We start from the raw sequence: 57,074 nt of genomic DNA, 5'->3' as shown, positions 1-57,074 counted from the left end.
CCGCTCTGTCCGGAGCTCGTCGTCGAGGACCTGAGCCGCTCGGCTCCCCTGATGTCCCTGGGGCAGGCCACGGTTTCCTCCGCGTTGAGCAGTTCCTCCACGTCCGACAACGGCCCCCAGCCGATGCTGGTGCGCTTTCGCAAGCGGACCGGTGTGCAGGCCGCCGCCGTGTCCCTCCTTCGTGAGGACAGGGTGCGCAAGCTGGGCGCCCGCGTGAAGTACCACTGGCCCAGCCTCGACACCCTGGCCCTCTCCCTCACCCCCGAGGCCCGGGCCCGGCTCGCCCAGGATCCCGACGTGCTCTCCATCACCCCGGACCGGCCGGTGCACGCGCTCGGCATGTCGCCGTGGGTGCCCGTGTCCGCCCTGCTCGGCGCGCCTGGCGCCACCGGCAGCACCGCCGAGTACACCTGGGCCGTTCAGATGACGCAGGCCAACCAGGTGTGGGACACCGACAACAATGGCGTGCTCGACACCGGTGCCCCCACCGGCGAGGGCATCACCGTGTGCGTCATCGATAGCGGCATCGACCCGAACCACCCCGAGCTCAAGGCCGCGTACATCGGTGGCAAGGACTTCGTCGACAACGACGACGTGCCCGAGGACAAGGACACGTCGGGCGTCTGGGGCGGCGGCCACGGCACCCACGTGGCGGGCACCATCGTCGCCCAGCTCGGCTCCGGCGGCCAGGTGAACCCCAATGACACCTCGCTGAGCCCCAACGGCATGGTGGGCCTGGCCCCCGGCGCCAAGCTGCTCGTCGCCCGCGTGCTCGACGAGAACGGGGATGGGCGTACCTCGGACGTCATCGCGGCGCTCCGCTGGTGCAAGGCGGAGGGGGCGCACATCGCCTCGCTCTCGCTCGGCTCGTCCACCCCGGACGAGGCCGAGAAGACGGCCTTCGACGAGGTCTACGCGGCGGGCATGCTCTCCATCGCGGCCAGCGGCAACGGCGGTGAGCTCGCCACCCCGGAGTCCAAGGTCTACCCGGCCGCCTATGAGTCCGTGATCGCCGTGGGCGCGGTGGACGCCGAAAGCAAGCACCCCAAGTTCTCGCAGGGCGGAGAGCACCTGAGCCTGGTGGCCCCCGGCGTGAACATCTACTCCACCTACCCGCAGGGCCAGTCGCCCTTCGCGAACCTGGTGGCCGGCGGCAACTTCTACGCCTCGTCCGCCTTCGACTACGTCCCCTACGAGGAGTACTCGGGCAAGCTCATCGACTGCGGCCTGGGGGAGAACAATCGCTCGTGCCCCCAGGAGGAGGCCACCTGCGAGGGCTTCGTGGCCTACGTGACTCGCGGTGGGGAGATCAAGTTCAGCGACAAGGTGAAGAACGTGCGCTCCCAGGGCGCGCGCGCCGTCATCATCGCCAACAACGACCCCGAGGATGACGAGGCCCTGGGCTTCACGCTGGGCTCCCCGGCCACCTGGCCGCCGGTGACGGCCATCCCCACCACCCTCGTCAACGACATCCGCGCCCAGCTTGGCAACACCGTGACCGTGGGCATCCGCGGCGGCGACTACGCCTTCAGCACCGGTACCTCCATGGCCACGCCCCACGTCTCCGCCGTGGCCGCGCTGGTGTGGAGCGCCCGTCCCTCGCTCACCAACAAGGAAGTGCGCGCCATCCTCGAGAGCACCGCGAATAACCTCGTGGATCCCGAGGTGCCGGAGGAGCCGTCCACGGGCAAGGACATCGTCTTCGGCTACGGGCTGGTGCAGGCCAAGGCGGCGGTGGACAAGGCCAAGGCCCAGCCGTAGTCCCGGGCGGGGCTGCTCCCCGGCGCTCCCGGAACCTCGGGAGCGCACCCTCCGCCCGTCTCAGCGCAGTGGCCGCGCGGGCGAGGCCAGCAGGCAGGCGCCGAATCTCGCCTCGACCCGGGCCACGGCCTCGACGCTCGGGTCCATGCACGCGGGCACCGTCGCCACGGAGACGAGCCCGTCCCCCCATGGCTCCTCGGAGTCGAAGGACGTGGGACGCGCCTGTGGCACCAGGCTCAGCGCCATGAAGGCCACCGCCGCCACGGCGCCCAGCGCCATCCTTCCTCCGTGCTCCCAGCGGCCCTGGTGCGGCGCCTGCGACGGACGCAGCCGGGCCTCCAGCGCACCGAAGCTCAGCGCCGGTCTCGACGGCATGCGCCTCGCCCGCTGAGCCATCCACCCCCGCTCCAGGCGCAGCCACGCCAGTGTCCGCGCGCACGTGACACACGTGGTGGCATGCGCGCTCACGCGCTCCGCTTCCTCCTCGGAGAGCTCTCCGGCGAGGAGCGCGTCCAGGTCCGACTCGCGGCAGGGGGGGCTCATGGACGACCTCCGTTTCCGACGTGCCCGGCGAGCCGCTCCCGCAGCTGCAGCCGCGCCCGGTGGATTTCATTCTTCACCTTGGGCAGGGACCAGCCCATCACCTGGGCGATGTCCTCGTACGCCAGCCCATGGTCGATGCGCAGCAGCAACGCCGAGCGCCGCTCCTCGCGCAGCTCCCCGAGCGCCTCCGCCAACAGTCCCTCCAACTCCCGGTCCAACAGCAGATCCTCCGGCGTCGGCGAGGGCAGCGCCGATTCCAGCAGCGGCTCGCTCTCCTCGGAGGCGATGTCCAGGTGCGTGCCCCGCGTCCGGCGCGACTCGAGGTAGATGTGGCGCGCAATCCCCAACAGCCACGAGGCCAGCCGCGCGTCGTCGCGCAGCGCTCCGAGCCGCCCGTGCGCCCGGACGAAGGTCTCCTGGGTGGCCTCATCCGCGGCGGCGTCGTCCCGGAAGAGATCGCGCAGGAAGCGCCAGACGGCGGGGGCGTGCTGCTCGAAGAGGGTGCGGAACGCGACCGGATCGCCCTTCCGCGCGCGCGCCAGCAGCCGGCGCTCGGCGTCCTGTTCCGAGGACGCGCCGCCAACGAGGGTCATTCGGACCGCGAAAAGGTGGGCCACGCGCCGTGGTGACATGAAGCCGCCGGAAGTTTCACCGCTCGTTCTCTTTCATGCCCGCCGGGCCCGTCAACCCGAGGCCCCCCGGCCCGAGGGCCGCCAGGGAGGCATGGGCCGTCCCCGGCCGGGTGTGTCCCTTCACGAACAATTCCCACCTTTGCGCCACGGGGAGGGGTCGACGAGGAGGATTGCATGCGGAGAGCCATCTGGATGGCGCTGGCCTTCATGGGGACCGCCCCTCTGGTGGCCCTGGCGCAGCAGGGGGCGGGAGCCCCCACCACCCAACCCCCCGCGGCGAGCCCATCGGGCACGGCCAGCATCGAGCGGGGACAGGACACGACGGGGACCGGGACCGCAGGGGCTCCGGGACAGCAATCGGCCGGGAGTGTGGGAACGGCCACGGGCGAGCCCGCCGCCGGGACCGGGGGCGCGGGCACGGGAGGCGCCGGCACTGGGGGGATGGGGACGGGAGGCGCGGGGACCCAGGGCTCGGGGACCGCGACGGGCCTGGACAGCGTCCCCCTGCAGCGGACTGGCCCCCAGGGGCAGCAGGGACTGACGGGGACGGGGACTGGCGGGGCGGGCGCGACCGGCGGTGGTGGGGGCGGAGGTCAGGCGGCGGTGCAGCAGGCTCCCGTGTCCAGCGGCCCCGAGGCGATGCAGCGCGAGCTGACCCTCCTGCGTCAGCGCGTGGCCCGTCTGGAGAGCGAGGTGGATGCGCTGCGCGGAACGGGTGGCGGGGGAACGGGTGGCGCGGGTGATACGGGCACCACGGACACGGCGAACATCGAGGTGCGGGGGCCCGTCGCCGTGGCCACCGCGGTGTTCGACGGCAGGGTGCTCAACGTCACGCCCGAGCACATCGACATCGTCGATACCTCGGATGGTGCGTTCTACCGCCTCGCCATCAATGACGAGACCCGGGCATTCGTGGGGCCCGGTCTGGAGCGCATCCCCGTGCAGAAAATCTCCGAGGGGACGCCGGTGCGGACCTCGTTCGCGCTCGTCTCCGGTGAGGAGCAGGCGCTCAACATCGTCACGCAGCCCCAGCAACGGCAGCCCCGCCAGCAGCAGGGCGCGCCTCAGGGCCAGCCGCAGCGGCAGGCGCCGGGAACACAGGGCCAGCAGCAGCGCGCCCCGGGCCAGTGAGCCTCAGTCGACCTCGATGAGGTCCAGCGAATCGATGAGGGGCTGAGGCATCGCCCACAGTCCCTCGCGGTGGCGGTAGCCGAGCTCGAAGGCGTTGAGGATGGCGGGCCAGCGATCCTCGAAGACGGCCCAGTTGTACTCGGTCGGCTTCGAGGTGAGGAAGTTGTGGTCCCGATCCCTCTGCGTGGCGGTGTAGTCGCTGAGCTCCCAGGCGACGGGGCCCAGCTGCAGCCGCAGTGTCGGCGTCATCGCCAGCATGAGGGCGGAGCGGGGCACCTCGCCCGCGGGCTGCGTGGCCGGAGTGAAGGCGGGCTGCACGGCATCGTGCTGCTCGCGCCAGGCCAGATAGTTGTTGGCGCAGGCGATGAGCGCGTCCCGGTCCGAGCCGTTGGCCGCCAGGCGCGCGTCCTCGAAGAGGGCGAACGCGGCCACCAGCAGGCTCTGCCCTCCCACTCCGGGCAGCGCGCTCGCGAAGTCCGTGGGCCGCGGTGAGTCCTTCACGTGCTCGAGCGCGTACATCCAGGCCCGGCGGGCCTCGTCGGAGCGGGCGCCCCGCAGCGCGAAGCCCTCCACCACCTGGGCCGGCTTCACCGCGTTGGCTCCCGAGCGCTTGCGCCACTCGAGGTACTCGCGCGCCGCTCCCGCGATGTCCGAGTAGATGGCCACGTTCCCATCGAGCAGCATCTGCTCCATCGTGCGCGCCACCGCCTCGGCCGCCTCGAGCGCCGTGGCACCCGGGGCCTCGTAGAGGACACGCGCGAAGCGCCAGGTGGAGATCCACAAGGTGCGCGGATCCGCGAGCACGTCGAGGTTGGCCGCGCTCAGCAGCGTGCCCAGGGAAGCGGCCACGTCGTGAGACAGACCGAACCAGCGCAGGGTGTCCCCCACCTTCTCCGCGACGAGCCGCTCCGGGCCGGAGACACCGCAGCGCTGGAGCGCCTGCTGCACCGATTCGGAGGGCTCGCCCTGGGCCGCGTCGATGATGGCGCGGGCCAGATGCGCGCCGAGCATGCCCTTGCCCGCCTCCTGGGAGGCATGGGGGGCGAAGGCGAACCAGTTGTTGAGGACTCGGCTGGCCCCGCCGGGGCGGAAGTCCGGATCGAGCAACACCTGCACGTCCTGGGCGAGCTGGATGTAGCCCTGGGTGATGCGGCGGTTGGTGTCGAGCGCGTGGCTCGTATCGGCCACCAGCCAGTTGGAGGGGGCACGGACGAGGGTGTTGCGGGGCCGCCGCGTACCGGACTTCGAGGGACTGACCCGAGGGGTGACGTCTGGTGCGTTGGAAGGCAGGTCCTGTTCCGACATGTGCTGTTCTCCCGTGGCAGCGCGTGCCTGGAGCCCCCTCGGAGGCTCGGAGAGGCGCCCGTGAGCCGCTCCGTGAGTCCCATGCTCCTGGCCCCTGTACCGGTTGCCCGGGGGCGTTCGCCGCCCAACGTTCTACCGGAAGAAGGGAGCGCGGCGTAGATGCGGAAGCCGACCTGGTTGGACCTGGGAATCGCGGTGCTTGGCCTGTTCCTCGTGTGCAGCGCCGCGCAAGGGGTAGCGCAGACGCAGTCGACGGGGACGGGGACAGCCGGGACGGGCACGGGGCAGACGGCGGCCACGGAGCAGGGGACTGGCACGCAGGGGGCGGCGGTGGATGCCGCCCAGCAGCGGCTGGAGGTCGCCCGGTTGCGTACGGAGGTGGCCCGGTTGGAGCAGCAGCTCGCGCAGATGCGGGCGCGGCTCTCACAGGCGGAGTCCGCCTCTCAGGGCACGGGAGGCAGCGGGGCGGGCACGGGAGGCAGCGGGCCAGGTATCGGGGACCCCAACGCCGAGGCTCCCGAGCTCAACACGGGAGTGGGAGACCCCGCGGCCGAGGCTCCCGAGCTCAACACGGGGGTGGGAGACCCGGCGGCCGAGGGCGTGGGAGGTGGAGGCAACACGGGGCGTGCACCAGACACCCGGCCGGACACCAGCAACCAGGGCTACGCCGTGGCCCACGTCATCCACACGGGCCGCGTCCGCTCGGTGTCCCAGCAGCGGCTGGTCCTCGTCGACGAGGGGGGACGCGTCAAGACGCTGCCGCTCGCTGCCAACGTGCGGGTCGTGAGCGGCGGGCGGCAGGTCTCGCTCCAGAGTCTCCGCGAGGGAGCCACCGTCCGGGCCTCGGGGGACATGTACGCTCGTGACAATCCGGTGTTCGAGATCCAGGTGGTTCCCACTCCGGCAGCCGAGCGCTGAGGCTCACTCCGGCAGCTTGATGCCGGAGAGCCGCTGGTACAGCTCCACCGCGAAGCCGTCCGTCATCCCCGATACGTAGTCCGTCACGCACAGCAGCCGCTGGTACGGCGTCAGCCGGAGGATGGCCTCGTCGCGGTCCTCCTGGTACGGCCCCGGCCTCTGGAAGAACTCCAACGGCAGGAGCTGCCGCAGCTTCTTCTCCTCGCGATTGGGCCTGTCCGCGAGCACCGCCGGCACGAACATGTCCAGCAGTCCTCCCAGCGTCCGGAAGCCCGCGGCTTCGATCTGCAGCACCCGCTCGCTCCAGTACCCCTTCTCGCGAGTGATGTGGGTGATCGTCTTCAGCCGCTCGCCCGCCTCCGATCGCGCCGATACCAGGGATTGCTCGAAGCTCCCCGTCTCCATCGCCGCCACGTGCTCGGCGAACGCCGTCACGCACTCCTGGATGAGCGCGAAGATGGCCCCGGCCCGGGCCCGTCCCAGCCGTGACTCCCAGTCCACCTTGTCCTTCAGGGGCTTGAACTTCGGCTGCATCGCCGCCACGTCCTCCATCAGCGAGCAGACGGTCTCCATCGGGATGAGACCCAGCTTCCCCGAGTCCTCCAGATCGATGATGGCGTAGCAGATGTCATCCGCGGCCTCGACGAGGAAAGCCATGGGGTGCCGGCTGAAGACGTACGGCTCGCGCTCCACCAGCCCCAGCTTGCGGTACACCTCGCCGGCCAGTTGCGTGTCGTCCTGGAAGAATCCGAACTTCTTCTCCGAGACGCGTGCCTTCTCCCTGTCCCGCCCCCTCGGTAGCACCGAGGGCCGTGGGTACTTGCTCATCGCCCCCACCGTCGCGACGGTGTAGCGCAGCCCTCCATCCCGGTTGCGCGACTGCAGGCGGTTGAGGATGCGGAAGCCCTGCGCGTTGCCCTCGAAGCTCGCCAGGTCCTTCCACTCGCCCTCGGTGGCGAACGGGTGCTTCGCGTCCTTGTTCTCCACGAATTCGAAGCGCGGGAAGTTCCGCTCCACCCAGTGCTGGATGGCCGCCTCCCCCGAGTGCCCGAAGGGCGGATTGCCGATGTCATGCGCCAGGCACGCGGCCGCCACGATGGTCCCCATGCGCGAGGGGTCCACCTCCACGTCCTGGGCCAGCAGGCTCCGTCCCGCCAACTGCCCCAGCGAGCGCCCCACGCACGAGGCCTCGATGCTGTGCGTGAGCCGCGTGCGCGTGTAGTCGCTCGTCGACAGCGGGAACACCTGCGTCTTGTCGTGCAGGCTCCGGAAGGCGCTCGAGAAGACGATGCGATCGTAGTCCTTGTCGAACTCGGTCCGCTCGTCCGGGGTGTCCAGGGGCGTGCGGTGGGGCGGGTCCCCCACCCGGTGGTGGGAGAGAAGCTGGCGCCACCGTTCGGTGCGTGGGTCGTTCATGGATGCCTCGTGCGAGTGCGGTGGGGGACCGCCATCGTGCGGCCGGAGCACACCGGGGCAAGTTTCCCGGCGGTCTCTCTCGGCGGCCCATCGTGGGGACATCATGCCTCGGGGCTCCCACATGTGTGCCCGGGCTGTCTCCTACTGGAGCTTCTCCCTGGCCCGGAGGCGCGGGCAGGTCAGCGCGAGCGCGATAATGCGTCCCTGACCCCGTGTTCCTCCAACCCGGGAGGGGACCATGTCCTCCAGCGCCACCGCCCGTCTTGTCTTCGTTACCCCTTTCACTGTCTCGGGAAGCCCGGACCTGCCCGACGTCCCGCTGTCCGAGGGCGACAAGGGCTCCGAGGTGCAGCGGCTCCAGTCCGTGCTCATCCGGCTCAAATACCTGGGCGGCCGAGTGGATGGCGACTTCGGGCCGAAGACGAAGGCGGCCCTCGCGCGCTTCCAACGTGACTGGCGGCTGACACCCGACGGCACGTATGGGCCCGAGACGTGCATCGCGCTCCAGAAGGCCCTGACGCCGGTGCACAAGCCGGCCGTGGTCTCCAGGCCCTCGCCCAACTTCGAGTCGCGCAACGGCGTGGACATCGACGCCATCGTCCTGCACCACACGGGCACCAACCGCGTGTCGGTGGACCTGGCCACGCTGCGCTCCCGGGGCTCTAGGCGCGTGAGCTCGCACTACCTCATCGCGCCCACGGGCACCGTCTACCAGCTCGTGCCGGACTACCGGGCGGCCTGGCATGCCGGCGTGTCCTCGCTGCACGGCGTGACGCAGCCGAGCGTCAACTCGCGCTCCATCGGTATCGAGATAACGAACGACGGCACCGGCCTGACGCCCTTCACCGAGGCGCAGTACCACGCGCTGGAGCGGCTCGTGCCGTACCTGGCCCGGACGTACAAGGTGCCCAAGGAGAACATCGTCGGCCACCGCGACGTGGCCCCGGGCCGCAAGACGGACCCGGCCGACAACTTCGAGTGGGTGCGCGTGCGCCGCGCCGTCGACGCCGTCCTCTGAAAGCTCGCGTCCCCCGGACCCCGTTCCTACTTTTGTCGTTGGAGGAGGAATGCCATGTCCAACCTCAAGCAAGCGGCCCGGCGGCTCATCGAGGAGGTCTACGGCCAGGGCAGGGTGGAGGTGCTCGATGAGCTGTGCCACCCCGACTACGTGGGCCATGATCCGCTGGTGGGCGACGCGGACCTCCAGGGCGTGAAGGCGTACGTGCGGCTGCTGCGCGCCTGCTTCCCGAACCTGGAAGCACGCATCCTCGGGCTCTATGTGGAGGGGAACACGGCCATCATCTGGTGGTGGATGGAGGGCAACCTCGCGCGGCGGTTGCTGGATGTGGAGCCGCGGGGCCAGCGCATCCAGCTGCAGGGCATCACCATCGCCGAATTCGAGGACGGGAAGATCATCGAGGACACGAGCGAGTGGGACACGTTCGGCTACCTGCTGCAGCTCGGGCTGGTGAAGCCACTGGGACCTCTGGCCAGGGCCTCCGACGAGCGCGATGGGTCCGGGCTCTCCCGGGAGTGAGGCGCCAGGCTCGCTCCGTCGCAGGGCAATCGAGACAGCCCCCCTCGTGAAGCGGGGGCGACGGAGCGGGCCTACCCATGAAGCTGTGCTGCTCGGCTGTGATGCTGCTTCTCCTCGTCGGGTGTGGCACGGCCTCCCGGGTCATGCGCCTGGATACGGGACGGGCCGAGCCCATCGTCTTCACCCCTCGTTCCGGCGCCGAGCCCGTGGCACTGGGCAACGGCGAGTTCGAGGAGGCTGTATCGGAGCTGGCTCGGAAGGTGCGGCCCCCCACCCGGCCCCAGGAAGCAGCCCGACGGCTGTTCGAAGTGGCGGTGCGGAGCGGCTCGTACACGTACGAGATACGCGGCCATCGCATTTCCTCGCGGGAGCCGGACGCGCATCTGGAGGGGGACTCGACGGCGGAGGAGGTGGAATTGACGCGCGCCTACCTGCGCTGGTGCGAGCGCACGGGCAGGCCCGGGGACTGTCTCCGTCTGCTGACGGAAAGCCCCATCGTCTCCGGGGACGGCCGATTCGCGCTGGCCATGGCCCTCGCCAGGGGGGCCGTGCTGGATGAGATGCTGGAGGCGTTCAGGGACATGTCCGACCCACACGCCATGGTGGCGGCGGTTCTCTGGACCTGGACCACGTACATGGTCCTCCTCGCCATTCCCGACGTGACGGTCTCCAAGGGCCTCGCCGCCGTGATGACCGCCACCCTCATCTCCTACGTGGGCGTCGATACCTTCTGGGGCCTCGTCGTCGGCTTCAAGCGGCACGAGCGGTGGCGGCACTCCGAAGGGAGACGACCTTGAGCAGGTCAATACGCGATGGCATGAAGGGAGTTACGACTCTCCATCGAAGTCACTCCAGGCCCACTTCAACAAACATGGTGCAGAGGTTGATGCCAAGGACGTCGCACAGTATCTACGGAAGGCCCTTGAATTCGCACAGAGACTCAAGGGCGCACAAAAACTCCCAGTTGAAGGCGCCACCGAGGGTGTGATTCGCTATATCAAGAACGGCCGGTACATTGATCTCGCGTCAGATGGGTGAATCTTGTCTTTCGGGGCTCGGTAAGACAAATAAGAAGGGAGAAATCAGATGGATTGGAGGGCAATCGACCTGCATGGTGCCGCGAGCATTTCGCGGGTGGTCAACGTCTTCGAGATTCGAGATATGCGCGGTATTCCATGGACCAAATACAAGATCAAGGTTCTCGAAGAAGGCTCCGGGGGCTTCCTCGCGATTGCCAATGTGTGTGTAAAAAATGCCAATGGCACCCCCGATGGGGAGGCAGGGCTCGGACGGACAGAAGTAGAGGCCCTCCAGGATCTCATCACGAGACTGGGTGAAAGATTGAGCTCTCGCGAGAACTGGCGAGATGAAGACTTTGAGTGGACCGACCCACAGGATTTCTGAGGGGCGGAGCAACAGCGAACCCCGTGCCTGAACATGGACACTCACTCGGCTCCGGGTTCACCACGCCGAGGAGAACGGCTTGGCGCCTCGGACGCTATGCTCCACTTCTGCCCCTCTCAGCCAGCTACCAGCGGCCAGCCCCGGGCCCTCCTCTGGAGCCCGACCTGGACGTGCGAACGTTCACCGATTCTGAAATGGGAAACACCGTGCACGTATCTGGCGACAGGGTCGTGATCACGAGCAAGGATGGCCAGATCGTCACGCAGTTCAGGAGTCCATGAGCAAATACGCAGTCGCGAATCTAGAGGGCTGATCAATGTGTGCCGGCGGATCAGTGACAAAGAGGCCGTGGTCTATCGATGCTTCGAACTGATTCCTGAGCAAGGTCTTGTCGTCCAAAGCGCCGACAGGCTCATGTTGCCGGCAGTCCCGGAACACATGCGGCATCATGAGCGACAGCTTTGGGAGCTGTTCTGTGAGGTGGCTCCTGAAGAACGCTCGAGACCGTTTGCTTCCATTGAGGACGCAATAGCCGCGTTCGACGCCGAATTCGGAAACTGACGTTGAGGCGCCGCATGGAAGACAAAATCACGATCAAGGAGGCATACGTGGCGATGTACGCCTACCTTGAAAGGCTCTACGACATGACAGGCTCGAATGATCTGGGCGGCTTTTTGGGCAGCATGTCGTTGCTCGAAGACGGTACGCCTGCGGAGCCCGGTGTCTGGAACGAGTGGATGCGTGCCGTACAACAGGCAAGGAACGGTCAAATTGATCTGACTCTGGAACTCCCTGATGAGTGAGTACCTGTCTGAGCGTCCTGGGGAGGGAGGGGGGCACTCCAGGTCCGGCCAGACCCGAGCGAGCCGTGCGCGTGACATCACCCCCTGCACCTGATGGACTCCCCCCGTCGTGACTGCGCCCGATCGAGGGGGAGACATGCGGAACATCGGAATCATCGGCTCGGGGATCATCGGACTTCTGGCCGCGCACGGCCTGCGCAAGGCGGGCCACCAGGTAACGCTCTATTCGGACAAGACGCCCGAGCAGTGGCTCCAGGTCCGGCCCACGGGGACGGCGGCGCGCTTCGACCTGTCCCTGCAATTGGAGCGCGAGCTCGGCCTCAATCACTGGGATGACCAGGTGCCCTGGGCCCAGGGGGCACACCTCCTCGTCTGTCCCGAGCCGCGCAACCGCCTGCTCACGCTGACGGGCCGCATGCGCCGCCCCTTCCAGGCCGTCGACGTGCGGCTGCAGAGCCACCGGTGGATGAGGGACCTGGTGGAGCGCGGCGGGCGCATCGAGCTCGAGTCCGTGACGGTGGCGCGCCTGGAGGAGATCTCCGCCGCGCACGAGCTCACCCTGGTGGCGGCGGGCCGCGCGGAGCTGTGCCGGCTGTTCGAGCGTGACGCGGCTCGCAGCGTCTACGACGCGCCCCAGCGCCAGCTCACGTTGCTGTGCATCAAGGGCCCGAGGATGCGCTTCGACGACCTGCCCATCGTCCCGGTGAAGTTCAACGTCTTCCCCGGGGCGGGCGAGGTCTTCTACATGCCCTACTTCCACAAGGACGTGGGCCCGAGCTGGAACGTGCTCGTGGAGGCGAAGCCGGGTGGGCCGCTGGACCGCTTCCGCGAGGTCCGGAGCGGTGAGCAGGCGGTGGAGCTCGCGAAGGGGCTGTTCCGCGAGCTCATCCCCTGGGACGCGGACTGGTTCCGGGACGCCGAGCTGTCGGATCCTCACGGGTGGCTGATGGGCACGGTGACGCCCACGGTGCGCCGGCCCGTGGGGCGGCTGCCCTCGGGGCGCGAGGTGATGGGGCTGGGCGACACGGTGACGTCGTTGGACCCCATCGGCGGACAGGGGGCCAACAGCGGGAGCAAGCAGGTGCGCACGCTGCTCGAGTGCGTGGCCGAGCACGGGGACCGGCCCTTCGACGCGGCGTGGATGAGCGCCACCTTCGAGCGCTTCTACGCGCGGCACGGGCACCCGACGTACACCTTCAACAACATCCTCCTGGAGCCCCTCACCCCCTCCGCGCGCGAGCTGTTCATGGCGCAGTACGGCAGTGATGGCCGCGAGGGCAACCGGAGCGCGGTGCAGCAACTGGCCGACGCCTTCGCCGAGAACTTCAACGACCCCGCCACGCTGACGCCCGTGTTCCAGGACTCGCGCCGCATGCGCAACTTCATCACGGAGACCACCGGCGGTGCGTGGCTCTCCGCGCTGGCCCGGGGCGGGCTGGGCGTGGCCCGGGGGCAACTGCGCCAGAAGCTCGGCCTGGATCCGAGGCACCCGCCTCGCGTCTCCGCCGTTCATGACTTCCCGCGTTAAGCGAAGGTGCGAGGGGGGACGCAACTCGCGCTCCCCATTTCGCGAGAATTCCTCAACGGATTTCCCGAGCCTTTCGCCGGAGCCCCCCCCCATGAATCCCATCGAGCGCGGCCGTAACCTGTTCAACACCGTGCGCACCGGCACGCAGCAGGCCGTGGAGAAGGCGCAGCGGACCGCGGACCAGGTGGCCAACACCGTGGCCGATGGTGGCCGCAGGGTGGGCCAGTTCGTCGACGGCTTCGAGGACAAGGCCACGAGCAGGCTCAGCGCGCTGGGGGGCATCTTCGGGGGCTCGAAGCCAGACCGCGTGTACGACGGGCACCTGGTGGGCGCCGGAGGGCGGACGTTCCCGCCCGGCACGCCGCTGAGCCAGGTCCCGGGCGTCACCCCGCGCAACAACCCCAACCCCACCGAGACGTTCGTCTACGTCAACGGCATCTCCAATACGAAGGACCAGCAGCTGGGCAGCATGCAGCAGATCGCCGACCGCACCGGGGCCAAGGTGATCGGCGTGCACAACGCCACCGAGGGCATGGTCGCCGACCTCGCCCAGTGCGTGAAGGACAAGCTCGACAAGGGCCACAACCCGGCGGTGGACTCGCTGGCGGACACCGTCTACGCGGAGCTGAAGGCGGGGCGCTCGGTGCACCTGATGGCGCACAGCCAGGGCGGCCTCGTCACCAGCCGCGCCCTCAACGACGTGGCCAACCGGCTGCGCATCGAGGATGGCATGTCCAGGGGCGATGTCGAGAAGCTGCTGGGCCGGGTGAACGTGGAGACCTTCGGCGGCGCCGCCGGCCGCTACCCGGATGGCCCCAACTACGTGCACTACGTCAACACGAAGGACATCGTGCCCACGTGGTTCGGCCAGGGCAACGGCGAGGGCCTGGACGAGTGGATGCGTGACGCGGGCAAGGGCGCGGTGGTGCGCCGCTTCGAGCACGGCTCGGGCCTCCAGGGCACCCACGGTCTGGGGGATGCCTACCTTCCGCAGCGCGTGCCCTTCGACCAGGCTCGCGCCGGCAAGTGACGGAGAACCGCACCATGCTCCAGTGGCTGATGTCCGCGGTGGGCCTCGCGCTGTCCACACCTCCGCCCGCGAGCGGGGGCCCCATGACGCGCGAGGCGGCGCGGGAGCTCGTGCGCTGGTACTCGCGCGCCCAGGGGGCGGTGTTGAGCCCGGGCCTCAACCCCCAGGGCTTCGGTGGCATCGCCGTGGGCGGGGCCCAGCTGTATTTCGAGTACCACGAGGACACGAAGTCGCTCGAGTGCAGCGCGCTCGTCTACCGCTTCCGCGAGCCGCCCAAGCCGGGGGTGCTGGAGGGCTTCGAGGCCGAGGCGCGCGAGGGCACGGACACGGGCGGTGGCACCGTGGACTACGAGCGGGAGAACCGGGGCCTCTTCCTGAGCCGCGTCTACACCCAGATGCCCGAGGGCAGGGCCTTCGCCCAGGACATGAAGCGCCTGGGGAAGGCGAGCGTCGTGTGGGGTGACGAGGTGCTGGACCGCGTGGCCTCGCGTGTCTTCCACCCCGAGGAGCTCGAGAAGCACTGAGCCGGCTTCACGCGGCGGTGAGCCGGTCTCTCCCCGCGGGGGCGGGCGCGGGTTCCGGCGCGCGTGCGAGCGCCTCCACCCAGCGCTCCAACGAGTCGAGCAGCTCGCTGCGGTGCTCGCCCTCCAGGGGGAGCAGCAGGCCGGCCAGGCGCTCCTGCACCACGGCGTCGGCCTCGTCCCCCGCCACGCGGCCCTTCTCGGTGAGGCGCACCATGACGTGCCGCTTGTCCGCGCGCGTGCCGCGGTGCCTCGCGACGAGCCCCAGCTCCTCCAACCTGTCCAACAGTCGCGTCATGGGCGGCATGGCCAGGCCCATCCGCTCGGCCAGGGCGTTGACGGTGAGGAACCCCTCGGCGTGGAGCCACCAGAGCGCCTGGAGCTGCCGGGGCTCGAGCTCCGCGTGGGGAATCTCGTCCAGGGGATTGCTGAAGGCCCCCTGCCGCGCCATGTCAACGAAGAGATTCCTCAACCGCGCGACCACCACACGCACCTCTGACGCCAGTTCCGCCATGGGGATGCCTCCGTTGACCCCCCAAACGCGCGGGTCGCGCGGACATATCGCGGTAGGCTTCCAGGTCCCATGCGCTCCTCCTTCTCCGTGTCCCTGGTTCTCCTGTTGGGCGTGCTCACGAGTGGTGGCCTGGCCCGGGCCGAGACGCAAGACACTCCACCAGCGCGAGCCGACAAGGCTCCCGCTCCGTTGCCGGAGCCTCGCTGGAAGGGTCTGCCCGGGTGGCTGGGTTTCGCGACGGTGAAGCCCGGTGAAAAGCACCAGCAGTACTGGACTCCCGAGCACCCGGACGCGAGGGCCGTGCTTTTCTCGGACCTTTGGAACTCCGTTCCCAAGGGGACGAAGGTGACGCTCCTGTCCACCGCGGGCGTACGGGAGGGCACGTACCTGGGCACCTCGGACGTGCACTATGGCTGCGAGGAGAACACGGCCACGCTCGCGGGCTTCGGCGCCACCGAGCCGTTGCCCGAGGGCCCCGTCTGGGTGTTGCCCGGGAGCGCCGAGGGGGCCACCTCGCTGCCGGTGAAGGAGGTGCCGGCGAGCGCGCTGGGCGTCTCGCTCCCCAAGGGCAAGACGGCGGCGAGCAAGGAGGTGCGGGCCTTCGAGGCCGGGGGACTCGGCTTCCTGCTCACGAAGACGGGCAAGCTGCGTGGGCAGCTCACCGTGTACCTCAAGGGCAAGCGTGTCGCGGCCAAGGCGCTCGCCAAGGGAGACATGGCGGGCAGTGAGAAGGCGCCGCTGAACCTCTACGACGAGAAGGAGGTGGACGTGCCGCGCCCGCTGGCCGCGTACCGGCTCGGCCAGACGGGGCCGGTGGTGGTGGTGCTCGGCTTCCGCAGCTACGAGGGGCACCACTTCATGCTGGCCGTGCGGCGCGGCGACAAGGCCGAGCTGATCCAGGACGACAACGAGTCCCTCTACTTCTGCGCCTTCTGAGCCCCGGGCGCCGCGCGCTGGAGCGCCTCCTGGAAGGGCTCCGGATCCAGGTAGACGCGGATGAGCTCGCCGGTGCGCGAGAAGAGCTTCACCACCTCGGCGGTGAAGTGCATGTACTTGCTGTGCGTGAGGATGCTCACGCTCTTGAGGGCCGAGCGGTTGGTGCTGAACCACTCGGTCCAGGCCTCCTGCACGGGCAGGTTGGCCCCGGTGTCCTCATCCATCTCGAAGAACAGCTCCACGGGGGCATAGCGGCGGATGTCCTCGCGCAGCTCATCCATGGGCGAGGTGCCGAACTCGCCCTTGTCATTGCCCACGATGAGGATGAACACCACCCCCGGGCGTGGCCGCTGGTAGGTGAAGCTGCACCGCTCGCTCGACAACCGCACCGCGCCGTCTTCCAGCGTCTCTCGTTTGAACGACACCCCGTCCTCCTGGCCGCTCCACGGGGGCTCGCGCTGCTCACGTGGCCTCCCCGGGTCGCTCCGGAACAGAGCAATCCTCGGGCCAGTTCCGCCACCCCTGTGCGTCCGAGGAGGGGCGGGCCGCGTGCATGGGCGCACCGGTCGAAACGAACTACCGTTCGTTCAAAATGAAAGGGTCATCCATGCGAGCCGAGGACCTGCGCATCGACATGCTGCTGGAGGTGGACGCGCGGGAGGGGGTCCGCTTCGCGGGTGAGCGGGCGCTCATCCTGGACGCGGTGGCGATGGGGATGCTGCGCAAGCAACTGGTGGAGATGCTGGGCCTCACGGGGGCGCGGGCGGTGCTGACGCGCTTCGGCTACGCCCACGGTTGGCGCATGGCGGAGGCGATGCGCACCGGCTTCCAGTGGAGCAGCGACGCCGAGTGGCGGGCGGCCGGGGGACTCATCCACACCCTGCAGGGGCTCATCCGCATCCGGCTGGAGGACAGCGATCCCCTGGCAGCCCGGGGCGTCACCGTCGAGGACTCGTACGAGGCGGAGCAGCACCTGCTGCACCTGGGCCGGGCGGAGGCGCCCTCATGCTGGACGCAGTGCGGCTTCGCCAGTGGCTACATGAGCCGCGCGGCGGGCCGGCCCCTCTACGTCCTGGAGGACCGGTGCGTGGCGAGGGGAGACGCCGCGTGCCACTTCGCGGGCCGGACGCTGGAGGAGTGGGGGAGCCAGCTCGAGGAGCACCTGCCGTACTTCCAGGGCGAGGTGCTCGACGCCTCACTGCACCAGGTGGCGAGCGCGCTCAAACGCACGGAGCGCAAGCTGCGCGAGCGGGCGAGGGTGTTGGAGCAGGTGGTGGGCGAGCAGGAGGGGCCGGGAGGGCTGGTGGCGCGCAGCCCGGGGATGCGGCGGGTGGTGGACCTGGCGAGGCGGGCGGCGAGGAGCGAGGCCACGGTGCTCGTCATTGGAGAGAGCGGCACGGGGAAGGAGCGCGTGGCGAAGCTGGTGCACGAGGAGTCGGCGCGTGCGGCGGGGCCGCTGGTGGCCATCAGCTGCGCGGCGCTCACGGAGTCGCTGCTGGAGGCGGAGCTGTTCGGCCATGCGCGAGGGGCCTTCACGGGGGCGACGCACGAGCGCGTGGGGCTGTTGGAGGCGGCGGCGGGCGGGACGCTCTTCCTGGATGAGATTGGCGAGATGCCACTCGGCATGCAGGCGAAGCTGCTGCGCGCGTTGCAGGAGCGCGAGGTGCGGCGGGTGGGGGAGAACCACTCGCGGCCCATCGACGTGCGCGTGGTGGCGGCGACGAACCGGCCTCTGGCCGAGGAGGTGGCGGCGGGGCGCTTCCGCAAGGACCTGTACTACCGGCTGCGGGTGGTGGAGCTGACGGTGCCGCCGTTGCGCGAGCGGCGCGAGGACATCCTCCCGCTGGCCCAGGTGTTCCTGGTGGACGCGGCCCGGAGGATGGGGCGAGCGGCGCCGGGCCTGGGGACGGACGTAGCGGATCAGCTCCAGCGCCACGACTGGCCGGGCAACGTACGCGAATTGCGCAACGCGATGGAGCGGGTGGTGGCGCTCTCGCGGGGGGCTCGCGTGGAACTGGAGGATCTGCCCGAGGACGTCCGGGTCGCGCTGCCCGCGCCCTCGCTGACGGGAGCGGTGCGCACGCTGGAGGAACTGGAGCGCGAGTACATCCTCGCGGTGCTGGCGAGGAACGGGGGCAACCGGACGCGCACGGCGCAGGAGTTGGACATCGGCGCGACCACGCTCTACCGCAAGCTCAAGAGCTACGAGCGCGAGACACGCCGCCGGAAGCGGTGAGCCACGCGGCCCGGCTCAGGGACAGAAGCGGCGGATCCAGCGGCGCATGTCCTCCATGCCCTCCCTGTGGTCGTGAAGGAACCAGCCCGTGACCTCTTCGTCGTAGATGAAAGGCTCGAGCAGTCGAGCGAGGGCGGGGAGCAGGGGCGGCGGGCGTTCCTTTGTGGTGTCGATGGCTTCTGGCCACTCTCCGAGAGTGAGCAGTACGCGTTCGTCATCAAGCGGGTGGAATGAAATGTCTGGGAAGGGGAGCCGCTGCCGCAAACTCTCGAGACCTCCGAGCTGGCCCAGCAGGGGCTGACCGAGGAAGGTGAGCCAGTAGACGCCGCGCGCGCGGGTTCCGAGGACCCGGCTGGTCTGCTCGAGGTTATAGATATCCAGGCCTGGATAGCGGTCGCGCAGTTCACGAACCGTACGGCGAGCTGCGTACCACCCCGTGTTGGGAGCGATGAGGGCGAGGCTGGCGTAGCCGAAGCTGAAGGGCAGCTCGCGAGCGAGCTCGAGGGCGAGGGCACGAACTCGTGCGGGGCCGTGCTCCGTCAGGTACTCGGTGGGTAGAGTAAAACTCACGGCACAGGTGGAGTCCTCATCGCGGGCGAACAGCGGGGCGTCGAGCCGACGGCCGTAGTATTCGAAGTTGTAGCCGCCCGACTCATCGCGGTGCTCCTGCAGATAGACGCTGCGGGAGACCGGGCAGGGACGTTCGAGCATGTCCTCACGGATGTGTTCCCACTCCTCGTCGAGAGGCAGGGTGCCCCCTTCGGCTGCGACGTACCAGTTCAAGGTCTGGGGAGGAATGGCATGAAGATAGGTGTGCAGAGCCCTCCACACGGCTGGAGCCACTTCTGCGTGCGAGCGGCGCATGAAAAAACAAAGAATGATGCCGTCACGGGCCACCAGGAAACCATTGTCCGTCCGTACCCGGATGACGGGGATGCGTTCCTTCATCGGAATCGTCCTCATGGCGTGAGGAGGAAGACCTCTCCACCCAGCGCTTCCTTGTAGACTTCACCTTGATTCAAGCCGGAATAGGCGCTCGTTCTTCCGTACTGCTTCCACTGCGCGGGGTTGGTGGGAGGACAAGGAAACTTGAAGTCGAGGATGAGCACGGCCCGGAGGAGATTGTAGTCCTTGTGGAGCACGATATCGGGCTTGATGGTGCGCCACAGCTCGCGGGTACAGCCCTGGTCGATGAGGCGCTGCTCCTCCTCGCGGCTGATGGTCTCGATGAACCGGCTGGCCCGATAGTAGCGGTAGCGCTGTTCGATGCTGAAGGGGGCGGGCCAGAGCTGCGAGAGAACCTCGCGAGCGCATGCCAGGGCGATGACGTGCTTCTGTCGACCCAGGAGCATGGCTCGGGTGATGGGCTCACCGCAGCCGTCCACTTCCAGTTCCTCGCCGCATTCCTCTCGCGTGGGTGCACGGTTTCCGAAGAGTGAGGAGTTGACCTGATACTCGGCCTGCCTGGCGCACTCCTCGAGACGCTCCTCCAATTCATCCACCCTCCCATGATTCCCGAGCACGGCGAGGAGCACGGGAGCGACCCGGGCGAGCGTGGAAGCCACGGTCAGAGGGGCAGCGGAGGTCGTCGTCGTGCCCAACACGCTGGCGTGGCGCACGCGGGCGACGGACTCCGTGTCGAGGCGCAGGTCGCCGCGAGGATGAGCGCCGGAGCGAGCGGGATGGGTGGCGCAGGCTCCGAGGAGCATGCTGGCCAGGAGCATGCTCGTGAACCGCCAGGACGCGCTTCGGTGGGAGCGGAGCCTGTCCGCATTCAGGGGCATGGGACGGGCACTCTCGTGGAGTGCCCGACAAGTTTTTCAACATGGGTAAGTTGGGTGGATGAGACGACCGCCGCACCACCTCCTCCTCTCGCCTGGAGAAGTGGCCTACCTCAAGACGCTGGTGGAGGACGGACGTACCTGCCCGCAGAGCGCGCGTGCTGCTGACCATGACTGATGTTGTCCACAGGTGTGGATCCCTCGCCCCGTGGATGACACAGTCCCCGGCCGCAGTCCCCGCGGCCCCGAGGGACGGGGGCGGCGTCGCGGCGCCAGGCCGGCAATCCATGGCGTAGGAGGCGGTCTATGGGCGACGCGCTCAGAGGCCACGAGGATCAGCGGTTTACGGCCGAGGCGCACGGAGGTGGACGCCTACCAGGAGGCCTTGGACCTGTGTGCCTACACCCGGCAGAAGTACGAGCAGACGAGCTGGGTCGTGTGGCGCTCCTTCCACTCCAAGGCGGTGGAGCTGGCCGCAGGCACCCTCTACCAACTGGCGCTCAAGGAGCAGGGCGATGGCTGAGCGTGAGTCGAAGTCGATGAAGCTGGTGAGTCGATGAAGCTGGTGCAGCGCGCACACAGCCTACGCGCAGCGCGCAGGGGCGTGTGGTGCGGTTGAGTGGCTCAGCTCCTTACGGCGCTGGGGTCGAGTGCCCAGCGTGATCGGGAGTGTCTTACAAGTAGTTCGGCATAGTCGCGGGGGATGAATAGCTCTGGTGGATGAGGAGACGACCCCCGTGATTCATCCACCTCTCATCAGTGGGAGACGGACGTACCGAGCAGCGCTCGCTCGTCGGGCGTGCATCCTTCTGGCGGTAGCGGACTCGGCCACCATGGAGGAGATTGGCGCGCGAGTACATCCTCGCGGTGAAGCGGTGATCCACGCGGTCCGGCTCAGGGACAGAATCGGCGGATCCAGCGGCGCATGTCTTCTGGGTCTTGCTCGAGGAAGAGGAACCAGTTCGAACGCTCCTGGTGGAGGGATCGCTTGAGCAGGTGGCCGAGCGCGAGGAGTTGGGGAGACGGGCGCTCCTGCTGCGCGGTGTCGATGGCATCGGGCCACTCGCCGAGGGTGATCAACACGCGCTCTCCCTCGAGTGGTGGCAAGGTCTGCAAGGACACATCCGGAAAGGACAGATGCCGCCGCAGGTTCTCGAGTCCTCCGAGTCGGCCCAGCAGCGGCAAGCCGAGGAAGGTGAGCCAGTAGGCGCCTCGGGCTTGGGTACCGATGTGCCTGCTGGTCTCCGCGAGCTTGTAGATATCCAGACCTGGATAGCGGTCTCGCAGTTCGCGCACCGTGTGGCGAGCCGCGTACCACTGCCCGTCGGGAGAGACGAGCGCGAAGCTGGCGTAGCCGAAGCTGAAGGGCAGCTCGCGAGCGAGCTCGATCGCGAGGGCGCGCACGTGGGCGGGGCCGTGCTCCACGAGGTACTCGGTGGGCAGGGTGAAGCTCACCGCACAGGTCGCGTTCTGATTGTAGAAAGGCGCTGCGTCGAGCCAGCGCCCTTCGTATTCGAAGTTGTAGCCGCCAGTCGTGTCGCAGTGTTCTGCCAGCTCGATTCCACAGCGGACTGGCCAGAGGCAGTCGAGCATCTTCTCGCGGATATGCTCCCAGCCCTTGTCATCGAGAGGTTTCCAGTCCCCGTTATGAGCGGGGTACCAGCCCAGTGCCTGGGACGGAATGGCGCGGCGATATGTCCTCAGGGCTCGCCAGACGGCGTGAGCCACCTCCCCGTGGGAGCGGCGCATGAAGAAGCAGATGACAATGCCGTCGCGCGCCACCAGATCGCCGTACTTCGTCTGCACTCGGAGGATGGGAAGGCGCTCGCTCATCTGATTCCTCGTGGCGTGAGGAGCAGAACCTCGCCACCCAGTGCATCCTTGTAGAGTTGACCTTGGTTCATGCCGGGAAAGGCGCTCGTCGCGCCATACTCCGTCCACCTTGGGCGGTTGGATGGGGGGCAGGGGAACTTGAAGTCGAGGACGAGCACGGCCTGGAGGAGATTGTAGTCGGCGTGGAGGACGATATCGGGCTTGATGGTGCCCTTCAGTTCGTCGGTACAACCGCGTTTGATGATCTGTAGCTCCTTCTCCGGGCTGATGGCCTCGAGGAGCCGGCTGGCCCGATAGTAGCGGTAGCGCTGTTCGATGCTGAAGGGGGCGGGCCAGAGCTGCGAGAGAACCTCGCGAGCGCATGCCAGGGCGATGACGTGCTTCTGTCGACCCAGGAGCATGGCTCGGGTGATGGGCTCACCGCAGCCGTCCACTTCCAGTTCCTCGCCGCATTCCTCTCGCGTGGGTGCACGGTTTCCGAAGAGTGAGGAGTTGACCTGATACTCGGCCTGCCTGGCGCACTCCTCGAGACGCTCCTCCAATTCATCCACCCTCCCATGATTCCCGAGCACGGCGAGGAGCACGGGAGCGACCCGGGCGAGCGTGGAAGCCACGGTCAGAGGGGCAGCGGAGGTCGTCGTCGTGCCCAGCAGGCCCGCGTGGCGCACGCGAGCGACGGACTCCGTGTCGAGGCGCAGGTCGCCGCGAGGAAGAGCGCCAGTGCGAGCGGGATGGGTGGCGCATGCTCCGAGGAGCATGCTGGCCAGGAGCATGCTCGTGAACCGCCGATATGCGCTTCGGTGGGGGTGATGCCTGTCCGCATTCAGGGGCATGGGACGGGCACTCTAGCCACAATCCCGGCTACATCCCGTCCAGCAGGCCCATCCGGTCCTTGATGCGCAGCACCCGTCGGACCGCCGCGTCCAGTTGCTCCGCCATCTTCGGCTCCGACCCGGCCAGCTTCGTCAGGATGCCGAAGTAGTCCAGGCCTCCCGACCAGTCGGGGGGCTCGGTGGTGAGGATGAGATCATTGCCCGCGAGGAAGGCCCGCCGTACCACCTCCTCGCGCTCGGTGCCGAGGTGCTCGGCCAGCGCGCGGATGGCCACATCATCCGTTACGGAAATCCATCCACCCTCGTGGGCCATGGCGACGAGCGAGGGCTCGAGGATGGCGGGCGCCGGACCGAACTTCTCGTAGACGATGTTCGACATCATCACGCCTCCGAGGAACCGCTCCGCGGCGCGGAACACCGCTGCTTCCCGCCGCACGCGCTCCACCTCCCAGTCCGCGATGGCACGCACGTGGTCGGAGTCCGCGTCGAGATCTCCATAGCCCGGGAAGTGTTTGCCAATGGAGACCACTCCCGCCTTCGCCAGACCTCGAGCGAACGCGGTGGCTTTCTGCTTCACCACCTCGGGGTCTCCGGAGAACGCGCGCCCGTTGCGGAACATGTGGCCCCTGGGTGACACGTCGAACACGGGCGCGAGGTTCATGTTGAGCCCCACCTCGCGCATCGCCTTGCCGACGCGCACGCCCCACGCCTCGACCTCGGCGTCCTCCAGGGAGGCCATCTCCCGCGCGGACGGGAGCGCTCCGAGCGAGGGGTGCCGGCTGAGGCGGTTGAAGCCGCCTCCCTCGATGTCCACCGCGAAGAAGGGAGGCACCCGGGCACGCTCACGGGACGAGCGGATGCGCTCCTTCGCCGCGTCGAGCTTGCGCAGCGTCCCACCCACGAACAGCACTCCGCCCACCTCCACCGGGTTCTGCTTGCCGACCTGCGGGTAGGCGAGCAGCAACTGCCCCACCTTCTCGCGCGGGGACAAGGACTGGAGGACCCGCTCCACACGGGCCTCATCGGGCACTCGGTCGTGGAAGCCCGGGTGCTCCTCCGCGGCGGAAACCTCCCCGGCCACGGCGGACAGAACGAGCATCAGGACGATGAGCGATGAACGAAGCACACCCCGCATGGTGGCACAGTCTTCCATGGAGGCGTTCGTCGGTCCGAACGGATTCATGGGCACCCGACGGCATGTCTGGTCGCGAGCACGGCGGGCGGCCGGGCTCCCCTCGGGTTTCAAGAGCCACTTCGTGGCTCACAGCGCGCCGCCGCGGCGCAGCTCGCGCACCACGGCCACCACGTACAGCGTGATGGACACCCCGAGCAGCAGGCTGCCCAGCATGTAGCAGCCCACGAAGCTGGCGCGGATGGAGAAGAGGATGGGCAGCATCAACAACAGGCCCACCACGGTGAGCACGACGGCGGCGCGGATGAGCTTGTCGGGCGAGGGCACGTGCATGGCGGGTCTCACGGGTTCGCGGTGACGCGGGTGGGGGCGCGGGTTGGCCGGGCCGGGTGCGGCAATCCGTGGCAGGTGAAGCAGTTCATCTCGTCATTCGCGAGCTGCTTCCCCAGCGCCTTGTGGCTGTCCACCCGGGTGAAGGTGGGCGAGGTGGCGTGACAGGCCAGACAGTTGGCGTTGGGGTAGGTGCCCTTGTAGGTGATGGGTTCCTTCCACGTGTCCGTCACGTACAGCAGCCAGTGGCGGAGTCCGTCGCGCTTGGACTCCACGGTGCCGAAGATGCCGTAGCCCGTGTGGCACGCATAGCACTGCTTGGCGGGGATGGCGCCCGAGCGGTAGTGCCGCGCCGCCAGCGTGGCGCTCTGGGCGTTGTGCATGTCCCCCACGAAGGGGTCCATCACGTGGCAGGACTGACAGGCTTCCACTGTCTTCATCGACTCGAACATGTGCCCCGTGGTGCCCAGCAGCGCCACGCCCGGCAGCACGAAGAGTCCCAGCAGCAGCGTCCACCGGTACGTGGAGCGCGCCATGCTCGACTTGAAGACGAACTCCACCAGCAGCAGCCCCAGCACGGCCACGCCAATGCACAGCAGCGCGACCACCTCCAGGGTGCCGCCCAGGGTGGCACCGTGAGGAGGCTCGGGAGCGGCCATCGCCAGCAGGGGTCCGAGTCTCATCACGTGCCCTCCTTCACGCGCTCCACGCCCACCGCGGCCAGCTTGTACTCGGGCTGCGCGGAGGTGGGGTCCTGGTAGTCGCTCGTCGCCGCGTTCACCAGGTGCTCCATCGAGTGCATGAGCGCGAACACCACGCCGGGCCTCACCCGCATGCTGGGCAACGCCTTGAGTCGCACCGAGCCGCGCGCGCTCGTCACCTGCACCATGTCCCCCTCCTTCACGCCCATCACCGCCGCGTCGCCGGGGTGGATTTCGAGATAGTCGATGTCGATGCCCTGGAGCTGGGGAATCCGTCCCGTGAGGGTGGCGGTGTGCCAGTGCTCCAACCGGCGCCCGGTGGTCAGCGTCATCGGGTAGTCGCTCGTGAGGCTCTCCCGGAAGGGGCCCTGTTCGGAGAGGTAGACGATGGCGCGTCCGTCCGGCCGGGCGTAGAAGTCGATGCGCCCCTCCTTCTTCGCCAGCGGATCCTCTCCTGGCACGTAGCGGTGGCAGGTGCCCGGGTGCTGCTCGGTGGGGCAGGGCCAGGTGAGGCCCGGAAGCTCCTTCAACCTCGCGTAGGTCATGCCGCGGAAGTCATAGGGGGTGTCGGCCGAAATCATCCGCCACTCGTCCCAGACGGCCTCGGGCGTGCGTGCCTTCAGCAACTCGCCATGGCCGAGCCGCTCGCCGAGCGCCACGAGGATGTCCAGATCCGAGCGAGCCTCGCCCGGTGGCTCCACCAGCTTCTCCACCAGGTGGTAGCGGCGCTCGGACTGCGAGAGGACGCCCTCCTTCTCCGCCCACATGGCCGCGGGGAGGAAGACGTCGGCGTATTGCGCGGTGTCGGTGGGGAAGATGGAGTCGCTGACGACGAGGAAGGCCTTCTCCATGCCCACGCGGTATCGGTCCGCGTTGGGCAGCGAGCGCGCCGGGTTGGTGGCCATCACCAGGGCCGCGCGGACCTTGCCCTCGCGCATGGCCTCGAAGAGTGGCACGGCGGACAGGCCCGGGTTGGGCGAGATGCGGCCCTCGGGCAGGCCCCACAGCTTCTCCATCTCGTGTCTGTCTTTCTCCTTGGAGACGAGCCGCCCGGCCGGCAGCGCGTGCGACAGCGAGCCCGTGTCGCGCACGCCACCTCCCGCGTTGGTCTGGCCCGTCAGCGAGAAGGGCCCGGTCCCGGGGCGGCCTATCTGCCCGGTGAGCAGGTGCAATGCCATCATCATCCGGTTGGCCGCCACGCCGTGCGTCTGCTGGTTGAGCCCCATGGTCCAGAAGCTCATCGCCGCCTGGGAGATGCCGAAGAGGCGCGCGGCCTCGCGAATCTCCGCCGTAGACAGGCCGCACAGGTTGGCCATCTTCTCCGGCGCGTAGTCCTCGAGGAGCTTCTGGAAGTCCTCCAGGGTGAGCGGCGGCGAGTCCGCCGTGCCCTTGCGGAAGGTGACGAAGTCGTTGATGAAGGCCGGGTCCACGAGCCCGGTGCGCAGCAACTCGTAGGTCATGGCGTTGAGCAGGGCCACGTCCGTGCCGGGCCTTATCTGCAGGTGCAGCGTGGCGTCGCGGGCGGTGGGCGTGCGCCTCGGGTCCACCACGATGACGCGTGTCTGGGGCGCGGTGCGGAGGCGGTCGCGCACGCGCTCCCAGACGACCGGGTGGCACTCGGCCATGTTGGCGCCGATGACGAAGAAGCGCGTGGCGTGCTCGATGTCGTCGTAGCGGCCCGAGGGCTCATCCGCGCCGAACACGGACTTGGAGCCGAACGCCGCCGAGGCCATGCACAGGCGAGGGTTGCCATCGACGTTGTTCGTCCCGATGCCGCCCTTGAACAACTTTGTTGGCGGTGTAGCTCTCCTGGGTGAAGAGCTGTCCCGAGCCGTAGAAGGCCACCGCGTCCGGCCCGCCCTGGGCGATGGCCTCACGGAAGCCAGCGGCCGCCGCGTCGAGCGCCTCGTCCCAGGAGACGCGCACGAGCTGTCCGTTCTTGCGCACCATGGGGTAGTGCGCCCGGTCCGAGACGTAGAGAATCTCCCGGTTGAGCAGGCCCTTGATGCACAGCCGACCCCGGTTCCACCCTTCCTGCAGGCCCTCGACCTTCACCACCTTCCCGTAGCGCAGGCCCACCCGCGTCTCGCAGCCCGAGCCGCAGAAGCGGCACACGCTCTTGTGCCAGGAGTCGACCGGGATGGCCTCCTCGCGCGTCCATCCGATGCACCCGGGCCCGATCAGTCCCGTGGCCGCCGTCGCGCCGAATAGTGGAGGAGCTCGCGTCTCGTCATGCCCATGGTGTCCCTCCCAGGGCCCGGCATCACAACCCAGGCCCCGGGGACACGGCGCACGCATGTGTGCCGAAAGTCTCCGGGCTGTCCGCTCATCGACGGCCCGGGGGGGAGCTTCGCGCGTGGGATGCTGGCGGGTGAACGGTACCGCCAGCGGAGCGTGGCTCAGCGGCCCACGGCGCTCGGGGCCAACGGCTTGAAGCGCACCACGAGGAACGGCGGCTGGGTGCCTGCCTTGCCCAGATTGAGCACCGCGTGCCGGTGCAGCTGGTTCACCGTGACGTAGAAGTACCCGTCCGGCCCGTAGCTCAGTCCGTCCGGCCACTGCAGCAGCTCATCCCGCACGTACGGCTCATAGCTCCCGTCCGGCTTCGTCACGCCGATGGCCATGGCGCCCAGGTCGGTGATGTACAGGTTCCCCGCCGAGTCGACGCTCATGCCATCACTCACCGCCTTCTTCCCGTACCGCTCCACCTTCTTGCCCAGCTCCTCCGGGGACTGGTTCGGGTCGATGACGTCCTTCATCGGCACGCGCCACACCGTCTGGCCGCTCATGGAGCCGAAGTAGAGCCACTCGCTCTGGGGGTCGAGCGCGATGGGATTGAGCCCCAGCCGCGGCTCCACCGCGCCGCCCTGCTTGCCGGGCACGGTGATCTTCCGGCCCTCGACCGAGAGCGAGACATCCTCGGGCTGGAGGCTCGGGTGGCCCTGGAGCACGCGCCGGCCCTGGCCCGTCCGCAGGTCCACCACCACCAGCGCGGGCATGCTCTCGCCGACCAGGTCACCCCGGCCCATGTCCGAGAGCACCGCCACGCCCCGGTCCGCGTCCACCACCAGGTCCTGCAGGAACGAGTTGGGGGCCGCCACGGGCTGGGGCAGCGGAATCGTCTTCACGAGCTTCTCGCCGCGCGTGTCCCAGCCCACCAGCTTCGCGCCCTCGCCACCGCCCTTGCCGTTGTCGAGGATCCACAGCACCCCGTTCTTGTCCGACTCGACGCCAATAACCGTCTGGAGCCCCGTGCCGTCCGCGCCAGGAGCGCTGGCCCACTGCTCGGTGGGATAGGGGCGCGTGGTGCCACCCGGCAGCAACTCCACCACCGCGTGCTTCGGCGCGCCGAAGGGGTGCTGGCTGAGGAAGACGCGGCCCTCGGGGGTGATGGCGATATTGCCCGGCGTCTGCTCGAGGCGGGCGACCACCTCCAGCCCCGAGGGGCGCTTCTCCAGCGCGGGGAAGCGCTCGTGCATGGCCGCCGCTCCACGCTCCTCCTGGACGTCCTGCTGTGTCGCCTGCGTGCCGGACGACGTCTTGCCGCTCGTGGCGCAGCCCGCGGAGAGGATGCCCAGGAGCAACAGCGCCCGGGGTGAGCACGATGAAATCGACATGGTTCGAACCTCCGAGAGTTGAAGGGGGCGCGCACGTTAAGCGAGAGCGGCTCCCCGGAGGCAATCCATCGTTCCGCTCGCGCTTCGAGTGTCAGACGCGGGGCGTCACGGGCCTTTCCCCGTTCCTCACGCCGCCCTGGCGAAGTGCCTCGCGGAACACCTCCTGGACTTCGGCCAGCGCCAGTTCGATGTCATGATTGCCCAGGCGGATGATGACCTCTCCGCCCCGGGACAGGATGCGCCCGAGTGCGGCGAACACGTTCGCGGTGGAGGGCCAGGCGGTCAGCGCCCGCGCCTGCCGCACCGCCCGCTCCGTTTCGAGCACGAGGGGGGTCCTCGTTCATCAGGAAGTCGACCGCATCTCCATTCAGCATCACCCGGGTGGGCGCGAGCTGCGAGTCGAGGAACGCGGGGAGTGCCTCGGTCCCCGCGAAGATGTCGAAGCCTTGTCCATTACCCAGGTGCAGGTCACTCAAAACGACCGTACGCATGCCAATGCCTTTCGCAATGTGGCCTTGGAATCCTACGAGCCATTCTCGGTTGTCTGCGCGCCGCGCCGAGCTAGCCAGTCAAGGGAGGCCTCGTATGATTGTTCCCCCCAGACGGGGGAGATGATGAAGCGGCGCTTCATGAGGGAGGACAGTGCGCGTGTCGTCGCCTACCTGCTGTGAGCGGGCTCTCTCGATAGGAGTGGGGCCCATCACTGGGCGCGGGACGCGGGCCTGTCGCTCGGCTCGCTCCGGGAACTCCCGAGAGATACGTGGAACTCCATGTATTCATCTCCCAGGGAGATCGCGAGCGCATGCCCTGACGGCTGGCTGGTGGGCGTGTAACGCGGCTCCGTCCGCGCCGTTTTGGAAGCAGCCGTGATTTGTATCACCATGGCGTTGTGAGGCGGCGCACAGTGTTCCCATCGGGAAAGTGGCAGGCTGGGTGATGTCAAGGACGGCCACGCCCTCCGCGCTCCTGGAGCCCGAACCCGCCCTCCTTGCCCGCCATCGTCAAGAAAGAGCGCCATGCCTCAGCAGACCGATACTCTTGAACTGTTGTTGGTTCATGCCGACACGAATACGCCGGTTCTGAGCGAGGGCCTGCCGGCGGGCACGACTCCCCAGGAGCGCTCCACGATGAAGGACGACGTCCCTGAACCGCTCGATTTCTGGGACGAGGGCGGAGACCCGAATGACCTCGAGGCTCAGCGCTGGGGCCTCATCCTCCCCGAGGGCCCGGAAGGTGACCGCCTGCGCGACCTCATCCGGCCGCTGATCGAGTTCCGGCGCGCGCAGCAGGGGGGCCACCCCGTCAAGGAGTACCGTGTTCCGAAAGGGCCGATGACCATGGCCGAGGCCGCGCTGTGGCGCAAACGGCACTTCGACTCGGGGGAGCACCTGAGCGCGGATGTGCCGCGCTACCAGCTCATCCTGGGCGACTTCGACCAGGTGCCTCTCGCCATCCAGCAGATACAGGCCTCGGACGGCTACGTCGGCCGGCTCCACTTCTCCGACGAGCAGGGCTACCTGGCCTATGTCGAGAAGGTCCTGCGCGCCGAGCGGCTGCCACGTCAGGGCCTGGGCCGGATGCTCTTCCACACGGCGCATGACGGAACCCCCGCGCTCAACGCGGGCTTCAATGCGCTCATCAACCCAGGTCTCGAGCTCATCCGGGAGGGCTTGAGCCAGGGGCGCTTCCCCGCCAGCGGCCTCCATGTGCACGGCGAGGAACAGGAACCGGGGCTGGATCGCTTCCTGGAGAACTCCTCGCTCACCGAGCCGGGCGTCTTGTTCAGCATGAGCCATGGCATCGGCGCGCCCAGGGGTGGCTGGAAGACGGATGCGGACAGGCTGGCGGGCCAGGGGGCGATGAGCTTCGGCCGTGAAGGACAGCTGTCCGCGTCCGACCTGACCTCACGCACGTTCATGCCCAATGGCATCTGGTTCATGTTCGCGTGCTTCGGCGCGGGGACGCCGGACATCAGTGCGTACTCCCACTGGCTCAGGCATCTCGTCGAGGCCGGGCGCTACTCCCGCCTGCCAGACGTGATGAAGACGCTCGCGGGGACGGGCAGGCCCTTCGTCGCCGCCACACCGCAGAAGGTGCTCGCGAACCCGAACGGCCCGCTGGCTTTCATCGGCCATGTCGACCTCGCCTGGACCTTCAGCTTCCGCGAGGACGACTCACCCGCGAAGAAGCGCCCGGGCCGCTTCATCGAGCCGCTGAAGTCGATGTTGCGCTCGAACCGTGTCGGCATTGGGTTCCGCGAGCTGTATCGCTACCTCGCACTCACCGATACCGAGCTCTCCAGCATCCACGATGACGATGTCCGCACGGGAGCCACCGCGTCCAATGACGAGCTCATCCGGCGTGGGTATCTGTGGATGATGCGGCAGGACATCGCCGGCTACGTGATGCTCGGGGACCCGGCCGTACGCCTCCCCGTCGAGGAAAGGCGCGCGAAGTTGGCCACGCCTCCGGCGCTCCCCGTGCCGCATGAGGTGGTGAAGGCTCCCGCGAAGTTGCCCCTCGCGGTGGAGAAGCTCGAGGAAGCCATTGGCTACATCCTCTCCGGAGAGCGGAGCATGAAGGAACTCTCCACGGAGTACGGCATCGAGCGCCGCGAGCTCGAGCGCCTCGCCGACATCTATTGCAAGGCGGGCCGCGCCGCCCTCGGCATCCCGGAGTAATCCCGCTCACCCGAGGAGACAGCCATGGACCTCGAGCTGCTGCTGACGCACGCGGACGACCGCCGCCCCACCCTGGCCGAGGGGCTCCCGCTCGACTCGACACTGAATCAGGCCCGGCCCGCGGCCAGCCAGATGCCGACGCATCTCTGGGACTCGGGCGGTGACCCCAACGACCTGTCCAGGCAACGCTGGGGGGTGGTGGCTCCGGAGGGACCGGCCGGGGACCGGCTCCTGACGCTCATCGAGCCCCTGCGCAAGCTGCGTCAGGAGGAGCAGGGGGCGTCCGTGCGCCTCTACCGGGCGCCGCCCGGGTTGGACGCGCCCGCGGCGGTCCACTGGAAGAAGCACGTACTCCACGACGAAGCGGTACCGGAGGTGGAGCAGCCCCGCTACCTGCTCATGCTCGGCGACCTGGATCAGCTCTCGCTCGAGCTGCAGCAGGTGCTGGGCAGTGACGGCTTCGTCGGGCGGCTCGCGTTCTCACGGGACGCGGACTACGCGGCCTATGTGGAGAAGGTGCTGCGCTGGCGGAGGAGCCCCTCGCCCGCCCAGGCGCGCGCCCTCTTCTACACGGCGCATGATGGGACCCGGGCGACGAGCCTCGGCTACCAGGCGCTCATCTCGCCCAGCCTCCAGAGCTGCCGGGAGCGCCAGTCGAGGGGGGAGTTCCTGGCACGGGACATCCTGGAGGTCGGGGACCGGGATGACATGTCCGTGCACGGGCTGCTGGAGCAGGCGGCCGCGCCGAAGCCGAGCGTGCTGTTCTCCTTGAGCCATGGGCTGGGTGCGCCGCGCCAGGGCTGGCGTTCGGTGGAGGAGCAACACGCGCTGCAGGGCTCGATGAGCCTGGGCCGCGGGGAGCAACTGGACGCCGCGGTGCTGGGGAGCCGGCCCTTCCTCCCGGGAGGCCTCTGGTTCTACCTGGCCTGTTTCGGGGCGGGGACGCCCTCGCGGAGCGCCTTCCACACGTGGCTGTCCCAGCTGCGTGACGCCGGCCAGTTCTCGGGTCGGCTGGAGGGGTTGCTCGCGTCGCTGCCCCGCGAGGGCGAGCGGCCCTTCGTCGCCGCACTGCCCAAGGCGGTGCTCGCCAACCCCCAGGGGCCATTGGCGGTCATCGGCCACATGGACCTGGCCTGGTCGTACAGCTTCCAGGAGCAGGGCTCGGTGGCCAGGAGCCGTCCCTCCCGTTTCCAGGGCCTGCTGCATTCGATGGTGGCCGGGCGCCGCGCCGGCGTGGGCCTGGACGCGCTGTGGCGCTTCTTCCGGGACGCGAACAACGAGCTCACCACGCTCTACGAGCAGCAGGAGGAGGCTCAGCGCGGGGGACGTCCCAACCCGGTGGACCTCGCTCAGAGAGCGCACCTGTGGATGCTGCGCCAGGACCTGGCCGGCTACGTCCTGCTTGGGGACCCCGCGGTGCAACTACCGGTTCCCTCCGCGCAACCGCGGGCGGAGGTGAAGGCCGCATCGGCCCAGGCCCTCGCCGCGATGGTGCTCGGCATGCAGGTGACCGCCTCGGAATCTCTTCCCAGCACGGACGTGATGGCCGAGGCCGTGCGCGCGCTTCTCGCTGGTGCGGAGAGCCCCAGGGACATCGCGAAGCGGGCGGGCGTCTCCCTCAAGGAGCTGCGCAACTGGGAGCAGGTCTACACGGAAGCCGGGCGGGCCGCGTTGGAGCAGCTCCGCGAAACATCCTCCTGAGCCTTGTCCTTTCTCATCCACCTCTCATCCCAAAGGTCATCCCATGTCCGATCCCGTCCAGAACACGCCCCCTGCCTCCACCGAGGCGCATGACAGTCCCCATTCGTTCCTCTTTGGCGCCTCCTCGGCTCCCGCGGACCCGAAGCTGTTGTACCAATACAACTACAAGAAGCTCGCGCCCCTCGCGATGATCGACACCCCGCCGAAGGAGGAGAAGCCGAGCTTCAAGTGGCTCATGCAGTGCGTCCATCTCAGCCTCGACTCCGTGCGCAATCGCATGCATTGGGATGACGCGCTCTCCTTCTCCGATGATGACACCGCCCGGCTGGACCTCAGCGATCTGGGCCACGGCACCGTGAGCCTCGACGACCTCCAGCTCGACAAGGTGAGGCCGCACGAGGCGGTCGAAGTGGCTCCGGACAACCTCGAGCAGATGTCCCCGGAGCAGCTCTCGGCGGCGCTCCCCAACGGGGCGGAGGAACCGCTGTCCTTCGGCGGCGATGACTCCAGCCCGGGGGGGCTCGCCCTCGTCAAGACGCTGGCGGTCATCGGCCAGGAGCTCCTCAAGAAGGGCATCACGGATCCGCTCGGTATCCTCGCGTTCGTGCTCAAGCGGACGAACGCGCAGAAGAGCGGGCGTCCCAAGTCCCTCGACGACTTCGCGCGCCTGTTCGCCACGTTCAAGCGGCCGTGGTTCGCCGACCGTTTCGATTCCGACGAGGTCTTCGCCTACCTGCGCGTGGCGGGCTTCAATCCGCTGGTGCTCCAGCGGGTGACGGCGCCGGGAGCGAACTTCCCGGTCACCGACGAGCAGTTCCACGTCGCCATGGCCGACACGCGGGACTCGCTGGCCCAGGCGGGGGCCGAGGGCCGGCTCTTCCTGTGTGACTACAAGGCCCTGGCGGGCGTGAAGAATGGCAACTTCCCCGCGGGTCCCAAGTACTGCTTCGCCCCGCTCGCCCTGTTCGCGCTGCCTCGGGAGGGCGCGGGGCCGCGCCGGCTGCAACCGGTGGCCATCCAGTGCGGACAGGACCCGCGCAACCACCCGGTCTTCACGCCGGCCGACGGCGAGGCCTGGAAGCGGGCGAAGCTCGTGGTCACCGTCGCCGACTTCAACCACCACGAGACCATCTCCCACCTGGCGCGCACGCACCTGCTGGTGGGCCCCATCGTCATGGCCACGCGCCGGTGCATTCCGGACACGCACCCGGTGAGCACGCTGCTGCGGCCGCACTTCGAGGGCACGCTCAGCATCAACGACAAGGCCCAGGCCACGCTGGTGGCGCCTGGCCATGAGGTGGACAAGTCGCTCGGGGGCACCATCTGGGCGAGCCGGAAGCTCTCCGCGGAGGGGCTGCTGGCCAGGCCCTTCAACGCGCTCTTCCTGCCCACCGACCTCGAGGCGCGCGGCGTCACCAGCCCCACGCTCGACTACCCGTACCGCGACGACGCCCTGGAGCTCTGGCGCGCCATCGAGGAGTGGGTGACCACCTACGTCAAGCTCTACTACGGCTCCGACGAGCAGGTGCGGGCGGACGCGGCGCTCCAGGCGTGGGCGGCGGAGATCGTCTCGCAGGAGGGCGGGCGCATCCCCGGCTTCGGTGACGCGGGGGACGGGCGCATCCAGAGCCTCGACTACCTGTGCCGGGCGCTCACGATGATTGTCTTCACCGCCAGCGCGCAGCACGCCGCCGTCAATGCCCCGCAGTCGGAGTTGCTGACGTACGCGCCGGCCACGCCCCCCGCCTCCTACCGCGCGGCCCCCCTCTCCGAGGAGGATGCCAACAACAATGACTACCTCGACTACTTCCCGCCGCTCGAGATGGCCGTGCTCCAGATGGAGTTCATGAACCTGCTGGGCGGCGTCATCTACACCCGGCTGGGTCGCTACGAGAAGGACTGCTTCCAGGACAAGCGGGTGCGCGAGCCGCTCACGCGCTTCCAGAAGAAGCTCGACGACATCGAGGCGCTCATCACCGAGCGAAACCACACCCGCTACGGCCCCTATCCCTTCCTCCTGCCGAGCCGGGTTCCCCAGAGCATCAACATCTGACGGCGCCCTCCCAGGTACCGGCGCGGGCAGCGGAAGACCCCATGACGAAGTTCGCCCATGAGTTGCTGCTCGAGTTCGTGCGTACGGAGGACGCGGGTGACTCCTTCGCCTTCCGCACGGGGAGGCAGGAGTATGTCCTGCGCGGTACGGGCGGAGGCGCCGAGAGTGTCGAGCTGACGTGGAGCCAGGCGCTGCTCGGCGATCTGGCGGCGCTTCACCAGCCGGACTGTGACCCCGCGGTCACCCAGCGCGTGGGCAGGACGCTGCGCGACTTCCTCGGTTCGGAAGGTTGGGCGAGGCAGGAGGCGCGGCTCCTCGAGGCGGTGTCGGGTGGGCGGCCAGTGGTGGTGACCCTTCGCTCGGCCGCCGCGGAGCTGTACGCACTGCCCTGGGAGCTGCTCTGCCTGGACTCCAGCGGGCAGCATCTGGGCGAGCTGCCTTCCGTGCTGGTGCGCTACGAGTGGCCGGAGACGGTGACGGCCGCCGAGTCGCCCTCGCCACGTCCCGAGGGAGGGCGCGTCCTCTTCGCGTGGTCGTCCGCCGGAGGCCCCGTGCCTCGCGCCGAGCACCTGCGCGCCATCGAGGAGGGCGCGAGGGCGGGCCATTACCCCTTCGACACCCGGCGTGACGTCCTCGGGCACGCCAGCTACGGACGGCTGGAAGACACCCTGGAGGCGGCCAGGGCTCCCGGGGGCACGCCCATCTCCGTGCTTCACCTGCTGGGTCATGGCGGGGCGGCGGGGCAGACGTGTGGCCTGCTGCTGGACGGCGAATCCGCGGGAGAGTCCACCGTCGTCGACGCCGGCCGCCTTCGCCAGCTCCTCACGCCCTACGCGGGCATGGTACGGCTGGTGGTCATCGCCGCGTGCAACGGCGGCGACATCGGCGTTCTGGGCAACCAGCTCGGGAGTGTGGCCCAGGCGCTCCACCAGATTGGGATTGGCGCGGTCATCGCCTCGCGTTTCCCCTTGTCCATTCCCGGCTCCAATCGCTTTTCGGAAACCTTCTACCGCGAGCTGTTCGGCGGCCCTTCTTCCGTGGAGAGCGCCTTTCTGGCCGCGCGCAGGCAGCTCGCGCGGGACACCGGCCGGCTGGATTGGGCGAGTCTGCAGCTCTACGCGCGCGAAGCCGATGGCCATGACAACCGCCCCCTCGTGCTGCGCCCCTACCGCGGACTGCTCGCGTTCCAGCCCGAGCACAGCCGCTTCTTCTTCGGCCGCGACGCCGAAATCAACGAGATCATCAACGACCTGGGCGCACTCGCCAGAGCCGGAGCGCCACGCTTCCTCGTGGTGGCCGGTTCGTCGGGCACGGGCAAGTCCTCGGTGGTGCTCGCGGGCGCGGTACCTCGCATGCTCCAGGCTCCCGGGTCCACGTGGGTATTCGCTCGGATGCGCCCCGGCGCGGAGCCGCTGGCCGCGCTGGAGGCCGCCCTGGCGACGCGCACGGACGCGAGCCGGCCCCTGCTGCTCGTGGTGGACCAGCTCGAGGAGCTCTTCACCCAGACGGAGTCGGCGGAGGAGCGCGACACGTTCGTCCGCTGGCTCTGGGCGTTGGCGGGCCAGGGCGATTCCGGAGTGTCGGTGCTCGTCACCCTGCGCGTGGACTTCATCGGACGCTGCGGCGAGTTCACGCTCGATGACAAGGGGCTGCGGCTCGACAAGGTTTCGTATGATGAGGCGCACCGGGTCTTCGTGGCGCAGATGACACCGGCGCAGCTCGAGGAGGCGATCCGCGAGCCCGCCGGGCTGGTGGGGCTCTCGCTGGAAGCGGGCCTCGCGCGCCGGATGCTGAAGGACGTCGAGGGCGAGCCGGGCGCGCTTCCCCTGCTCCAGGACACGCTGGACATGCTCTGGCAGCGGCGCGAGGGGCGGAAGCTCACCCAGGCGGCCTACGACGCGGTCGGGGGCGTCTGCGGTGCGCTCGGCCTCCGTGCCGACGCGCGGATGGCCGAGCTCGATGAAGCAGGGCGGATGATGGCACGCCGCCTCTTTCTCCGGCTGGTGAACGTCCACTCCGATACGACGATGGATACACGGCGGCGGGCGCTCCTGGCGGAGGTCCGGCCGCGAGAGCCGCAAGAGGGGGCTCGTTTCGAGCGGATTCTTGGCCGGTTCGTCGATGAGCGGCTGTTGGTGCGCACGGGCGATGGAAGGACGACGACCGTGGAGGTTGCCCATGAAGCACTCATCCGCAATTGGCGGAGGCTGCGTGGGTGGGTGGAGGAGGAACGTGGAAGGCTCCTGGCACGTCAGGAGCTCACGAGCAGGGTCGAGGAGTGGAAGAAGCATGGCGCGCTGCTCAATGAGCGGCAGCTCGGCCTGGCGGAAGACGTCGCACGGGTCTTCTCGGAGGAGCCAGACGACGACACGAAGAGGCTGCTCGAGGAGAGCCGGGCGGATGTCCGGAGGAAGCGGCGGCTCAAGCAATCGGCCCTGGGGGGGCTCCTGGCGGTGGCGGTGGTGCTCTCGCTGCTCGGGGGGTGGGGCATGATGGAGTCGAGGCATGCCAGGGTGCAGGCACAACGGGCCCGTGATGCCGGCCGGCTCTCCGTCGCCCTGCGAGTGGCTCACGAGCCGGAGATCGCGATCTCGCTCCTGCGAGAGGTCGAGGAAGAGGACTCCAGGGAGTTGCTGCTTCGCGGCTGGGTCGGGGCCGCGCCGCACTTCGCGTCTTCCCCGGTGTTCCGTTGCCGGACCCCGGTCGAGTTGACGGACCGTTCGGAGCCGGTTCGTTCCGCCTCGTTCAGTGCCGATGGGAAACGAATCATCGCCCACGCGCGCGATGGGACCGTGCGGGAGTGGAATCCAGACGGAACCCCCGCTGGCACCCCACTCGAGGAGCACGGAGGGGGAATCGCTCCGGCCGGCGCGAGCCCCGATGGAGCGCGTATCGTCACGGTCCAGGACGGAACGGCGCGAGTGCGGAAGGCGGACGGCACCCTCCTCAGGACGCTCGAGCGCCAGCACGACTGGCGGTTCCTCTCGGCCACGTTCAATGCGGACGGTACGCACATCCTCACGACCTCGAGCGACCGCGCCGCGCGGGTATGGACGGCCGATGGCTCCCTCGTCACCGCGCTCCCGGGAAACAGGGAAGGGATTACCGCCGTTGCGATGAGCGCCGACGGCGAGCGCGTCATCACCGCCCTGGCGGATGGAACCGCGACGCTCTGGGGACTGACGGGTTCCGGGACCGGTACCCTGGTGGCCATGCTCAGCGGTCATCTCGGGGCGATCCACTCCGCGTCGTTCAGCCCCGATGGCAGCCACGTGGTCACCACCTCGGCCGATGGGAGCGCGCGCGTGTGGGCGGCGGACGGCGCCCTGCTCGCCGAGCTCAAGGGCCACCCGGACGGCGCCAGCTCCGCCGGGTTCAGCCCGGATGGGACGCGCATCGTCACCGTCGCGGGTGATGGGAGCGCACGGCTGTGGACGTCGGATGCCTCTCTCGTTACCGAGAGAAGGAGGGACGGTGGGCGCGGGATGGTGTTTCAGGGAAGCAGGTACAGGGTCACCACCTCGGGTGACAGCAAGGCACGGGTATGGGGAGAGGACGGCGCCCTCATCGCGGAGCTCCCGCATGGTGAGCAACTGGTCACGTCCGCCGCGTTCAGTGCAGAGGGGACCCGGGTGGTCACGGTTTCGGGTTCCAGACCCGGGGGACGTGACAGCGTTCAGGTCTGGAGGCTCGACAGCAAGAGCCGCATCGCTTCGTTCCAGGGCCGTGGCGAGGTCCTGTCCGCCATGTTCTGCCCCGAAGGACTGCGCATCGTCACGTCCCTGGATGAGAGCACCGTGGGGGTCTGGACGGCTGACGGCTCCCTTGTCACCCGACTTCCTGGTCATTCGAGAGCGGTCACCCTGGCCACGCTCAGCCCGGATTGCCAACGCATCATCACGGCCTCGGACGAGGGGAGCGCATGGGTGTGGAAGGCCGATGGTACCCGCGTCGCCCGCATCGACCCTCATGGAGTCAGGATGCTCTCGGCGGCGTTCAGCGCGGACGGCGAGTACCTGGTGACGGGCTCGGAGAACGAGGCGGCGCGGCTCTGGGCGTCCGATGGCACGCTCGTGGCGGTGCTCGGCGGTCACCGCGGGCCGGTGCGCTCCGTCGCGTTCAGCCCGGACGGCGCCCGGGTCATCACCGCTTCGGATGACTCTCTTTCACGCGTGTGGACCATCCATCCGGAAGCGGTTCGTCGTGCGCTCTGGCTCTCGACGCGCTACTGCCTCAGCCCGAAAGAACGGATGAACCTCCTGGGCGCGCAGGAGCCAGGAGCCCAGACCGGCTACGAGAATTGTATGGACATGGTCCACTGCCTGGGCCGCGAGGAGCCTGCCCGGCAGGACCGGTACCCGGGCTGTCTCGACGAGTACCGGCGTAGAGCGAAGGCCCGGTTGTATAGGGCGTCTCCCGAGGAGTAGCTGCCCCTCGGGAGCGGTGATCAGCCTCGTTGTGGCTGGGCGACGACTGGCCTCTCACTTGGTAGGGGCTTGCGCTCTCCGAGGAGCTGGCAGAAGAGGAGCCGGAAACGCTTCGCCACATTGGAGGCACGGCGCATGTAGTTGAGGGAGTTGTAGTCGTCCACGGACTCCGCCGGCAGCAACCCGAGCGAAGGCGGGTGGTGGCTCATCGAGAAGCGCATCCGCACGCTGTCCTCGAACGGGAGGACCTCCTCGAGCGTCACGGTGCCCAGGTCCATGTGGGGATGGGTTGCCTCATCCCAGGCGACATTGCTGTTGAGGATCTCCGCGCTCTCCCCGGGCCGCGGCGTATGGAGCTGGATTTGGAGGTGATAGGTGACGGGGCCGCGCGAGAGCCGGTCGGCGAGCTCCTCCTTGAGGTAGTTCGGACTGCGACTCGGATCCGTCAAATCCTCGTCCCACAAGGTCTGGGTCGCGTTCGGAGGCATGAGCCCCGTCTCGGGCCCGCGATTCTCGGGGATGAGACGGTATTTGGCATACCGCAGCACCCCGTCCTTGCCCACGAAGCGCAGCGGGACCTGCGAGTGGTAGTAGAGCTGAGTGAAGGTACTCGGGTCCTTCCGGACTCCTTCCGCGGAGGCCAGCAGGCCGCGTGGATTGTCTTTGTAGTACTCCACGTAATCAAGCCCGTTCACCCGGGGGTTCTTCTTCGTCACGAACTCGATGAAGTTCCGCGCCGACCAGAACAGCGAGATGGTGCCGGTATTCATCTCGAGGTCCAGCGGGCTTTCGTAATCACTGTCCGCGAACTTCAGCGACGCGGCACGAACCTGGATGACGGTATCATCCGGATAGGACACCGACGCATGCCGCAGCCGGCAGGCGAACTCACGTCCGGGCTCGAAGAAGTCGTGGGCGGGGAAGGTGGGGTTCTCCGTGATGCGAATCCGCCCCCTCGCGGCGATACCGTTGTCATGGGACATCCGCTGGCGTCTCGCGGAGTACCACCCGACCACGAACCACGCATAAACATACGAGTAGCACCACAGCTGAAGGCGTTTGAGATGGGATGACATGTCTGAAATGACGCTCCGAGTGGATGTTCAACGACTCCCCAGACCACGCCCAACCAGGAGGACAGGCTGCAAGCCAGCGCCTCGAGGCGAGAGTCGACCGGAGGAATGGTGTACGCATGAGGCTCCCTCGCGGGCGGTCTCGGTCCCGGTTGATGAAGACTCTGCCTCCGCCGCGGCGTGGGCGCTGTGCGGCCATTCACAGGAGATTCGTGAATCAGGCCACATCACCGTCTGTGGAGTCGCGTAGGGTTCTACGCAGACCTGCCCGCATGCCTCACCCGGTGGGCGCCCGCTGCCTCGGAGCCCTGTAGTGGAAGCAGCGTCGCTCGGTAGGAGCCAGCAGGGTGTACGTCACTTGCCGCAATCCGTCAGTCGGGTGAGGGGGAGCTCGGTCCGATGCACCGCCTGAATGACGACGTCAACCACTCCGTGCTCCTCAAGGCGCCCCGCGTCGCCTGGGGGACCGTCTTGCTCTTCACCGGTCTGCTGGCGGCATGGAGCGGCGGTATGGCGGCGGGTCTGTGCGGAGGGCTCTCCACGCCCGCTGCCGTGGCGCTTTCGACGGCGGGCGCCTTCGCCGCGTTCACCGTCATGCACGACGCCTCGCACCACGCCGTCTCGCGCCTGCGTTGGCTCAACTCGCTGCTCGGCCACGCGAGTGCCAGCATCCTTCTGGTGCGCTTCGTCGGCTTCCAGAACGTCCACCGGCGCCATCACCGCTTCGCGGGAGACCCGCTCCGCGACCCGGATCGCTACAGCGGTGAGGGTCCCTGGTGGCAGCTCCCCCTTCGTTGGGCGACGGCGGACCTGCACTACTTCTTCGAGTACGAGCCTCGAGACGGCATCTCTCGGCGCGACAATCTGGAGTCCTGGCTGTCCGCCCTGGTCCTCGTGGCCGCCATCGCCGGGTTCCTGCTCACGGGCCACGCCATCGACTTCCTCGTCCACTGGCTGCTCCCGGCGCGCATCGCGCTGTTCCTCCTCACGTACAGCTTCGACTACGTGCCCCACCAGCGGCCCCACTGCCGCGCCACCTCCGAGAGTCCCTACCGGGCCTCGTTCATCATCGAGGGGCGTTTGGCCACGGTGTTGCTGCTATGTCAGAACTACCATCTCGTGCACCACCTCTATCCCGGGGTACCCTTCTACCGGTGCGCCCGAATCTGGCGGGCCAGGCGCGAGGAGTTGCTGGCACGGGGCGCGCGGCTCGTCTCGCTCTTCGAGCTCCCACGTCCTCCCGGTGCGAAGCCTCCCGTGTCCACGCCGCACGGTCGGACGGAGGCGAGCAGCCCATGAGGCGCGCGAGCGTCTCCACCGGCGGTGCCTGCCCGGCGTGCTGATGCCGCCCCGCCTGCCTGGCTTGCGACCTGCCTTCCAGCTTCCTTCTCGTCGTGAGTCATCCGGTGAACGTCCGGTACAGTGGACCCCATTGACATGTCACCTCCTTCGATCGGTTGCAGCTCCAGTATGGCGCGTACGGGTGGGGGTCGTTCGTTTTCGCCTGGTACTCCCTGAGACGCCAGCGGATGTCCCACGACAACGGTATGGCCGTGCGAGGGCGGCTCCGGGTGACGGAGAATCCCACCTTCCCCGCACACGACTTCTTCGAGCCCGGACGCGAGTTCGCGTGCCGGCTGCGGCACGCCTCGGTGTCCTATCCGAACGACACCGTCATCCTGGTTCGTGCCGCGTCGCTGAAGTTCGCGGACAGCGAGTATGAGAGCCCCTTGGACCTCGAGATGAATACCGGCACCATGTCGCTGTTCTGGTCGGCGAGGAGCTTCATGGAGTTCGTGACGAAGAAGAACCCCCGGGTGAAGGGGCTCGACTCCTGGACGTATTACGACAAGTACCCGCGCGGCCTGCTGGCCTCCGCGGATGGATGTCGTAAGGATCCGAACTCCTTCACGCAGCTCTACTACCACTCGCAGGTCCCGACGCGCTTCGTTACCCGGTGGAACGAGGATTTGACGGATCCGAGTCGCAGTCCGAACTACCTCAAGGAGGAGCTCGTCGAGCGGCTCTCGCGCGGCCCCGTCACCTATCATTTGCAAATCCAGGTCCATACGCCGCGGTCCGGGGAGAGCCCGGAGATCCTCAACAGCAATGTCGCCTGGGACGAGGCGACCCATCCTCATATGGACCTGGGCACCGTGACGCTCGAGGAGGTCCTCCCGTTCGAGGACGGCGTGCGGACGCGCTTCTCGGTGAGACACCACCCGCCTTCGCTCGGGTTGCTGCCGGCGGAATCCGTGGACGACTACAACTCCCTCAACTACATGCGCGGTGCGTCCGACATGGCGAAGAGCGCCCGGGTCCTCCTCTGCCGGCTCTTCGGAGTTCCCAAGCCCCTCGAGGACAAGCCGCCGGTCATCCAGCCACAGCCCAGCTAAGCCTCCCGGGGGGCAAGGAATGTTGACGAGAATCCTCGACTACGCAGTGGATCGCGAGCTGTTCCGCAGCCGCAACTCCTTCGTCTACCGGGCGCAGCATGTGGTGACGGGTGCGCGAGTCATCCTCAAGGTTCTCGCCGAGCCCTATCCGCCCGCCAGCCGGCTCGCCTGGTTCAAACGCGAGTACGAGCTGCTGCGGAGCATGGCGGTCCCCAACGTCATCCGGGCCCTCTCGTTGGAGAGCTACGAGAACCGGTGGCTCGTCGTCCTGGAGGACTTCGGTGGCGAGTCCATGGACCGACTGCTGAAGACGCGCCGCCTGTCCATCGCGGAGTTCCTCGCCCTCGCCAGTCAGATGGCCGAGGCGCTCAGTCAGGTGCATGCGCTCAACATCATGCACAAGGATGTCAATCCCTCGAACGTGGTGGTGAACCCGGCCACGCTCGAGGCGAAGCTCATCGACTTCGGCATCTCCGCCGTGCTCTCGCGAGAGGTCCCCGCTCTCCGCAGCCCCGAGGTACTGGAGGGAACGCTCGCGTATATCTCGCCCGAGCAGACGGGGAGGACGAATCGCGCCATCGACTACCGGACCGACCTGTACTCGATGGGCGTCACCTTCTACGAGATGCTGACGGGGCAGCTCCCCTTCGATGCGGACGACGCCATGGAGCTCGTCCATTGTCACCTCGCCAGGGTTCCGACGCCGCCCGATACCCTCCGGCCGGAGATCCCGGGGGTGCTGTCGGCGCTCGTCTTGAAGCTGATGGCCAAGAACGCCGAGGACCGCTACCTCTCCGCGGAGGGCGTCAAGGCGGACCTCGAGGAGTGCGCGCGGCAGTGGAGCGTGGCCCATCGCATCGAGCCGTTCCCTCTGGATCAGCGGCGGCTCGTCGCGCGCTTCGAGATTCCACAGAAGCTCTATGGCCGCGAGGAGGAGAGCGCGGTCCTGCTGAAGGCCGTCGAGCGGGTGTGCGAGGGAGGCCGGGAGCTGCTCCTGGTGTCGGGCTACTCGGGCATCGGCAAGTCCGCGCTCGTGCAGGAGAGCTACCACCCGCTGACGCGGCAGCGGGGCTACTTCATCTCGGGCAAGTTCGACCAGCTCCAGCGCGACATCCCCTATGCGTCGCTCGTGCAGTCCTTCCGCTCGCTCATCCGGCAGATTCTCTCGGAGAGCCCGGAGCGCATCGAGCGCTGGAAGCGGGAGCTCTCGGAGTCGCTCGGTCCGAACGCGGGCGTGCTCGTGGAGGTCCTCCCCGAGCTCCAGCTCATCCTCGGGGATGTCCCGCCCGTCCCCGAGCTGGGCCCCTCCGAGGCGCAGAACCGCTTCAACCTGGTGCTGAACCGCTTCATCGGGGCCTGCGCCAGCCGCGAGCATCCCCTCGTCCTCTTCCTGGACGACCTGCAGTGGGTGGACGCCGGCTCGCTGCGGCTCCTGCAACAGCTCATGCTGAGCCCGGGGCTGACGCACCTCTTCCTGATTGGCGCCTACCGGGATAACGAGGTGACACCGGGCCACCCACTCGCCCTGTCCGTGGCGGAGCTGCGCCGCGCCGGGGCCATCGTGAATGAGCTGGTGCTCCGCCCGCTCGACCTGCCCACCATCCAGGAGATGCTCCAGGACACGCTCGGCTGCTCGCTGGAGGCGGCGAAGCCGCTCGCGGAGCTGCTCCTGTCGAAGACGGATGGAAACCCCTTCTTCCTCAGGGAGTTCCTGAAGTCTCTGTACACGGAGCACCTCATCAGCCTGGCGCGAGGCCGCTCGAAGGCGGGCGGGAGCGTCTGGCAATGGGACCTGGCGCGGATTCGCGCTCGCAACATCACGGACAACGTGGTGGAGCTCCTGATGCAGACGCTGCGCGCGCTCGACGAGCGTACCCAGCGCGCGCTCATGCTCGCGGGCCTCATGGGCAACCAGTTCAACCTGGACTCGCTGGCCGTCGTCTGCCGCAAGTCCTCCCGGGAGACCGCGGCCGACCTCTGGCCCGCGCTGGCCCAGGGGCTCATCCTCGCCCAGGACAACAACTACAAGCTCGTCGCGGTGGACGTGGAAGGGCTGTTCCAGGAGCTCTCGGTCTCCTACAAGTTCGCCCACGACCGTATCCAGCAGGCGGCGTACTCCCTCATCGCGGAAGAGGAGCGCGCGTCGCTCCACTGGGAGATGGGCCAGCTCCTGCTGGAGCGGGGCCCCCCCGAGCTGCTGGAGAAGAACCTCTTCGACATCACCAACCACCTGAACGCGGGCAGGGCCCGCGCGCGTGGCGTGGAGGAAAGCGACGGGCTGGCGGAGCTGAATCTGAGGGCCTGTCGCAAGGCGAAGCACTCGGCGGCCTTCCAGGCGGCGAACGGCTATGCGCGGCTCGGAATCGAGCTCATGGGACCGGAGGGGCTCACGCGCCGTCGCGAGCTGGCGATGGCGCTCCTCGAGGAGGCCGCCGAGACGGCATACACCATCACCGACTTCGCCCAGATGGACCGATGGATCGGCACCGCCCTCTCCGCGGCCCGCGGTCCGCTCGAGGCCGCGAAGGTCCATGAAATCCGCATCCGGGCATTCAACGCGCAGCAGCGTCCGCTTGACGCCGCCGACACCGCCCTGCGCTACCTGCGGCAGCTCGGCATCCACTGCCCACCCAATCCCAGCAAGGCCTACCTGCTCTCCGAGATGCTCCGCACCCGGCTCCTGCTCGCCCGCAAGCGCATCGAGGACCTGGCGCGAATGCCGGAGATGACGGAGCGCGAGAAGGCGGTGGCGGTCCGCATCATCGCGACGGCGCACTCGTCCCTGTACGTGTCCTCGCCGCTGCTCCACGCAGTCATGACGCTCAAGCAGGTGCGGCTCGTCGCGACCTACGGGAACACCGAGTTCTCATCCGACGCCTACGGCTGCTACGGCCTGCTGCTGGGCGGCCTGCTCAACGACGTCCAGGGCGCGTATCAATACGGCCAGCTCGCGAACGAGCTCCTCTCCCGGCCCAGCTCGGCACCGATCCGCGCTCAGGGCAACCTGATGACCAATGCCTTCACCCGCCACTACGCCGAGCACCTCAGGGTCTGCGTCGAGAACCTGCACAAGGGCTATCAGGTGGGGCTCGATACCGGGGAGCTCGAGTACGCGTGCTACGACGCCTACGTCGCGTGCAAATACGCCTACGCCAGCGGGGAGAACCTCGAATCCCTCCGTGTCCAGTTCGACCAGTACGCGCAGGAGATGAAGCGGCACCGGCAGGACATCGCCTACAACTCACATGCGAGCACCCACCAGGCGGTCATCAACCTCGTCGAGCCGACGGAGGACCCCTGCGAGCTGCATGGGGAGGCCTGCGACGAGGAGACCATGATTCCGGCGCTGCGAGCGGCCAACGACCGGATGGCCCTGGCCCACGTGTACCTCAACAAGCAGGCCCTCGCGTACACCTTTGGCCAGTTCAAACGCTCCGTCGCCGCGGCGGAAGCCGCCGAGCAGTACCTCGACAGCGTGCTCAGCCAGGCGGACGTCCCCCGCTTCTACTTCTACGACTCGCTGGCCCGGCTCGCGCTCTTCCGGGAAGGCAATGAGCAGGAGCGGGCCGCGACGCTGCGGCGGGTGGCTCGTGGGCAGAAGCTGATGAAGAAGTGGGCGAAGTACGCGCCCATGAACTTCCAGCACAAGTACCTGCTCGTCGAGGCGGAGTTGCTGCGCCTGCGAGGCCGGGCGGCGGAGGCCCGGGAACTCTACGACCAATCCATCTCGCTGGCCCGCGACAACGGCTACGTCAACGAGCAGGCCCTGGCCTGCGAGGTCGCCAGCCGCTTCTACCTGGAGCGCCAGCAGGTCGACATCTCCGACCACTATCTGCATCAGGCGCACTACTCCTACGAGCTCTGGGGCGCGAAGACCAAGCTGCGCGCCATGGAGGCGGCCAGCCCGCGCTTGCTCTCCCAGGCAAGGTCCATGTCCCGGACCACCCGCCTCGGACTCTCCTCCAAGAGCACGACCACCGAGGAGAAGGCGCAAGAGGCGCTCGACCTCGCCTCGGTGCTCAAGGCCTCCCAGACGATCGCGAGCGAGGTGGTGCTCTCGGAGCTGCTCAAGCGGCTCACCCGCCTCCTCATCGAGAACGCGGGGGCCGAGTGGGGGGGGCTCCTCTTCGAGCGCAAGGGAGACTTCGTCATCGAGGCGGAGGGCCGCGCGGACCAGGAAGAGGTCACCGTGCTCCAGTCTCGCTCCACGCAGGCTCCTGACTCGGAGGCGCCCCGGGCCCCGCTCGCCATCCTGCGCTTCGCCGCCCGGACCCAGGAGCCCGTCGTGCTCGACGACGCGACGCGGGATGCGCGCTTCGCCTCGGACCCCTACATCCTCCAGCGCGCGCCCCGCTCCATCCTCTGCCTGCCCATCCTCAGTCAGGGGCGGCTCCTGGGGCTCATCTACCTGGAGAACAACCTCACCCCCGGGGCGTTCACACCCGAGCGGCAGGAGGTCCTGCGCCTGCTCTCCGCGCAGATCGCCATCTCCATCGAGAACGCCCAGCTCTACAACGAGCTGGAACGCAAGGTGGAGGAGCGGACCCTGGAGTTGAAGCAGAAGAACATCGATCTCCAATCCGCGCTCAAGCACCTGAAGGCCACGCAGGCGCAGCTCATCCAGCAGGAGAAGCTGGCCTCGCTCGGCCAGCTGACGGCCGGCGTCGCGCACGAAATCAAGAACCCGCTCAACTTCATCAACAACTTCGCCCAGAACACGTCGGAGCTGCTCGACGAGTTGACGAAGGAAGCCAGCCTCAACCCGCGCCTGACGGTCGCCGAGGTGGAGGACCTCCTCGCCGACCTGCGGATGAGTGCGAAGAAGATCTACGAGCACGGTCGGCGGGCGGATGGCATCGTCCGCTCCATGTTGGAGCACTCCCGGACGGGCCGGGGGGAGCGGAGCCTGAAGAACCTGAACGCCGTGGTGGAGGAGTACGTCAACCTCGTCCACCAGGGCTCGCACCTGTCGACGCTTGGCTTCGCCTGCCAGGTCGTCCGGGATTATGACCCGGGAGTCCTGGAGCTCGAGCTGGTGCCCCAGGAGATAGGTCGCGTGCTCATGAACCTGCTGAACAACGCCTTCCATGCCGTGGGCGAGCGGCGCAAGCAGGACAAGAACCATGTACCCCAGGTGACGGTTCGCACCCGGAATCTGGGCCAGACCTTCGAGATCCGGGTCGAGGACAACGGGATGGGCATCCCCGCGCAGGTGCGGCAGCGCATCTTCGAACCGTTCTTCACGACGAAGCCCCCAGGGCAGGGGACGGGGCTCGGGCTCTCGTTCAGCTACGAGATCATCACCCAGGCGTATGGCGGAACACTGGAGGAGCAGGGCCAGGAGGGTCAGGGAGCGACGTTCATCGTCCGGTTGCCCGTGAGGATGCCTGGAACCGTCCCAGCGGTAGCGGAGGGCTGATGACGGACCGGGTCACTCTCGCGAGTGAAGCGGCGGGTTCCCGCTCGCTTCGAGAAGGACTCGCAGGTCCTCGGGAATCGGCATGGGGGTGAGAATGCCCACGTTGGCGCCCCCCGTGTTGCCGAGCGGTGCCCGGCCGAGCCACGAGCCGGGCCCGGCCACCAGGATTCTCGCGAGCTGTCCGAGCAGCTCGCGCACGTCCCGGCGCCGCCACCCGAAACCAAACATGAGGCAATGCACCCGGATGTGGGGCCCGGCATACGCCTGGCTCAGGATGTGGGCCCGCTCCAGGTGGCGCCAGGCGCGTGGCAACCCACCGTCCCGTTCCGCCTCGGCGGCCTGGCGCAACTCGGCCTCGAAAGCGGCGCGCAGCTTCGACTCCATCGGCATGACTTCCCTCCACCGTGATGGCGCCACCTTCTCGCGAGGGGGATGCGCGCGCTTGTAAGAACTCGCTATTCCGTGGGGGGAAGGACCCACTCGACCACGCCGGCGATCTCCGAGGGGGACAGCCCGAACATTCGGCGAAAGGTGTGGCTCAGATGCGCACTGTCGGTGAAGCCCGCCGCATGCGCCGCGGTGGTGAGGGGCGCTCCCCTTCGCAGGGACTCGGCGGCGCGGTGAAGCCTCAGCCACAGGATGTAGGGCCGGAGCGGGAGGCCCACCTCGGCACTGAAGAGATGGGAGAGCCGGCTGGCGGAGAGCCCCACCCGAGCGGCGAGCGCCTCGAGGCTCACGTCCTCCTCGAGCATCTCTGGCAGGAGGCGCAGCAGTCGCTTCACCGCCGGGTGGGCGGGTCGCGGGCCCGCCGTGTTCACCTGGAGGACGCGGATCATCTCCTGCGCGAGCGCCTCGGCCTCGTGCCAGTGGCGCGGGAGTGCCCGTGGGGCAAGCGACTCGAGTCGTGCCCCCGCCCGCTGCCAGTCGGCCACGGAGTCCCTGGCCAGGCCGAGCGTCCGGAGGTTTCGCCCGACGAGGTCATCGGGGGAGACGTGCAGCAGCACCGCGGCGCTGGCCGCACCGACCACCGCATGCCCGACATCCGGCGGGATGACGGCCGCCCCACACGCCCTGACCTGCTGGCGGGAGTCACCCAGCGCGACCGGCTCACCGAGCGAGAGCAGGAACTGGAAGCTGTGGTGGGCATGCAGCCGCGTCTCGCCCAGGGGCCCCGCGTAGAGCAGGCGCCCGGGCCCGAAGAAGAGATGCCCTCTCCACGTGGGGGTCGCGGCCACGTACGTCTCGCGGTGAAGGTGTCAACCGACTCGCAGGGAGGGAATTGACACCTTCTACCTACGGGGAGGGGCGTCTAGCAGGCGCTGCAGCCGTTGTTCTGCCAGCTCCCGCACGAATAGCTGCCGCTCGTGGTGGTGCAGCAGTAGCGCTTGCGGACGGTGTTGCCAGGGTAGGCGAGGGCGGAGACCTCCCCCGGGGTGGCGCTGGCGGGGATCGAGCATGAGCCACAGCTGCCATAGCTGTACTCGTAATCACAGAAGGCCTGGCTGGTCGGCCCTCCGGTGTCCGACGTCTCCTGCCCGGCCTCGGTGCCAGGAGCGGGTGCCTCGGTGGACCCCTCCTCGATGGGCCCTCCACAGGCTCCCGTCAGCAGAAACAGTCCGACCAGGCAATGACGCAGGTTCTTCATTTTCAACCTCCAGGTGGGTGATGCGGATGGGAACAAATCATGAGGGTACACGGGTGCCACGGCGAAAATGAAAATCGCTCGATGAGACGGCTCACTTCGGAGTGGCACGCACCGCCTCGTAGCGCATGTGCATCTCCTTCTCGGGGTGGTGCAGCAGGGTGGCATGAGAGCGGGGCTGACCGAGGTAGCCCCGCTCTCCCCAGACATCCTTCCGGGGCACCGGCCCCATGAGCTCGGGAGGAAGCGGGTGGGTCTCCTTCAAGAGGGGACAATCGGGGTTGGCCGCCGCATGCTAGATGGGTCCTAGCGCGGGCCCCGAGTGCGTGCCTGGATGAACACCTCGAGTCCATCCAGGACGCGCTGCAAGCCGAACTCGAAGGCGTGCGCGGGGTGGGTCGCGGCCCCGTACTCCGCCCCCGCCGCCGACCCCACCCGGGCCGCGGTGGGGTAGCGCTGGAGATCCAGGACCTTCTCCAACAGCGGAGCGTGCGCCGCCCACCACTGCTCGTCGCTCATGCCGGTGTGCCGCTCGGCTTGCGCTGCCTCCACCGAGCGGCGCGCCGCCCCCTCGACGTGCCCCGCCACCAGGCTCACCACCGAGTCCATCTCCACGTCGGTCAAGCCAATCCCGTCCACCGCGCGCAACTCGTGCTCATACCGGGCGATGAGGTTCGGCCCCATCACGGGCCGGCTCTTCGCGATGTGCAGCATCCAGGGATGCCGATGGTAGAGCGCCCAGTTCTCCCGGGCGATCTTCTCCAGCCGCGCCCGCCAGCCCCCGGACACATCCTCGCTCCGGGGAAGCTCGCCGTAGGCCCGATCCAGCATGACGTCGATCAGCTCCGCCTTGCTCGGTACGTACGTGTACAGCGACATGGGGGCCACCTTCAGCGCGTCCGCCACCCGTCGCATGGACAGCGCCCCCAGCCCCTCCGCGTCCGCCAGCGCGATCGCCTCCTGGACGATCTGTTCCACCGTCAGCCGGGGCTTCGGCCCCCGCTTCCCACGCTCCTGGAGCCCCCACAGCAACTCGATGCTCCGCTGGGGATCCCCACTGCCGCTGTACTCGGTCGTCACCCCGTCATTCTTCCCACAAGCGGAAATGCTGTACGTCGTACGTTGTTATGGAGTATAGATTCCGTACGCCGTACAGAGTGGAGGAGTCCACATGCGTTCGATCCGGGAAGAGAGCCGTGAGAGCCGACCCTTTCGCATCGATATTCCCCAAGCGGAGCTGGACGAGCTGCGCGAACGGCTGGGCCGTACCCGCTGGCCGGACGAACTGCCCGGGGCGGACTGGCGCTACGGCGCGTCCCTGGGCTACCTGAAGGAGCTGGCCGAGTACTGGCGCACCTCCTACGACTGGCGCGCCCACGAGGCCACGCTCAACAGCCACCCGCAGTTCATCACGCGCATCGACGGGCAGGACATCCACTTCCTGCACGTGCGCTCGCCCGAGCCCCACGCGCTGCCGTTGCTCCTCACCCACGGCTGGCCCAGCTCGATCGTCGAGTACCTCGACGTCATCGGCCCGCTCACGAACCCTCGCGCCCACGGCGGCGATCCCGCCGATGCCTTCCACCTGATCATCCCCTCGCTTCCGGGCTACGGGTTCTCCGGTCCCACCCACGAGGCGGGCTGGGGCGCGCGGCGCATCGCCCGGGCCTGGGCCGAGCTGATGCACCGGCTCGGCTACGAACGCTACGGCGCCCAGGGCGGGGACTGGGGCACATGGATCTCCCGCGAGCTCGGTCTGCTCGTGCCCGACCGGGTCGTGGGCGTGCACACCAACGGGCTCATCACCTTCCCGGTGGGGGCGCCCGGCGAGATGGAGGGTCTGAGCGACGCCGATCAGGCCCGCCTGGCCTTCGCGGACCACTACCAACGTGAGTTGTATGGCTACAAGAAGATCCAATCCACACGGCCCCAGACGCTGGCCTATGGTCTGACGGACTCTCCCGTGGGCCAGCTGGCATGGATCATCGGAGTGTTCAAGGAGTGGACCGATTGCACCCACTCACCCGAGGACGCCATCAGCCGCGACCGCCTGCTCACCAACGTCATGGTGTACTGGCTCACCCAGACGGCCCACTCCTCGTCCCGTTCCTTCGTCGAGACCCCGGATTCTCCCGAGCAGGCGGATCTCCCGGAGGACGTGAAGCCGACGTCGGTGCCCACCGGCGTGGCGTCCTTCCCCCGTGACATCCTGCGGCCCATCCGCCGCTTCGCCGAACGCGACCACACGAACATCATTCATTGGAAGGAGTTCGACCGGGGCGGCACCTTCGCCGCCCTGGAGGAGCCCGACCTCTTCATCGGCGATGTGCGGGAGTTCTTCCGCCGCGTGCGCTGATTCGTCATGGGCAAGGGCCCGCCTTGCTCCTACAGCTCGACCTTCCCTCCGTGCCTCTGGAGATTCCTGCGTGGGGGGGAGCGGGATGAACGTGCTGGGCTTCCTCGGTGCGGTGTCGGAGGAGCTCCTGATGAAGAACCTGAACCGGACCCTGGAATTTCCCACGACGCGACGCGAGCCGGAGAGCGGCTACACGCTGCACGGCAGGCGGTTCGATGATCCCTACGCATGGATGGAGCGGCTCGGCGCCGCGGAGACCCAGGCGTGGATTTCGGCGCAGGAAGCCGTCACGCACTCCGTGCTGCGCGCGGTGCCGGGGCGCGATGGGCTGCGGGCAGCGGTCGCTCGCTCGGCACGCTATGCGCGGCGCTCGCCGCCGATTCACGCCGGTCCGCACGGACGCGAATTTCTCTGGCAGGCGGACGCCCGTGACGACAAGCTCAAGTTCATGCTCCGGCGCGGCGAGGGCGCGCCGCTCGAGACGCTGCTCGACCCCAACACCTGGGCGAGCAACGAGGCATTGGTCTTCGCCGTGCCGTCACCCGACGGTACGCGGGTCGCGTTCGGGAAGGCCGTTGGCGGCTCCCATGGCGCGGTGATCCACGTGCTCGACGTCGAGACGGGGCGGCTGCTTCCCGACCGGCCCCGAGGTACGAGTCACGCGTCGCTGGCCTGGCGACCCGACGGGTCGGGGTTCTTCTACGCGGCGTGTCCCGAGCCGGGCGAGGTGCCCGCGGGCGACGAGGCGCACTGGAACGCCATCTACGAGCACCGGCTCGGGTCGGGCGTGCCGGCCCGCCGCGTCTTCGGCGATGACCAGGAGAAGGAATACTGGTGCTCCGTGAAGCTCAGCGAGTGCGGCCGCTTCGCCGTGCTCTACAAGTGGGACTATGTGCACGCCAACGTCGTCTACCTGCTGCGGCTCGCGGACGACGCGTTCGTGCCCGTGGCTCCCGCCATGCGGTCTCTCAACCAGGTGCAGGTGATTGGCGATTCGCTGCTCATCCATACCGACCTCGATGCGCCGCGCGGCCGTCTCTGCGTCGCTCCGCTGACGGCACCGACGGAGTGGCGGACGCTCATCCCCGAGAGCTCGGACACGCTGCAGACGGTCGCTGGTGTCGGCGGCCGGCTCTACGCCGTCTACTCGCATGCGGCGTCTCATCGCGTGCGCATCCACGCCGAGGATGGCACCTACCTCCGCGACCTCGTGTTGCCAGCCCTCGGCTCGGTGAATCGCAACGAGGGGGAAGGCATCGTCAGCGGCATCAGCGGCGCCTGGCGCGGCGACGAGGTGTGGGTGAACTTCATGTCGTTCGTGCAGGCCCCCTCGGTCTATCGGTATGACTACGCGACGGATCGCCTGTCGCCGTACCACGTCCCCGACGTCGGGCTCGACGCATCCGAGTATGTGACGGACCAGGTCTGGTACGAGTCGCCCGACGGTACGCGGGTGTCGATGTTCATCATCCACCGGAAGGACCTGCCTCGCGACGGGCGCCAGCCCGTGCGTCTGAGCGGCTACGGGGGCTTCAACATCTCGGTGGAGCCGCGCTTCACGGCGCTCCATGCCGCATGGCTGAAGCTGGGCGGCGTGCTCGCCTTCGCCAACGTGCGAGGCGGCGGCGAATATGGCCGTGCCTGGCACGAGGCGGCATGCAAGACGCGGCGGCAGAACGCCTTCGACGACTACATCGCGGCGGCACGCTGGCTCGTCTCGGCGGGCTACACGACGCCCTCCAGGCTCGCCTCACGCGGCAACAGCAACGGCGGTCTGCTCGTCGCAGTCACCGCCATGCAAGCGCCCGAGGCCTTCGGGGCCGTCTTCTGCCGCGCGCCCACCCTCGACATGTTGCGCTTTCCGCGCTTCGGCTTCATGAGCTCGGCGGTCGTCGAATACGGCTCGCCCGAAGATCCCATCGAGGGCCCGTATCTCGCCGGGTATTCGCCCTATCACAACGTTCGAGCCGATCGCCGCTATCCCGTGATGCTCTTCGCGTCGGCGTTGAACGACCGGATCGCGCCGCCGCATGATCCGCTCAAGATGGTCGCCAGGCTCCAGGCGGAAGGCACGCGGGGTGGACCCTATTTCCTGCTGCCGCTCCGGGATTCGGGACACGGCGGCGGCACCACGCTGACGGCGCTCGTCGAACAAGACGTCGACGAGCTGAGCTTCTACTGCTGGGCGCTCGACGTCGCACCGCTCATGCCGGGTGAGATGTAGGGTTTCCGCGGACGCAATCGGCTCCGCATGCCGAGGCTCAACGCTGGGCCTGGATCGTCTGAACGCTCCTGCTACCGCCTCGCGACAAGGGAGCCACGGTCTCCACCTGCAGCACGCGGCGCGCCTCGCTTTCGATCCACAGGGTGATCTTCCGCGGCGCCTTCTCCAATTCCTTCTCCCCGGTGGACTCGAGCAGCTCGAGCTTGTAGCTCGCGACGTCCTTCTTCAGGCTCGCGAGACCCGTGACCGGGCCGGCGAAGGGAACGGAGACCCGCCAGGTGGAGAAGGGCTTTCCAGCAGCCATTTCCCCCGGGTCGAGCACCCGGACGCTCCCGGTGAAGCCCGGCGCCAGGGGAAGCGTGGAGAGGGCAAGCTCCAGCGGAGCGCCCGGGAACAAGAGCGGCGTGTCTCCCACGTGCTGGTTGAACTTCACCGCGCCGGCGCCCTTTCCCTCTCCGCGCAGGAAACCGTCGATGACCTCCAGCCGCGTCGAGGCACCGGGAGACCGGCTCACCCATCGGTAGGGCAGCAAGGTCTTCGCATCGAGCCAGAAGCGGTGCTCGAACTTCCCCGCCTGGGTGCGGCCCGTCTCGGTGATGATGAGCGCGTCACGCTTCTTGTCGCGCTTGCGCTGGATGATGCGTTTGGCCGTCCCCACGGAGAAGCTCCAGGGCATTCCCTCTCCGGGGAGCTTCTCCTGGATGCTCTGGTACTGGAGCACGCCCGGCTTGAGCAGCGAGGCCTGCATCCGCGCGGTGAGGGACGGCGGAGAGGGCTCGGGCTGGACCGAAGCGGAGGACGCCTGCTCCGGCTGGGGTGGAGTGGGTTGGGGCTCCGAAGCCGCGTGCGCGACGGCCGCTGCGTTCCCCGGTTGGCCCTCCACGCGAAAGGTGTTCATGAAGTGCTGGATGGCGTCCTCGGAGGGGAGCGTTTCACCGCCCACTTCGATGGTGATGAGTCGCGTGCCGATGAGCACCAACCGCCCCACTGCCCGATAGACCGAGTCGTCGGTGGACTCGAAGCGGTAGTCGAGCGCGGGGTGGTCGCCGACGTGTGTGGCCTCCTGGCGGACGATCCGGAAGTTTCCGTTCTCCGCACTCGTGGCCAGCGCCTTCTGGAGGGACTCGGCGGGCGGCTCCGAGGACTCGACCTTCGAGAGCGACGTGCTCAGGATCCACCCCTCCGAGGGGTACACATAGTGGCAGCCCGGCTCGTCCGCGTTCGCGTCGCATGTTGGCTCCGCGGGAAACTCGATGCTGAACAGCCCGTCCGCGGGCTTCACCCGCTGGGGCGAGCCCTCGGGGGAGGGCTCGGCGGCCGAGGACCCGCCGCACAGCAGCGAGAAGCCTAACGACATACACAGGGAAGCGACGACTCGCCGTGAAAAGAAGAGCATGAGGGCGGGGTGTACCACGGTGACCATTCCTGGACCGTGGCAATCCCCTCCGCTCCGAGCGTCGCGGTGTAGGTGCCCTTGGCGGTCGCCCGGGCCCAGGTGGCCTGGGACTCGTTCCACTCGCGGCCCGCGGCGTCGGGCTACTTCGGTTGTACGGGTGCCACCGCGGGGGTCCATTGGAGGGGTCCAATGGGCGCCTCCCGGCCCCCCAGGCTCCCGGTGCGCAGCGTGCGTCCCTGGGTGTCGAGGATGTCGATGTTGTCCTCGACCTTCCCGAGGAGCTGTCCGGTGCTCAGGTCCACCAGCGCGCCCTGGATGTAGACGAGGTTCCCCGCGGTCGTGATTCCGTATCCCTCCACCGGGCCGAGCTCCCGCGTCTCTCCGGTGGCGACGTCCATGAACCACAGCCGCCTGGTGGAGTCGGCCTCGGAGGCCTGGACCACCAGGGCGCGAGTTCCATCGGTGTAGTTCACCTCTCCCGGCATGGGCACCGGATGCACGGTGCGCGTCTCCAGGTCCACGATGCTCTGGTTCCGGGCCGGGGGCATGGGAGTGACAGGGTACAGACGGGTGGGCTCCGAGGAGAGCTTGTTTCGCCGGCGGGGGGGCTCGACGGACAGGCCGAGGGGCTGGTGCACCCGGGCGCCGTGCAGCTCGAGCGCGTTGCCCTGTGCGGTGCAGGTCACCAGGAGTTGTTGATGCTCGAGGTCCACGTGGACGATCTGAGCGCCGCAGCTCGCGGGCACCCACTCGGTGCGCTGGCCCGAGGCGTCCTCGACGAACAGCTCGCCCTGCTCGCCCCGGCGGAGCCCCAGGTCGCCCACGGGCAGGAGCATGTCATCCGCCGGCACGAGCGGGCCTCCGCTCACCCGGGTCAGGGCGAAGGAGGGCTTGTCTCCGGTGTAGCCGTACTGTCCATACGAGAGGATGGGACCCCGGCAGCCCCGGGGCGCGAGCGTGGTCTTCACGATGGGCCAGGTCAGCTGTCCATCGCCATTGGTGTCCTCCGTGAGCACACCGAACATCGCCCATCTGCCCTCGGGAGCGAGCGAGGCCTCGCCCAGCACACCGGGCCCGTGCCGCACCTCCTGTCGACTCCCATCCGCCAGGTTGATGAGGACGGCCGAGGCCTTCTTGTCGAGCCCGGTCAGCGTTACCAGGAGCAGGTGCTTGCCATCCCGAGAAAAGGACACGGGCAGGGCGGAGAGGGGCGCTTTGCTCTCGGGGAAGGTGCCCGGCGCGGCCAGCTCGGTGTCGGCGTGCG

General features: G+C 68.3%; 47 protein-coding genes and 1 pseudogene (2 of these 48 cut by a window edge). 23 read left to right on the top strand and 25 right to left on the bottom strand.

From position 1 onward, the window contains the following. Nucleotides 1-1,761, top strand: partial view of a S8 family serine peptidase gene (locus JQX13_RS55325; RefSeq protein ID WP_203409050.1) — the 3' portion only. 90 nt of this gene lie to the left of the window's left edge; only the last 1,761 of its 1,851 coding nucleotides appear in the window; the start codon falls outside the window, past its left edge; its stop codon occupies nucleotides 1,759-1,761. Nucleotides 1,762-1,821: 60 nt separating this feature from the next. Here the strand turns inward: JQX13_RS55325 and JQX13_RS11415 are convergent, their stop codons facing one another. Together JQX13_RS11415 and JQX13_RS11410 are read right to left on the bottom strand one after the other, a co-directional pair. Further along, nucleotides 1,822-2,304 (bottom strand): anti-sigma factor family protein, encoded by a 483-nt coding sequence (locus JQX13_RS11415; RefSeq protein ID WP_203409049.1) that lies wholly within the window; start codon nucleotides 2,302-2,304, stop codon nucleotides 1,822-1,824. Continuing rightward, complete coding sequence (locus JQX13_RS11410; protein ID WP_239014694.1) at nucleotides 2,301-2,897, bottom strand: RNA polymerase sigma factor; 597 nt, start codon at nucleotides 2,895-2,897, stop codon at nucleotides 2,301-2,303. The genes JQX13_RS11415 and JQX13_RS11410 overlap by 4 nt, the downstream gene beginning before the upstream one ends. A gap of 213 nt (nucleotides 2,898-3,110) precedes the next feature. Between JQX13_RS11410 and JQX13_RS55320 the strand changes: the two genes are divergently transcribed. Beyond that, entirely contained in the window at nucleotides 3,111-4,067 is a 957-nt protein-coding gene (locus JQX13_RS55320; protein WP_203409048.1) for a hypothetical protein, read from the top strand. Between the two features lie 3 nt (nucleotides 4,068-4,070). On the opposite strand, the gene JQX13_RS11400 is transcribed toward JQX13_RS55320, so the two are convergent. Beyond that, nucleotides 4,071-5,372 (bottom strand): hypothetical protein, encoded by a 1,302-nt coding sequence (locus JQX13_RS11400; RefSeq protein WP_203409047.1) that lies wholly within the window; start codon nucleotides 5,370-5,372, stop codon nucleotides 4,071-4,073. Between the two features lie 159 nt (nucleotides 5,373-5,531). On the opposite strand from JQX13_RS11400, the gene JQX13_RS11395 reads away from it, so the two are divergent. Beyond that, nucleotides 5,532-6,290 (top strand): hypothetical protein, encoded by a 759-nt coding sequence (locus JQX13_RS11395; protein WP_203409046.1) that lies wholly within the window; start codon nucleotides 5,532-5,534, stop codon nucleotides 6,288-6,290. 3 nt (nucleotides 6,291-6,293) lie between these two features. Here JQX13_RS11395 and dgt read toward each other — a convergent pair whose 3' ends face one another. Further along, a complete protein-coding gene (dgt, locus tag JQX13_RS11390; protein ID WP_203409045.1) occupies nucleotides 6,294-7,706 on the bottom strand; it encodes a dGTP triphosphohydrolase in 1,413 nt (470 codons plus the stop codon). Nucleotides 7,707-7,944: 238 nt separating this feature from the next. Here dgt and JQX13_RS11385 point away from each other — a divergent pair, with 238 nt between their 5' ends. The 8 genes and pseudogenes from JQX13_RS11385 (at nucleotide 7,945) to JQX13_RS11350 (ending at nucleotide 14,532) form a co-directional block, all read left to right on the top strand. Then, entirely contained in the window at nucleotides 7,945-8,724 is a 780-nt protein-coding gene (locus JQX13_RS11385; RefSeq protein WP_239014693.1) for a peptidoglycan recognition protein family protein, read from the top strand. A 54-nt stretch (nucleotides 8,725-8,778) separates the two neighbouring features. Next, nucleotides 8,779-9,243 carry an ester cyclase gene (locus tag JQX13_RS11380; protein ID WP_203409044.1) on the top strand — a complete coding sequence of 155 codons (465 nt, stop codon included), beginning with the start codon at nucleotides 8,779-8,781 and terminating at the stop codon, nucleotides 9,241-9,243. A 77-nt stretch (nucleotides 9,244-9,320) separates the two neighbouring features. Beyond that, nucleotides 9,321-10,001, top strand: a pseudogene (gene sitA5 / locus JQX13_RS11375) (SitA5 family polymorphic toxin); the annotation flags it as partial. 328 nt (nucleotides 10,002-10,329) lie between these two features. Further along, entirely contained in the window at nucleotides 10,330-10,647 is a 318-nt protein-coding gene (locus tag JQX13_RS11370; protein ID WP_203409043.1) for a hypothetical protein, read from the top strand. 575 nt (nucleotides 10,648-11,222) lie between these two features. Then, nucleotides 11,223-11,450, top strand: coding sequence for a hypothetical protein (locus JQX13_RS11365; protein WP_203409042.1), 228 nt, complete (start codon nucleotides 11,223-11,225; stop codon nucleotides 11,448-11,450). A gap of 136 nt (nucleotides 11,451-11,586) precedes the next feature. Then, a complete protein-coding gene (locus JQX13_RS11360) occupies nucleotides 11,587-12,978 on the top strand; it encodes a styrene monooxygenase/indole monooxygenase family protein (RefSeq protein WP_203409041.1) in 1,392 nt (463 codons plus the stop codon). Between the two features lie 91 nt (nucleotides 12,979-13,069). Continuing rightward, nucleotides 13,070-14,008, top strand: a complete 939-nt coding sequence (locus tag JQX13_RS11355) for a hypothetical protein (protein ID WP_203409040.1) — start codon at nucleotides 13,070-13,072, stop codon at nucleotides 14,006-14,008. An 83-nt stretch (nucleotides 14,009-14,091) separates the two neighbouring features. Continuing rightward, complete coding sequence (locus tag JQX13_RS11350) at nucleotides 14,092-14,532, top strand: hypothetical protein (protein ID WP_203411986.1); 441 nt, start codon at nucleotides 14,092-14,094, stop codon at nucleotides 14,530-14,532. Between the two features lie 7 nt (nucleotides 14,533-14,539). Here JQX13_RS11350 and JQX13_RS11345 read toward each other — a convergent pair whose 3' ends face one another. After that, the gene (locus JQX13_RS11345) at nucleotides 14,540-15,043 is read right to left on the bottom strand and encodes a MarR family winged helix-turn-helix transcriptional regulator (RefSeq protein WP_203409039.1); all 504 of its coding nucleotides are present in this window, start codon (nucleotides 15,041-15,043) and stop codon (nucleotides 14,540-14,542) included. Nucleotides 15,044-15,112: 69 nt separating this feature from the next. Here JQX13_RS11345 and JQX13_RS11340 point away from each other — a divergent pair, with 69 nt between their 5' ends. Continuing rightward, a complete protein-coding gene (locus JQX13_RS11340; RefSeq protein ID WP_203409038.1) occupies nucleotides 15,113-15,979 on the top strand; it encodes a hypothetical protein in 867 nt (288 codons plus the stop codon). Here the strand turns inward: JQX13_RS11340 and JQX13_RS11335 are convergent. After that, nucleotides 15,961-16,404, bottom strand: a complete 444-nt coding sequence (locus tag JQX13_RS11335) for an STAS/SEC14 domain-containing protein (protein WP_203409037.1) — start codon at nucleotides 16,402-16,404, stop codon at nucleotides 15,961-15,963. The two genes, JQX13_RS11340 and JQX13_RS11335, sit on opposite strands and share 19 nt — an antisense overlap. A 182-nt stretch (nucleotides 16,405-16,586) precedes the next feature. On the opposite strand from JQX13_RS11335, the gene JQX13_RS11330 reads away from it, so the two are divergent. Then, nucleotides 16,587-18,215, top strand: coding sequence for a sigma-54-dependent Fis family transcriptional regulator (locus tag JQX13_RS11330; protein ID WP_203409036.1), 1,629 nt, complete (start codon nucleotides 16,587-16,589; stop codon nucleotides 18,213-18,215). A gap of 15 nt (nucleotides 18,216-18,230) precedes the next feature. Here the strand turns inward: JQX13_RS11330 and JQX13_RS11325 are convergent, their stop codons facing one another. Together JQX13_RS11325 and JQX13_RS11320 are read right to left on the bottom strand one after the other, a co-directional pair. Continuing rightward, a complete protein-coding gene (locus JQX13_RS11325) occupies nucleotides 18,231-19,163 on the bottom strand; it encodes a type VI immunity family protein (protein ID WP_239014691.1) in 933 nt (310 codons plus the stop codon). Nucleotides 19,164-19,174: 11 nt separating this feature from the next. Next, on the bottom strand, nucleotides 19,175-19,939 hold the full coding sequence (locus JQX13_RS11320) for a hypothetical protein (protein WP_203409035.1): 765 nt from the start codon (nucleotides 19,937-19,939) through the stop codon (nucleotides 19,175-19,177). Nucleotides 19,940-20,360: 421 nt separating this feature from the next. On the opposite strand from JQX13_RS11320, the gene JQX13_RS11315 reads away from it, so the two are divergent. Beyond that, nucleotides 20,361-20,519 (top strand): hypothetical protein, encoded by a 159-nt coding sequence (locus JQX13_RS11315; RefSeq protein ID WP_203409034.1) that lies wholly within the window; start codon nucleotides 20,361-20,363, stop codon nucleotides 20,517-20,519. A gap of 371 nt (nucleotides 20,520-20,890) precedes the next feature. Here JQX13_RS11315 and JQX13_RS11310 read toward each other — a convergent pair whose 3' ends face one another. From JQX13_RS11310 to JQX13_RS11270, 9 genes are all read right to left on the bottom strand, one after another. Beyond that, the gene (locus JQX13_RS11310; RefSeq protein ID WP_239014690.1) at nucleotides 20,891-21,829 is read right to left on the bottom strand and encodes a type VI immunity family protein; all 939 of its coding nucleotides are present in this window, start codon (nucleotides 21,827-21,829) and stop codon (nucleotides 20,891-20,893) included. After that, nucleotides 21,826-22,602, bottom strand: a complete 777-nt coding sequence (locus tag JQX13_RS11305) for a hypothetical protein (protein WP_239014689.1) — start codon at nucleotides 22,600-22,602, stop codon at nucleotides 21,826-21,828. Before JQX13_RS11305 ends, JQX13_RS11310 begins: the two co-directional genes overlap by 4 nt. A gap of 88 nt (nucleotides 22,603-22,690) precedes the next feature. Next, entirely contained in the window at nucleotides 22,691-23,815 is a 1,125-nt protein-coding gene (locus tag JQX13_RS11300) for a glycoside hydrolase family 3 N-terminal domain-containing protein (RefSeq protein WP_239014688.1), read from the bottom strand. A gap of 108 nt (nucleotides 23,816-23,923) precedes the next feature. Then, nucleotides 23,924-24,127: a hypothetical protein gene (locus JQX13_RS11295; RefSeq protein ID WP_203409032.1), complete on the bottom strand. Its 204-nt coding sequence runs from the start codon at nucleotides 24,125-24,127 to the stop codon at nucleotides 23,924-23,926. Nucleotides 24,128-24,135: 8 nt separating this feature from the next. After that, the gene (locus tag JQX13_RS11290; RefSeq protein ID WP_203409031.1) at nucleotides 24,136-24,807 is read right to left on the bottom strand and encodes a multiheme c-type cytochrome; all 672 of its coding nucleotides are present in this window, start codon (nucleotides 24,805-24,807) and stop codon (nucleotides 24,136-24,138) included. Then, a complete protein-coding gene (locus tag JQX13_RS55865) occupies nucleotides 24,807-26,558 on the bottom strand; it encodes a molybdopterin oxidoreductase family protein (RefSeq protein WP_343211075.1) in 1,752 nt (583 codons plus the stop codon). Before JQX13_RS55865 ends, JQX13_RS11290 begins: the two co-directional genes overlap by 1 nt. Next, nucleotides 26,512-26,940 carry a molybdopterin-dependent oxidoreductase gene (locus JQX13_RS55860; protein ID WP_203409029.1) on the bottom strand — a complete coding sequence of 143 codons (429 nt, stop codon included), beginning with the start codon at nucleotides 26,938-26,940 and terminating at the stop codon, nucleotides 26,512-26,514. The genes JQX13_RS55865 and JQX13_RS55860 overlap by 47 nt, the downstream gene beginning before the upstream one ends. A 284-nt stretch (nucleotides 26,941-27,224) precedes the next feature. After that, entirely contained in the window at nucleotides 27,225-28,442 is a 1,218-nt protein-coding gene (locus JQX13_RS11275) for an L-dopachrome tautomerase-related protein (protein ID WP_203409028.1), read from the bottom strand. A 91-nt stretch (nucleotides 28,443-28,533) separates the two neighbouring features. After that, nucleotides 28,534-28,767 (bottom strand): hypothetical protein, encoded by a 234-nt coding sequence (locus JQX13_RS11270; RefSeq protein WP_203409027.1) that lies wholly within the window; start codon nucleotides 28,765-28,767, stop codon nucleotides 28,534-28,536. 691 nt (nucleotides 28,768-29,458) lie between these two features. On the opposite strand from JQX13_RS11270, the gene JQX13_RS11265 reads away from it, so the two are divergent. The 4 genes from JQX13_RS11265 to JQX13_RS11250 are packed head-to-tail and all read left to right on the top strand — an operon-like array spanning nucleotide 29,459 to nucleotide 39,304. Then, a complete protein-coding gene (locus JQX13_RS11265; RefSeq protein ID WP_203409026.1) occupies nucleotides 29,459-31,123 on the top strand; it encodes a hypothetical protein in 1,665 nt (554 codons plus the stop codon). 24 nt (nucleotides 31,124-31,147) lie between these two features. Beyond that, nucleotides 31,148-32,824, top strand: coding sequence for a helix-turn-helix domain-containing protein (locus JQX13_RS11260; RefSeq protein WP_203409025.1), 1,677 nt, complete (start codon nucleotides 31,148-31,150; stop codon nucleotides 32,822-32,824). Nucleotides 32,825-32,867: 43 nt separating this feature from the next. Continuing rightward, the gene (locus JQX13_RS11255; protein WP_203409024.1) at nucleotides 32,868-34,877 is read left to right on the top strand and encodes a lipoxygenase family protein; all 2,010 of its coding nucleotides are present in this window, start codon (nucleotides 32,868-32,870) and stop codon (nucleotides 34,875-34,877) included. 41 nt (nucleotides 34,878-34,918) lie between these two features. Beyond that, nucleotides 34,919-39,304, top strand: a complete 4,386-nt coding sequence (locus JQX13_RS11250) for a CHAT domain-containing protein (protein WP_203409023.1) — start codon at nucleotides 34,919-34,921, stop codon at nucleotides 39,302-39,304. Nucleotides 39,305-39,324: 20 nt separating this feature from the next. Here JQX13_RS11250 and JQX13_RS11245 read toward each other — a convergent pair whose 3' ends face one another. Further along, nucleotides 39,325-40,287 (bottom strand): hypothetical protein, encoded by a 963-nt coding sequence (locus tag JQX13_RS11245; protein WP_203409022.1) that lies wholly within the window; start codon nucleotides 40,285-40,287, stop codon nucleotides 39,325-39,327. Nucleotides 40,288-40,776: 489 nt separating this feature from the next. Between JQX13_RS11245 and JQX13_RS11240 the strand changes: the two genes are divergently transcribed. From JQX13_RS11240 to JQX13_RS11230, 3 genes are all read left to right on the top strand, one after another. Continuing rightward, on the top strand, nucleotides 40,777-41,676 hold the full coding sequence (locus JQX13_RS11240) for a fatty acid desaturase (RefSeq protein WP_203409021.1): 900 nt from the start codon (nucleotides 40,777-40,779) through the stop codon (nucleotides 41,674-41,676). Nucleotides 41,677-41,906: 230 nt separating this feature from the next. Continuing rightward, on the top strand, nucleotides 41,907-42,773 hold the full coding sequence (locus tag JQX13_RS11235; protein ID WP_203409020.1) for a hypothetical protein: 867 nt from the start codon (nucleotides 41,907-41,909) through the stop codon (nucleotides 42,771-42,773). Between the two features lie 19 nt (nucleotides 42,774-42,792). Then, nucleotides 42,793-48,192: an ATP-binding sensor histidine kinase gene (locus JQX13_RS11230; protein ID WP_203409019.1), complete on the top strand. Its 5,400-nt coding sequence runs from the start codon at nucleotides 42,793-42,795 to the stop codon at nucleotides 48,190-48,192. A gap of 12 nt (nucleotides 48,193-48,204) precedes the next feature. On the opposite strand, the gene JQX13_RS11225 is transcribed toward JQX13_RS11230, so the two are convergent. From JQX13_RS11225 to JQX13_RS11205, 5 genes are all read right to left on the bottom strand, one after another. Next, nucleotides 48,205-48,582 carry a DUF3703 domain-containing protein gene (locus JQX13_RS11225; protein ID WP_203409018.1) on the bottom strand — a complete coding sequence of 126 codons (378 nt, stop codon included), beginning with the start codon at nucleotides 48,580-48,582 and terminating at the stop codon, nucleotides 48,205-48,207. Nucleotides 48,583-48,647: 65 nt separating this feature from the next. Continuing rightward, nucleotides 48,648-49,427 (bottom strand): helix-turn-helix transcriptional regulator, encoded by a 780-nt coding sequence (locus tag JQX13_RS11220; protein WP_203409017.1) that lies wholly within the window; start codon nucleotides 49,425-49,427, stop codon nucleotides 48,648-48,650. Nucleotides 49,428-49,501: 74 nt separating this feature from the next. Continuing rightward, nucleotides 49,502-49,837, bottom strand: coding sequence for a hypothetical protein (locus JQX13_RS11215; RefSeq protein WP_203409016.1), 336 nt, complete (start codon nucleotides 49,835-49,837; stop codon nucleotides 49,502-49,504). A gap of 91 nt (nucleotides 49,838-49,928) precedes the next feature. Beyond that, complete coding sequence (locus tag JQX13_RS11210; protein WP_203409015.1) at nucleotides 49,929-50,099, bottom strand: hypothetical protein; 171 nt, start codon at nucleotides 50,097-50,099, stop codon at nucleotides 49,929-49,931. A 41-nt stretch (nucleotides 50,100-50,140) separates the two neighbouring features. Beyond that, nucleotides 50,141-50,914 (bottom strand): TetR/AcrR family transcriptional regulator, encoded by a 774-nt coding sequence (locus JQX13_RS11205; protein ID WP_203409014.1) that lies wholly within the window; start codon nucleotides 50,912-50,914, stop codon nucleotides 50,141-50,143. Nucleotides 50,915-51,005: 91 nt separating this feature from the next. On the opposite strand from JQX13_RS11205, the gene JQX13_RS11200 reads away from it, so the two are divergent. Both JQX13_RS11200 and JQX13_RS11195 read left to right on the top strand, forming a co-directional pair. After that, nucleotides 51,006-52,190, top strand: coding sequence for an epoxide hydrolase family protein (locus JQX13_RS11200; RefSeq protein ID WP_203409013.1), 1,185 nt, complete (start codon nucleotides 51,006-51,008; stop codon nucleotides 52,188-52,190). An 85-nt stretch (nucleotides 52,191-52,275) separates the two neighbouring features. Next, entirely contained in the window at nucleotides 52,276-54,414 is a 2,139-nt protein-coding gene (locus tag JQX13_RS11195) for a prolyl oligopeptidase family serine peptidase (RefSeq protein WP_239014687.1), read from the top strand. A 37-nt stretch (nucleotides 54,415-54,451) separates the two neighbouring features. Here JQX13_RS11195 and JQX13_RS11190 read toward each other — a convergent pair whose 3' ends face one another. Further along, nucleotides 54,452-55,771 carry a hypothetical protein gene (locus JQX13_RS11190; protein WP_203409012.1) on the bottom strand — a complete coding sequence of 440 codons (1,320 nt, stop codon included), beginning with the start codon at nucleotides 55,769-55,771 and terminating at the stop codon, nucleotides 54,452-54,454. Nucleotides 55,772-55,950: 179 nt separating this feature from the next. Continuing rightward, nucleotides 55,951-57,074, bottom strand: the 3' portion of a protein-coding gene (locus JQX13_RS11185) for a hypothetical protein (protein WP_203409011.1). Its footprint extends 397 nt past the window's final position; only the last 1,124 of its 1,521 coding nucleotides appear in the window; its start codon lies off the right edge, out of view — the gene reads right to left on this strand; the stop codon is at nucleotides 55,951-55,953.

This window comes from Archangium violaceum (genome assembly GCF_016859125.1).
Taxonomy (GTDB): domain Bacteria; phylum Myxococcota; class Myxococcia; order Myxococcales; family Myxococcaceae; genus Archangium; species Archangium violaceum_A.
This window is presented reverse-complemented; position numbering and strand designations above follow the sequence as displayed.

Excerpts from the sequence above, each read along its gene's own strand:
- JQX13_RS11415 (WP_203409049.1), bottom strand. The coding sequence starts at position 2,304 with ATGAGCCCCCCCTGCCGCGAGTCGGACCTGGACGCGCTCCTCGCCGGA.
- JQX13_RS11410 (WP_239014694.1), bottom strand. The coding sequence starts at position 2,897 with ATGACCCTCGTTGGCGGCGCGTCCTCGGAACAGGACGCCGAGCGCCGG.
- JQX13_RS55320 (WP_203409048.1), top strand. The coding sequence starts at position 3,111 with ATGCGGAGAGCCATCTGGATGGCGCTGGCCTTCATGGGGACCGCCCCT.
- JQX13_RS11400 (WP_203409047.1), bottom strand. The coding sequence starts at position 5,372 with ATGTCGGAACAGGACCTGCCTTCCAACGCACCAGACGTCACCCCTCGG.
- JQX13_RS11395 (WP_203409046.1), top strand. The coding sequence starts at position 5,532 with ATGCGGAAGCCGACCTGGTTGGACCTGGGAATCGCGGTGCTTGGCCTG.
- dgt (WP_203409045.1), bottom strand. The coding sequence starts at position 7,706 with ATGAACGACCCACGCACCGAACGGTGGCGCCAGCTTCTCTCCCACCAC.
- JQX13_RS11385 (WP_239014693.1), top strand. The coding sequence starts at position 7,945 with ATGTCCTCCAGCGCCACCGCCCGTCTTGTCTTCGTTACCCCTTTCACT.
- JQX13_RS11380 (WP_203409044.1), top strand. The coding sequence starts at position 8,779 with ATGTCCAACCTCAAGCAAGCGGCCCGGCGGCTCATCGAGGAGGTCTAC.
- JQX13_RS11370 (WP_203409043.1), top strand. The coding sequence starts at position 10,330 with ATGGATTGGAGGGCAATCGACCTGCATGGTGCCGCGAGCATTTCGCGG.
- JQX13_RS11365 (WP_203409042.1), top strand. The coding sequence starts at position 11,223 with ATGGAAGACAAAATCACGATCAAGGAGGCATACGTGGCGATGTACGCC.
- JQX13_RS11360 (WP_203409041.1), top strand. The coding sequence starts at position 11,587 with ATGCGGAACATCGGAATCATCGGCTCGGGGATCATCGGACTTCTGGCC.
- JQX13_RS11355 (WP_203409040.1), top strand. The coding sequence starts at position 13,070 with ATGAATCCCATCGAGCGCGGCCGTAACCTGTTCAACACCGTGCGCACC.
- JQX13_RS11350 (WP_203411986.1), top strand. The coding sequence starts at position 14,092 with ATGACGCGCGAGGCGGCGCGGGAGCTCGTGCGCTGGTACTCGCGCGCC.
- JQX13_RS11345 (WP_203409039.1), bottom strand. The coding sequence starts at position 15,043 with ATGGCGGAACTGGCGTCAGAGGTGCGTGTGGTGGTCGCGCGGTTGAGG.
- JQX13_RS11340 (WP_203409038.1), top strand. The coding sequence starts at position 15,113 with ATGCGCTCCTCCTTCTCCGTGTCCCTGGTTCTCCTGTTGGGCGTGCTC.
- JQX13_RS11330 (WP_203409036.1), top strand. The coding sequence starts at position 16,587 with ATGCGAGCCGAGGACCTGCGCATCGACATGCTGCTGGAGGTGGACGCG.
- JQX13_RS11325 (WP_239014691.1), bottom strand. The coding sequence starts at position 19,163 with ATGAAGGAACGCATCCCCGTCATCCGGGTACGGACGGACAATGGTTTC.
- JQX13_RS11320 (WP_203409035.1), bottom strand. The coding sequence starts at position 19,939 with ATGCTCCTGGCCAGCATGCTCCTCGGAGCCTGCGCCACCCATCCCGCT.
- JQX13_RS11310 (WP_239014690.1), bottom strand. The coding sequence starts at position 21,829 with ATGAGCGAGCGCCTTCCCATCCTCCGAGTGCAGACGAAGTACGGCGAT.
- JQX13_RS11305 (WP_239014689.1), bottom strand. The coding sequence starts at position 22,602 with ATGCTCCTGGCCAGCATGCTCCTCGGAGCATGCGCCACCCATCCCGCT.
- JQX13_RS11300 (WP_239014688.1), bottom strand. The coding sequence starts at position 23,815 with ATGGAAGACTGTGCCACCATGCGGGGTGTGCTTCGTTCATCGCTCATC.
- JQX13_RS11295 (WP_203409032.1), bottom strand. The coding sequence starts at position 24,127 with ATGCACGTGCCCTCGCCCGACAAGCTCATCCGCGCCGCCGTCGTGCTC.
- JQX13_RS11290 (WP_203409031.1), bottom strand. The coding sequence starts at position 24,807 with ATGAGACTCGGACCCCTGCTGGCGATGGCCGCTCCCGAGCCTCCTCAC.
- JQX13_RS55865 (WP_343211075.1), bottom strand. The coding sequence starts at position 26,558 with ATGGCCTCGGCGGCGTTCGGCTCCAAGTCCGTGTTCGGCGCGGATGAG.
- JQX13_RS11275 (WP_203409028.1), bottom strand. The coding sequence starts at position 28,442 with ATGTCGATTTCATCGTGCTCACCCCGGGCGCTGTTGCTCCTGGGCATC.
- JQX13_RS11265 (WP_203409026.1), top strand. The coding sequence starts at position 29,459 with ATGCCTCAGCAGACCGATACTCTTGAACTGTTGTTGGTTCATGCCGAC.
- JQX13_RS11260 (WP_203409025.1), top strand. The coding sequence starts at position 31,148 with ATGGACCTCGAGCTGCTGCTGACGCACGCGGACGACCGCCGCCCCACC.
- JQX13_RS11255 (WP_203409024.1), top strand. The coding sequence starts at position 32,868 with ATGTCCGATCCCGTCCAGAACACGCCCCCTGCCTCCACCGAGGCGCAT.
- JQX13_RS11250 (WP_203409023.1), top strand. The coding sequence starts at position 34,919 with ATGACGAAGTTCGCCCATGAGTTGCTGCTCGAGTTCGTGCGTACGGAG.
- JQX13_RS11245 (WP_203409022.1), bottom strand. The coding sequence starts at position 40,287 with ATGTCCCATGACAACGGTATCGCCGCGAGGGGGCGGATTCGCATCACG.
- JQX13_RS11240 (WP_203409021.1), top strand. The coding sequence starts at position 40,777 with ATGCACCGCCTGAATGACGACGTCAACCACTCCGTGCTCCTCAAGGCG.
- JQX13_RS11235 (WP_203409020.1), top strand. The coding sequence starts at position 41,907 with ATGTCCCACGACAACGGTATGGCCGTGCGAGGGCGGCTCCGGGTGACG.
- JQX13_RS11230 (WP_203409019.1), top strand. The coding sequence starts at position 42,793 with ATGTTGACGAGAATCCTCGACTACGCAGTGGATCGCGAGCTGTTCCGC.
- JQX13_RS11225 (WP_203409018.1), bottom strand. The coding sequence starts at position 48,582 with ATGCCGATGGAGTCGAAGCTGCGCGCCGCTTTCGAGGCCGAGTTGCGC.
- JQX13_RS11215 (WP_203409016.1), bottom strand. The coding sequence starts at position 49,837 with ATGAAGAACCTGCGTCATTGCCTGGTCGGACTGTTTCTGCTGACGGGA.
- JQX13_RS11200 (WP_203409013.1), top strand. The coding sequence starts at position 51,006 with ATGCGTTCGATCCGGGAAGAGAGCCGTGAGAGCCGACCCTTTCGCATC.
- JQX13_RS11195 (WP_239014687.1), top strand. The coding sequence starts at position 52,276 with ATGAACGTGCTGGGCTTCCTCGGTGCGGTGTCGGAGGAGCTCCTGATG.
- JQX13_RS11190 (WP_203409012.1), bottom strand. The coding sequence starts at position 55,771 with ATGTCGTTAGGCTTCTCGCTGCTGTGCGGCGGGTCCTCGGCCGCCGAG.